The sequence below is a fragment of the Enterococcus sp. DIV1059_2 genome (assembly GCF_051713685.1).
GTDB classification, from domain to species: Bacteria; Bacillota; Bacilli; order Lactobacillales; family Enterococcaceae; genus Enterococcus_D; species Enterococcus_D casseliflavus.
In genome coordinates this window covers 1,329,386-1,387,056 of sequence record NZ_JBIOQK010000001.1, presented here as the reverse complement: position 1 = coordinate 1,387,056, position 57,671 = coordinate 1,329,386, and the positions used below count along the sequence as shown (strand labels likewise).

Genomic DNA, 57,671 nt, shown 5'->3' with positions numbered 1-57,671 from the left:
GACATCGCCTGCTTCATTCAAAATTTCAATCGCTGCATTGGCAGTCGCTGTTCCCGTTACTGGATACCCATCTGTGCTATTTCCAGTGATCGTAGCTGTTGGCGCCGCCACGGTTAAACCGTTTACACTCGCGGTGATTGGGGCACTCGGATCTTTGCCTTCAGACTCAGCTACGACCGTCACGGAATCGCCTTCTGACAATTCAGGAACCGTTGCTTCCCAGTTGCCTTCATCATCGGCTTCAGCCGTGATTGGGTCGCCTTCAGGAAGCGTGATCGTTACCGTTGCCCCCGGTTCGGCTGTCCCACTAACGGTCGTATCTCCAGCACTGACTGGATCGATCGTTGGTGTTTCCGTCTGCAGGATATCTGCAGGCACCACAACAGGTGTCGGGTTGCTTCGATAGGTTTCGCCGCCAGCGGTCACAACTGCCGTTACATTCAAGGTTTCTTCCGCGGCAACATCTGCTGGATCTAACGTCACCGTATAAACGCCATTCTCATTGGCAGTACCTGTTCCGACAATTTCGCCATCCGTATTGGTGATCTCAATGGCCGCATTTGGTGCAGCTGTTCCAGTCACTGGATAGCCCTCTTGACTATTTCCTGTGATCGAAGCTGTTGGGGCATTGACCGTCAAGGCGGACACGGTGGTACTTGCTGGCTGACTTGGTGTTTGTCCTTCTAGTTCGGCGACAGCTGAAACCGTATCGCCCTCTGACACTTCGTCCACATCAACACGCCAATTGCCCTCTTCATCGGCTTCCGTCACGATCGGATCTGCACCGTTGACGGTCACAGTAATCGAGGCGCCAGGCTCAGCCGTTCCGCTGACGTTTGTATCCCCAGCAGTCACTGGTTGGATCGTTGGTGTTCCCGTTTGTTGCTCGGCATCGTCTGCTGGAACGACGATTGGCGTATTGCCACTGCGGTACGTTTGACCGCCAGCAGTAACGATTGCAGCAACATTCAAGTTTTCATTTTCTGCTACATCTGCTGGGTTCAAGGTGATACTGTAGTTGCCGTTCTCATTTGCCGTCCCAGTGCCAACGACTTCACCCTCGCCATTGGTGATTTCAATGGCTGCATTTGCTGCGGCTGTCCCCGTCACAGGATACCCATCGGTGCTGTTTCCTGTAATCGAAGCCGTTGGGGCATTGACCACTGGTGCTGCTACCGTTGCCGACGCAGGTTCACTCGCTGATTCCCCGTCCGCTTCCGCTACTGCTGTGACTGTATCACCTTCTACCAATTCAGGGACATCGGTCGTCCAATTGCCGTCACCATCTGCGGTTGTGGTAATAGGTGCACCGCCGTTGATCGCCAATGTGATGGCTGCGCCTGGCTCAGCTGTTCCGCTGATCGTCGTTTCCCCTGCTGTCAATGGATTGATCGTTGGTGTATCGGTTTGATCTTCTGGTGTGTCTGGTGCAAACCAAATCGAGTTATTGCCGTCAGCATCCGTAAATAAATCAATGGTGATGAGGTCAAGCTGAGACATCGTTGCTTCGAAGCGAGCTTCGTAAGGAGTGGAAGGATTCGCCACACCATTTTCAACCAATTGCGCATAGGTCGGACTGGTAACATTCGTTGGAATCACCACGTTGGTTTGACCTAAAACAGAAGCAGAAGCGACCTGATCTGCTAGATCGGTCGTAGCATTCAAGACATTTTGAGCAGTTTCAACCGTGCCATTTAAAGTCGCTTTGGCGGTATTGACCGTCGTTTGTACCAGTGTATTGATCCCGCTGATCAAGGTACCAATTCCTGGGATGCCGCTGGCACCATCTAGAATACTGACTTGGATCTGTGCCGCTTGTAAATTATCAAGAATTTGATTGATGCGCTGATTGACAACGATAAATAAACCATCATCCACATTGGCAATCAGGGCACGTTCGTTTTCGGTTAATCCAGCTGGAACTTCAAAATTCGCTTGGCCAAATTGTCCAAGTTGATTTAATAAGTCTAACTGGGTCGTAATTTCATCTAAGTTGACGGAGATCACTTCGCTGACATCCACGATTGAAGCCGCCGTATACAACGGATTCGGCAAGCCACCAATGACTGTTGGCGGAATATCCAATGCGTCAGCTAAATTTTGATTGACGATTCCATCAACCGTGCTGATCAAGGTATTGACTGCTGGTGTGACTGTCCCGATCAATGTTTGCAAGGCTGGGAAATTCCCCAGTTGGAGTATCACATTGGTGGAAATCGATGCATTTCCTGCCGGTTGAACCAAACCAGTAAGCCCTTGAGGAACCCCAACAACTGCGACTTTATCCCCATTCAAGACATCAACCGTTACTGCATTTGATCCAGAAATCGAGAAATTGACTTGGTTCGTTGCACCAGGAGTTGCATAAGGTGCAGACGCACTCGTGCCTGAGTTATTAGACGCTGTGATATCTGAGAAAAGTTCAGCTGAAACCAAAGCAGCTTCAACCGTCGTTGGTGCCCATAATAAACTTGCTGGCACGACCACCGTACTCGTCAACAACATCCCACTGACAGTTAAATTCGCAATAATGTTTTTCTTTGTTCGAACGCGTGTATTTTTCTTTGAATCCATGAGCTTTTTGTAATTAATGCCTTTCATTCATTCTCCTCCTGTTCGAAAAAATTTAACCGACAAAAGATAAAACTGATGATCTCTGGAATGATTCCTGCCCCCTTTTAAACCAGATGAAAATCTATTTCAACCCAACACCCAAAGGCATAGAGAGAAAACAAAAGTTACCGATCGCAAAGCGAAGATTTTTTCGCATGCTTTCTGAAAAACCCAGTGATTTTTGTTCAAATCGTTTCACAGCACATTAGAATGCGCTTGTGAAAACCGAGAGATAAAATAACTAATCGAACACACTGTGTAACAAAATTCTAGCAAATTTATTTCTTTCCAACAAATTATAAACACGATAAATAATTAAAAAAACACTGAAATTAACGTTACAAAACATAAAACATTTATTTTATAAACAAGCACAGATTATTTATATTTATCTTATAAACAGGTGCATAACGATAAAAAGTTATCATTTTTTATCAAGAAAAGCACCTTACTATTCATAATTAATCAACATAATGAATGCGATTACATTTGTTTCTTTATACTCAAGAAGAGAGAAAAACGATGATGTTGTTTTTTCTTGTCTTCAACCCCGTTTTTTACCTACGAAAATAAAAAAACAAAAATAATTCAGGCGTTTTTCACGATATTGTCTAAAATAACTCTTACCGACGAAAAAAATGGGCTCGAAAAGCTCCCAGAACGTTCTGTGAAAAAAGGAATGAAAATCTCCTATTAAAATCGAGCGTGAGCAATCATGAAATGAAATTTCTTCAATCGCCATTTACTTTTTTCTTTCAGGGAAATTCTTCAGTAGCTATTTGGTCTTATATTTTGGACGTAAGCGTTCACTCGCTTCTTTTTGTTTATACTTGCAGGTAAGAAGGAAACGCTGCTGCCCAATCGTCTTCTTCTAATACCACATAAGGAGCATGAGAAGATGGATTGGTTAGTAATGATTCTTGTATTGATATGTCTTAGTTTTGTCTGAGAAAAAAGCGTGAGAACGAATCGTTCTCACGCTTTCTTATTATTTCACGCCCTCTCTGGGTGCAAATTACCGCGAAACATCCTTCCATCAAATCAGAAGCGGTCTGAAATATAAGACCTTTTTAATTCCTACACTGGACTTGTTTTACTATAATGGGGATACATGATTTCATTAATTCAATGAGAGCGGAGGCTTTCTTATGTATGGCGAAACGATCAGACAAATCCGATTGAAAAAAGGCTTCACCCAAAAAGAAGTCTATGGCACGATTATTTCAAAATCCTATGCCATCGAATTTGAAAAAGGCAAGCACCAGATTGCTGCCAACCTGCTGTTGCAAATCTTAGAAAATCTATCAATGGATATCGATGAATTTCTCTATATCGCGAATGGCTATCGGCTAGATGAGCAAAACAGCTACAACCATCGGTACACGCAATACTCAAACAAGCACGATATCAACCAGTTACAAATTCTATTACAGGAGCTGCAGCAAACCTCTAGCCGACTGAACAAGGTCCGCATTGCAGAGGTTCGCTCACGGATTCGCATGCTGCAATGCTTGGCAGAGCATGGCGTCTATCGGAAACGTGCGGTTTTGGAATGTGATCGTCAAACGATTATCTCCTATCTCGTTGATGTTGAGAGCTGGACGTTACAAGAAATCCAACTCTTTGGCAACACCATCGATCTTTTGGACAACGACCATAATTTCCTCTTCTTCAAAAAAGTATCCAAGATGCTCGAATACTACATCGATATGGAAAAAGGTCGGGAAATCTATTGCGCACTACTGATCAATTTGATCGAATATACGCTAAAACACCAGCAATACGATGCGACGGAAGTTCTCGTCGTCCAATTAAAACTTTTGGCGACAGACTACAAAGAATTTTTCCACCAAGCCGTCTGCAAGTTTTTCCAAGGCGTGTTGCTCTTAAGAACCGGTGACAAAAAAGCAGGCAAAAGGATTACCACAAAGATGCTAGCTATCATGCGAGAATTGGATCAAGGTGCCCTTGCCGATGATTTTGCTTTACTGCTGGATGATGACTACCTCCGAGCATTTGCCTCCTCCGAGTGATAAAGCGGCAACTGCAGCGTTCGTTTAATAAAAAAAGGAAGCGATGATTGCCATCACTTCCTTTTTCAGCTATTAGCTAACACTGCGTTCATCTGTTGCACCAAAGTATTGATACATTGGTTTTTGGCTACCATTGAGCAATTGATCGACCGTCACAAATTCATAGCCTTGCGCTTTGAGTGCTTTGATAATGCCCGGCACGGCTTGAACAGATTTCGGATGAATATCATGAAGCAAAATAATCGATCCATCGTAAACATTGTTTTGGACGACCTTCAAAATCTTGTTTGGATCTTTTAGCTTCCAATCCTCGGTATCAACACTCCATTGAATGATTGATTTTCCTGCCGCTTGGGCGCTTTGTTGATCGATCGCTCCATATGGCGGGCGCAAATTCTTAGGCAAGACCCCTGTCGCCTGATAGATGGCTTTGTCCGTTTTGGTTATTTCCGCTTTGACCTCCTCTGGCGACAACGTATTTAATTGGGGATGAGAATAGGAGTGACTGGCAATTTCATGTCCTTCCTCATGGACTTTTTTCGCGACTTCAGGATATCGATCCACCATCTGACCCAATTCAAAGAACGTTGCCTTCACATCATTGTCTTTCAAGATTTTTAAGAGATCCAATGTCGAAGTATCATTTGGTCCATCATCAAAAGTCAACGCAACATATTTTTTGTTTTCGTCTAACATCGCTTGTTGCTCTTTCAATTGATCCGCATTGACCAGCTCTGGATCAATAAACGGTGCAATCTCTTTGTAAGCCAAAGTGATCTCGGATACACCTGTTTGATTTTGCGGCAACTGGAGCGTTATTTTTTCAGGATCATAAGTAAATTTTGAATCATAGGTGATTCGGTCCATCCCCAAGACCGCATCAATGATTTTAGTCGGTTCTTTGGCTTGATCCAAAAGCTTTTGTTGAATCACTTGCTGGATTCCTAGCAAGCTGCCTTCATCTGGAACCAAGTCTTTCAAGGATAATTCATTGCCGGTTTTCTCGGAAATAAAAATTGGATCGGCAACCACGCTATCCGCATCTTCAAACCGCCCAGTCTCCCGATTCCAAACATAGCTGTCCGCTTTTAAGGAATAGGTTGACACTTTTGATGCAACTGCTTGTGCTTGAATCCGAGCGATCGTAACGGTCTCTTTGTCGGCGTGCTTTTTGCATAGCTTGTTCGCCATGGTCGATAATTTCTTACTTGCATCCTTTACCGGGATGGCACTTTCTTCTTTTGGTCGGAAAATCAATTCTTTTTTGTCCCCATCAGACAATGTTTCAAGTTTTGCGGGAATTCCCTCTTTGGCCTGCTCTTCTTGGATCGATGCTAATAGCTTTTGCGCGGCAGCTTCATATTTTTCGCGTGCCAATGCTTCTTGCTGCTTCAAAGTAAATGCGATATAGCCCCCAGTGGCGATAATGACGATTGTCAGCAGCGTCATCAATGAAAAGAGATATTTGCGATGGGTTGGCTTCTTTTTTGAAACTTGACGATTGGCGGTTGGCGTGCGTCTTGTCGTTCCCGTTGTTTGCTTTTGATGTGATTCGACCCTTGAAGTAGGTGCTTGTTTTTCAGAAGTCGCTTCTCTATGTTGTGAATTATTTGAATCATTGCTTGATTTCTTCATAAACATTCTCCCTCAAACATAATAACGTAAACAAAATGTAACATAAGCGTAATAATATTTCAACAGTGTTACAGAGATTCTTATAAACTTCTCTTTTTGTTCACAAATTTTGAGAATTGTTCTTAGAAATCCTTTATTCTGCTTTTAAGAAAACCACTTCTGCCAAGTATGATATCGTGTTCACTGCTTTTTCTTTTTGTTTAAAAATAATGAGAGATATCTTTTTGTACTTTGATGTTTTTTCTGTTTATAATTCAGCATGTGCCAATTATTATGAAGGATGTGTTCAAAATGAAACACAAATCAGCAGTTTATTTATTCGCTCTTACCTTACTCATTGGGTTAACCTATCAATTACTTCCTTATACCCCACTAAACGATTCCGTGTTATCGATCGTCGGTACCATCTGGAATCTGGTCTTCGCATTTAGTGCAGGGTATTTTCTCTTACGAGCAACCTTTTTGGAGCAGTTCATACATTTTCGGTTTACCGTTTTATTGTGGGGTGTCCCTTTCGTCATTTTGACTGGCGTGTTCTTTTCCTTTATTTATGCCGCTATTTTTGGACAACCAACAACCAACTCGATCAGCGAAACCATCACTGTCCAAATGGTCTTTTTGCAAGTCCCCTTTATGCTGATGGGAGAAGAATTGCTTAGCACCAACCTCTTGTTGGCGTTGCAGAAAAGAGGCCTTTCATTTGCCTGGTCATCCATCATTTGCAGTGTGCTATTCGCTTTATGGCACATCCCAGCGTACGGCTTTCATCCAGCCCAATTATTGATCACCTTGATGCCTGCCAGATTGGCACTCAACTACGTTTGGAAAAAATCCAATAGCGTATGGGTCAGCTGGATCTGCCATTTTCTTTATGATTCCCTGGGATTCATTTCATTTTTAGGTAAATAAGCAACAAAAAGGACAGCTGAAGCCTAGCTGTCCTTTTTGATAGTTAGTAACGCCTTTCCCCAATGGCTTACTTAATCACTATTTACGCTTTTTGAAATAAAGCCAGCTTGCCGTGGCGATAAAGAACAAACCAACTACAAACGGGAACAACGTCCCCTGCTCATCGGTCTGCGGCAATCTTTGTGCAGAAGCACTTTTTTTCGAAACAACAGTCGCCGTTGGTTCTTTTTTATTAGAAATAATGGCGGTTGCTACGTTTTCTTTTGTATAAACATACGTCACAGTTGCCTCTTCCTTACCAAATGTGCCTTTGGCATTTTGCGGCAGCCGACTTTCGTCTACTATGTAGCCGTCGATTGTTAGTTGATATTTTTTTGTGCTGGCATCGTAAGACTCGCCCACGTTTCCACTGATCGTTTGAGAAGCGTGTATTTCGTTACCTTCTGTATCTACGTACTCGACCGTGACATCCGCTGCTGGTATCGGATTTTTTGTGTAGATATAGGTGACGGTTTGTGCTGTTTCGCTAAATACGCCTTTACTATTTTCTGGTAATTGGCTTTTATCTATGGTGTAACCGTCGATTTTTAGTTGGTATTGTTCTGTGCTAGCATCGTAAGATTCGCCTACATTCCCGCTAATCGTTTGAGAAGCGTGAATTTCGTTACCTTCTGTATCTACGTACTCCACTGTGACATCCGCTGCTGGTATCGGATTTTTCGTGTAGATGTAGGTGACTGTTTGTGCTGTTTCGCTAAATACACCTTTACTATTTTCTGGTAATTGGCTTTTATCTATGGTGTAACCGTCGATTTTTAGTTGGTATTGTTCTGTGCTAGCATCGTAAGATTCGCCTACTTTTCCACTGATCGTTTGAGAGGAGTGTATTTCTTTGCCTTCTGTATCCACGTATTTTACTGTTATATCAGCTACTGGTACAGGATTTTTTGTGTAGATATAGGTGACGGTTTGTGCCGTTTCGCTAAATACGCCTTTACTATTTTCTGGTAATTGGCTTTCGTCTAAAGTGTAGCCTTCGATTGTTAGTTGGTATTTTTCTGTACTAGCATCGTAAGAGTCGCCTACGTTTCCACTAATTGTTTGTGAAGCGTGAATTTCGTTGCCTTCTGTATCCACGTATTTGACCGTTACATCCGCTGCTGGTATCGGATTTTTTGTGTAGATATAGGTGACGGTTTGTGCTGATTCGCTAAATACGCCTTTACTATTTTCTGGTAATTGGCTTTCGTCTAGTGTATAGCCATGGATTTTTAGTTGGTATTGATCTGTGCTTGCATCGAAAGAGTCGCCTACATTCCCGCTAATCGTTTGACTAGCGTGGATTTCGTTGCCTCCTAAATCTACATACTCAATCGTGACATCCGCTGCTGGTATCGGATTCTTTGTATACACATAGGTGACTGTTTGTGCTGTTTCACTAAAGACACCTTTAAGATTTTCTGGCAATGGGCTTTCGTCTAAGGTGTAGCCATCGATTGTTAGTTGATATTTTTCTGTGCTAGCATCATAAGACTCGCCTACGTTTCCACTGATCGTTTGTGAAGCGTGAATTTCGTTGCCTTCTGTGTCCACATACTCGACCGTTACATCCGCTGCTGGTATCGGATTCTTTGTATACACATAGGTGACTGTTTGTGCTGTTTCACTAAAGACACCTTTAAGATTTTCTGGCAATGGGCTTTCGTCTAAGGTGTAGCCATCGATTGTTAGTTGATATTTTTCTGTGCTAGCATCATAAGACTCGCCCACATTTCCACTGATAACTTGAGAAGGATGAACTTCTTTGCCTTCTGTATCCACATACTCCACTGTTACATCCGCTGCTGGTATCGGATTCTTTGTATACACATAGGTGACTGTTTGCGTTGTTTCGCTAAACACACCTTTAAGATTTTCTGGTAATTGGCTTTCGTCTAAGGTGTAGCCATCGATTGTTAGTTGATATTTTTCTGTGCTAGCATCATAAGACTCGCCCACATTTCCACTGATAACTTGAGAAGGATGAACTTCTTTGCCTTCTGTATCCACATACTCCACTGTTACATCCGCTGCTGGTATCGGATTCTTTGTATACACATAGGTGACTGTTTGCGTTGTTTCGCTAAACACACCTTTAAGATTTTCTGGTAATTGGCTTTCGTCTAAGGTGTAGCCTTCAATCACTAATTGATAGTTCTTCGTGCTGGCATCGTAAGACTCACCTACGTTTCCACTGATCGTTTGTGAAGGGTGAATTTCATTGCCTTCTGTATCTACGTACTCGACCGTGACATCCGCTGCTGGTATCGGATTTTTTGTGTAGATATAGGTGACGGTTTGTGCTGTTTCGCTAAATACGCCTTTACTATTTTCTGGTAATTGGCTTTCGTCCAATGTGTAGTCTTCGATTGCTAGTTGATATTTTTCTGTACTAGCATCGTAAGAGTCGCCTACGTTTCCACTGATCGTTTGAGGAGAATGAATTTCTTCGCCTTCTGTATCAACGTATTTTACTGTTATATCAGCTGCGGGTATCGGATTTTTTGTGTAGATGTAGGTGACGGTTTGCGCTTTTTCGTTAAATGTGCCTTTACTATTTTCTGGTAATTGGCTTTTATCTAAAGTGTAGCCATCGATCGATAGTTTATATTGATCTGCGCTTGCATCGAAAGAGTCACCCACATTCCCGCTAATCGTTTGGCTAGCGTGGATTTCGTTGCCTTCTGTATCCACGTACTCGACCGTGACGTCAGCTGCTGGTACGGGATTTTTTGTGTAGATGTAGGTGATGGTTTGCGCGATTTCACTAAACATACCTTTACTATTTTCTGGTAATTGGCTTTGATCTAAGGTGTAGCCTTCGATTTTTAGTTGATATTTTTCTGTACTGGCATCGTAAGAGTCGCCTACATTCCCGCTAATCGTTTGACTAGCGTGGATTTCGTTGCCTTCTAAATCTACATACTCAATCGTGACATCCGCTGCTGGGACAGGATTTTTTGTGTAAATGTAGGTGATGGTTTGTGCTGTTTCACTAAATACGCCTTTACTGTTTTCTGGTAATTGGCTTTCGTCTAGGGTGTAACCGTCAATTGATAGCTTATACTCATCCGTACTAGCATCATATGAAGCGCCAATGGTACCAGATAAAGTCTTCGTTTCATGGATTTCTTGCCCTTGAGTATCAAGATATCTGACAGTTACCTCTCCCACCTGCTCCGGGTCAACAATGACATTGACTACATGGGTTGTATATAGACTATATGAGGCTTGTCTAGCCATAAAAATTGCTACGTAAGTCCCCGGTTTGCTCGGATCAACATTTGTGTAGTACGGAAAGATCTGTGAGTCAGAAATACTTTTTTCTATGTTGCCGCTAAAATTTAACTTAAACGCCTCGATCCCTAATGCCTGTGTTGAGAAATCGAAGTTACTGTTTACAGGAATATGAATCGTATCGGGGCTATCTCCAAAAGCATACTCGCCTACAATTTGACGCTCATAAAGTGCCAATGTTTTGGTTTCTCCTGCTTGCAAATTGATAGAATTTCCAATCGATGTAAATGCGTAGTTCAATCTTTGATTCGTTGTACCCACTTGCTTAATAAAGTAGCCCCCTGAAGGAACCTGAATCGTTACCTTTCCTGAACTGTCCGTGACTAACAACGTCACTTCACCAGATGTCGAGGAGGTCAATGTGAAATAAGCGCCTTGGATTGGCTGGTTTGAATTACTATCTAAAACTTGAACCGTCAGTTGTGCATTGGCAGCTCTTGCAGAAGACGGATCAACAGAAGAAGGGACATTATTTACAGGGCTTGCAGCAGGTTCTTCTTTATTTTCTGATCCGCTGATGGCTTCTTTACTGTCACTACTTGCTTGTGTTTGTTCGTTCTCAGCATCCACGCGCGCTGAGGTCGTTGATGTCAGCGTAGCATTTTCTACTTGAGAGGTAGCTTGTCTAGCATCCACAGAAGCATTCGTATCATCAGATTGCACAGTATTCACTTCTTCCTGATCCACCTGCGGAGATTCTGAAAACACTTGGCTTTCCGCCATTACCTGAAATGCTGGCGTTACCACCACAGCACTTAATAAGATTACTAAAGATAGAGTAGATTTAAACTTCTTTTTCACAAACTTTCACCTTAACCTTCTTTTTCAAAATTAAAACCTTTTTATCCAACCTATTTTTACGCCAGAAAATCATTATAATTTATTGATTTTTAATTTACAAACATTTTTTTATTTTAGCGTATCATCCACTCCTCTCAAAAATTTTTAAGCGGACACATGAAATACCATCGAGCGTATGTATACTTAATTCACTTGTCATCGCATTGCATCACCTCTTCAGAATTTTATAATTCAAGCACCCTTGCCTTCAAGCAAATCCAGTGCAAATCAGCGCAAAGCTTCTTTGCATCCTTGTTTTATCAATGATTTCATTTTCAAAAAAGGAAACTATTTTTTACTTGATCGTGGCTTTCTTTTTTTGAATGATTCGAGCAAGTCTATCTTCTACTCTCAATATGTGCTATCTTTGAACATTTATCACTTCATATATGACAATTGTTACTTATTACAGATGAAGGATTCACTGAAAAAAATCGAGCACTTTCAGGAAATTTTTTAGGAACATCTGACATAAGCTCATTTAAATTTAATCTTATGTAAACAAAGAAAAGAACTTGTGCATTTTTTCGTTAAATCGAGCTTTACAATTGTTTCTTTGAACCGCTTTATGATAGGATAGGTCAGAAGGAGCATTGAAATGACTATAGCTGAAAAAATAAAAGAGAGTCGCTTGAAATTAGGACTCACCCAACAAGAAGTTTCCGAAAAATTATTTGTTACTAGACAAACGATCTCAAATTGGGAAAACAATCGAAGTACCCCAGACATCGACACATTGATCAAATTAAGTGATCTCTATCAAATCGATTTAGAGTCACTGCTAAAACCAGAACAATTAGCAGAAGAACCAGAAATAAAGAGTGACGAAAAGAAACCAACCTTTCGCCTTCCTCTATACTTGCTCAATTTAACTGCAGTCGTCGCTTGCGTTTTCACCGACTTCTTCACACCTACAGGAACAATGACCCTATGGACAGCTGCTGCACATTTTTTGTTACTAGTTAACTTTGTCCTTTTATTCGGCTTTTTCCTCACAAAAAAAAGACCCCTCCCTGCAAAAACAATTGTCTTTGCATTAGGAAAAGGTCTGATGATCTTAGCCATTATATTAGGTTTTACTCTTTGGTCGAATAAAGGAGCTTCCGCTGATGCGTTACATCTGATTGGCCATAATTATGGTCATTTTATCTATTTGACGTTTAAAGCAATTGGGGTGATTTATTTATTTGATTGGCGGAAGTTTGAGATGTAAGAATTAATTGAGACTCTACCAATTATTGGATTGATGATTCAGATTTGTTCCTTCAATCCTATATTACCATACCATTCTTCATTCCCTATGAAGGGAAGTCATTTTTCAATTAGATTCTTTCCGCCAACTCTTTGATATAACTCCGAAGTTCATCTTTGATTTCAGGATGTTTTAATCCGTATTCAATGTTTGCTTCAACCATTCCTAGCTTGTCACCAACATCATAGCGTTTGCCTTTAAATTCATGAGCAAATACCCGTTGGATCTTGTTTAGTGAATCGATCGCATCAGTAAGTTGAATTTCATTTCCTGCTCCTGGTTCTTGATCTTCTAGTATTCCAAAGATTTCTGGCCGCAAAAGGTAGCGACCAATAATTGCTAAATCACTCGGAGCATCTGCAGGTGATGGTTTTTCGATAAATTCGCTCACGCTATATAAATCTTTTGCGGCTTCTTCACTGGGATTAATGATGCCATATTTTGACGTGTCTTCATGAGGAACTTTCATGACCGCAAGAGTAGATGCGTTTGTTTTCTCATAATTGTTGATCAGCTGCTTTGTTAATGGAACATCATCTTCCATAATATCATCTCCCAGCATGACGATAAATGGCTCATCGCCTACAAAAGCTTTTGCTTGAAGAACGGCATGACCTAAACCTAAAGGACGTTTTTGACGAATAAAATGCAAGTTGATTCCTGTCGTCTCTTCAACAAGTGCCAAAAGCTCTTTTTTCCCTTTTGATGATAGGTTTGATTCCAATTCAAAGTTTGAATCGAAATGATCTTCAATTGGACGTTTCGCTTTTCCTGTCACAACTAAAATATCTTCAATTCCTGAAGCAATTGCTTCTTCAACAATGAATTGAATCGTTGGTTTATCAACGATTGGTAACATTTCTTTTGCGATTGCTTTTGTTGCTGGTAAAAATCTGGTCCCTAACCCTGCTGCAGGAATAACAGCTTTACGAACTTTTTTCATTTTTTCATCCTCCGAAACTCAATACATTAATTATCGTTAAAAATATCCCTAGTGTACACTTTTTCTTCTACATCTTTTAAAATATCTTCAAAACGATTGCTGACGATCACATCTGACATCTCTTTAAACTCGTCAAAGTCTTTGATTACTTTAGAGTTGTAAAAATCATCTGCTTCTAAAGTTGGTTCATAAACTACAACTTCAATTCCTTTGGCTTTTATACGCTTCATGATCCCTTGGATCGAAGAATACCTAAAGTTATCAGAATTTGCTTTCATTGTAAGTCGGTAAATGCCAACAATATTAGGTTTTTTGGCTAATATTTGCTCAGCAATGAAATCTTTCCGAGTTGTATTAGCATCGACGATTGCGCCAATAATATTGCTTGGTACTTCCTCATAGTTGGCTCTTAGCTGCTTAGTATCTTTAGGCAAACAGTAGCCACCATAACCGAATGATGGATTATTATAATGAGAACCTATACGAGGATCTAAGCCAACACCTTCTATGATTTGGCGACTATTTAGTCCACGTGACTCAGCATACGTATCTAGCTCGTTAAAGTAAGCGACACGTAACGCTAGATACGTATTAGAAAATAATTTAATTGCTTCTGCTTCGGTAGAATGGGTCAATAACACTGTTACATCTTCATCTACGGCATTTTCCTTGAACATATTGGCAATTTCTTGTCCACGGTCTGATACTTCTCCAACAACAATTCTTGAAGGATGTAAGTTATCATAAAGTGCTTTGCCTTCACGCAGAAATTCTGGAGAAAAGATAATATTTTCTGTATCAAATTTCGCTTTTACGTTTAATGTATATCCAACTGGAACTGTTGATTTGATGATGAATGTTGCATCTGGTCGGATTTCTAAAGCTTTTTCAATTACGTCTTCAACTGTTGACGTATTAAAATAATTCTTTTTTTCATCATAGTCTGTTGGGGTGGCGATTATTAAGTAATCACCGAAATTAACTGCTTGTTCAAAATTAGAAGTAAATTTAAGATTCAAATCATCGCGATTCATAAATTCATGAATCTCTTTATCTTCTAATGGTGATTTTTTATTTTTTAACATATCTATTTTTGAATCAACGATATCATATGCAATAACTTCTTCTTCTTGTGATAATAATAATGCGTTTGCTAGGCCAACATAGCCTAATCCGAATACAGATACTTTCATGATTTGCCTCCAATATATCAATGTTCTATCATACTAAATTATGACAGTAAGAATAACTTAATTCAACATTTGTTGTAATGCTTCCTGCCATGTCGGAATCTCAAAGCCGGTTTCTTGGGCTTTTGACAGATCCATCACCGAATACTGCGGACGGGTCGCCTTTTGTGGAAATTCTTCTGAAGTTACCGGTTTCACGGTCACATCCGTATCTTTCAAAATCTCTTTTGCAAATTCGTACCATGAACAGCTATTGTCATTTGACAGATGATAGATTCCTTTAGGTACATTCTGATTGATGGCATAGGTCATAAACTCCGCCAAGGTGCGGGTCCAAGTAGGACGGCCGAACTGATCATTGACCACGGTCAATGTATCGTGTTCTTTGGCTAAACGCTGCATGGTAAAGACGAAATTGTGTCCGTATTGACCAAAGACCCATGAGGTACGGATAATATAGTACTTGCTCATGATCGATTGCACGGCTTTCTCACCTAGTAATTTGGTCCGGCCATATTCATTTTGCGGATTGACTTGGTCGTCCGTCGCATATTCCCCGTCTTTTTTGGTACCATCAAAGACATAGTCGGTACTGATATAAATCAAGGTTGCCCCGACTGCTTCGGCTGCCAATGCAACGTTTTTGGTGCCATCGACGTTGATTTTTTCGTCTAATTCCTTGCCTTCATCTTCGGCTTTATCCACCGCAGTATAGGCGGCACAATGAAAGATCACCGTTGGTTGTATTGCTTTGATTTTATTCATTGTAGCTTGTGCATCTGTGATATCCATCTCAGCGGCATCTGTCGATAGATAAGCAGCACCTTGTTCATCCAATAGATGACGTAATTCTGTGCCTAATTGGCCGTTTCCTCCTGTAATTAAATACATGTATCTCTTCCTTTCGAAAAAAGCAGGAATTCTCGCTTCCTGCTTTTTTGTTGAATTATTGACCTTGCTTGGCGTAACTTGCTTCAACGCGGGCTTTTTCTGCCTGCCACCATTCGGGATTATTGCGGTACCATTCGATGGTATCCGCCAACCCATCTTTAAAGTTGGTGAATTGCGGTCTCCAGCCCAGCTCTTCTTTTAGTTTTGTTGCATCGATGGCATAGCGCAAGTCATGGCCTGGTCGATCATTGACATGATCATAGGCATCTTTGGATTGTCCCATCAATGTTAAGATCAACTCGATCACTGCTTTGTTATCTTCCTCGCCATCGGCACCGATCAGATACGTTTCTCCGATGCGTCCTTTGGTCAAGATGGCCCAGACAGCAGAAGAATGATCATTGGTATGGATCCAGTCCCGAACGTTTTTGCCTTCGCCATATAATTTAGGTCGAATGCCGCTTAATACATTCGTGATTTGACGAGGGATGAATTTCTCGATGTGTTGATACGGTCCATAATTGTTGGAACAATTAGAGAGCGTTGCCTGTAATCCAAAAGAACGTACCCAAGCTTTGACCAAGAGATCGGAGCCTGCTTTGGTGGATGAATATGGACTTGATGGATTGTATGGTGTTTGATCGGTAAACTTCTCCCCCGGTCCCTCACCATGGCCTGGCAGGTCTTCTCTCAGGGGCAGATCCCCATAGACTTCATCTGTCGATACATGATGATAGCGGACTTGATGCTTGCGACAAGCTTCAATCAATGTATATGTGCCGATCAGGTTGGTTTGCACAAAAGGAAATGGATCTTTCAATGAATTATCATTATGGGATTCTGCCGCATAATGGACGACCGCATCTGTTTGTTGGACCAGTTCATCAACTAATGCTGCATCGGCGATATCCCCCACCACTAATGAAACACGGTCTTCTGGCAAGCCAGCTAAATTGGCCTTATTCCCTGCATACGTTAATTTGTCCAAAACCGTGATGTGGACATCTGGATGATGCGCCACGACGTAATGAACAAAGTTGGAGCCGATAAATCCAGCACCACCGGTTACAATGATTCGTTTCATAATTAAATACGCTCCTTATATTTCTCCGTAGACGAAGGTATTTTCTGCCTCAAAGGCTTTCAAGGTCGGATGATGCTGATCTTTTTCTGACAGGATTGCTTGTTCTTTGGCGATTGGCCAATCAATTGCCAAATCTGGATCGTCAAAGGCAATACCGGCATCTGCTTGTGCATTGTAATAATTATCACATTTGTACAAGAAATTGACATTAGGCGTCAAGGTTACAAAACCATGGGCAAAACCTTTTGGCACCAACAATTGTCGGTGATTACTTTCGGATAAAATGTAGCCTTCCCATTGTCCATAGGAAGGAGATCCTTTACGAATGTCTACGATCACATCCAACACCGCACCGCTTACCACCCGAATCAATTTGGTTTGGGCCGCTTCGCCTTTTTGAAAATGCAGTCCCCGCAAAACACCAGCTTCTGCTGATAAAGAATGATTGTCTTGGACAAAGTCATGGCCAATGCCCGCTTCTTTGAAATCAGCTTGCGAATAGCTTTCGGTAAAGAAACCACGATGATCACCAAAGACAGCCGGTTCAATGATCAAGACATCTGCTAATTTTGTTCTTGTTACTTTTAATTTTCCCATCGTTATGCCTCTTTTGCTAGGTTCAATAAATATTGACCATATTGATTTTTCTTCAGTGGTTGTGCCAAATCGATCAATGCTTCACGATTGATATACCCCATGCGATAAGCAATTTCTTCCAAGCAAGCCACTTTTAAATTTTGTCGTTTTTCAATTGTTTCAATAAACGTTGACGCCTCTAATAATGACTCATGAGTTCCAGTATCTAACCAAGCATACCCGCGTCCCATGACTTCAACGGATAGTTGCCCTAATTCTAGATATTTTTGATTGATATCCGTGATCTCAAGCTCTCCGCGTTCTGAGGGTTTGATTTGTTTCGCGATTTCTACGACTTGTTTATCGTAAAAATACAGCCCAGTAACAGCATAATTTGATTTTGGAGTATCGGGTTTTTCTTCGATCGATACAGCTTGCATCTCATCGTCAAATTCCACGACCCCAAAACGTTCAGGATCAGTGACATGGTAGCCGAACACGGTGGCACCTTGTTCTTTTTGCGCTGCTCGCTGCAACATATTTGACAAACCGCCTCCATAATAAATATTGTCACCAAGAATCAAACAAACACTATCATCACCAATGAATTCTTCGCCGATGATGAAGGCTTGCGCTAACCCATCTGGACTTGGTTGAACGGCATACTCGATGTGGATGCCTAATTCATGACCATCTCCAAATAATTCTTCAAAACGCGGGGTGTCTTGCGGGGTGGAAATGATCAAAATCTCCGTAATTCCCGCCAACATCAACGTCGACATAGGATAATAGATCATCGGTTTGTCATAGATCGGCATTAATTGTTTGGATGTTGCTTTGGTTAAGGGATACAGGCGTGTGCCTGATCCACCTGCTAGAATGATACCTTTCATATCAACACTCCATCTCTGTAACTTTATTTTGTAATCTGTTTTATTAAGGAAGTCAAAGGATTTATTTTTAAAATGAGAGTGCAGCCCAAATATATTAATCCACCTAAAACTATTTGAATTAAATTAGTAAGTAAACTTGAACTTAAATCTTTAGTAATAAATCTCGTAAGCATTAACATTATAAAACCACTCAAAATATACAATATGATGTTCCTTAGATTGAAGCAAAAATCAGTATCTTTAATCAATCTATACACTCTTATTGAAGTAACAAACAATTCAGAAACTATCGTTGCAACAATTGCACCCCAAATTCCTATAACAGGAATTAGTGAGAAATTTAATAAAACTCCTATAATTGCTCCTGTAACCACCGATATGTTAAAGTCTTTGATCTGATTTTTAGGGATTAGAAATTGTCTGACAATAGATGTACCTAAAGGGATTATAATTATAAGTATAGATAGGATCGGAATAGTTTTATTTAAATAAAGAAATTTCTCACCGAAGAACCAAGGAACAAGCTTATCATATACGGTTAATATACCGAAAAAAGCACCTATTGAGAAAAAGAATTGAAGATTAAGAGTCTTCTTCATAACATTAACTATTTGATTTTCTTTGTTATCAGATATTAACCCTGTCATATGAGGTAACAAGACCGTATCAAGAGTTGCTATCAACGTTACTATTATTGAATTTAACTGCATTGAATTTGCATAGATTCCCACTAGTGCTGTTGTAGACATAATTCCTAATAACGTTTTATTTAAGGTTGTATATAAAGTTATAGCCATTTTCCCAAATAAATACCCTAATGCTGGATAAAAATGTGAAATTATAGATTTTAAGTCAACCTTAACAAAGCTAATTTTTCCTATAAGAAAAACCCAGAGTAATATATTAGTCATAAGAATATTTCCTATCTGAATACAAAAATACATAAATAAATCATCATAGGTATTAACAAATATCAGAATAAGAAAAAAAGAGCTTAACTTAATTATTAAATTTCCCAATGTTATTGCTTTAAAATTCTCTATGCCAGCAAAAAACCAAGAAATATCAAATAATGTAGCCACAATTATTAAACCAGATACAAGATAATATACTCTATCATTCACAAAATTTAAGAAAATAAAATAAGTAACCAATATTATACTTACTATAATAATATTAAACAGTTCAAGTTCCCAGAATTTTCGTGATAAGCTTTCTTTATTATTCCTTACTAAAGCTATCTCTCTTATTCCATAATTTGCAAGTCCCAACCCAGCAAATAGCACAAAATAAGAAACTATTGAGTAAACATAATTATAAAATCCAATACCTTCCGGACCTAACGCTTTTGATACTACCGGTATAGTAATTATTGGAAGAATAAGTAGCATCATTTGGTAGAAAGACTGATATAAAAGATTATGAAATAGTTTTTTCATCATCTTTTACCCGGCAGCTTTAAAAATTTCCCTAAATCTTTTTGCATTTTAGGTGTAAGTACTTGATAACCACTACCTGGTGTAAAGGTCAATTCCCCTAAATAAAGTTTATTATTACTATGAAAATAGTCAATTCTAACTAAAGGGAAGTCTTTAGAGAGTGTATTGCCATTTTCAATCATTTTTTCAAAATCTGCTGGTAATTCTATACTCATTCCTGATTTATAAGGAACATTCACTGCCTCTTTATCCGCCAATACCTCTAAAATCTTTCCTTTTGTATCAGTCCATACTCTAATTCTACGTTTATGCCCTATAATTTTTTCATTACTAGGTTCAATCCATTTATCAATCTGTACAAACTTGGGCTCTCCTGAAAAATAAAAGATACGCCAATCTTCCGAGATACCAGAAAGAAACTCCTCTATAATAATTCTACTTTTCATCTTTCTATAATGTGGTTCGATCATATTTTGCCCAAAATCAATTTTCATCCAAATTCTCATCTGTTTATAAATTTCATTTCTATTTACTTTTGATTTGTCTTTAACTGTAAACATTTGCCCAGATGCATTACTTTTCTTCATGACAAAACTATTAGGAAGGCTCTCCCAGTCAATCTGCTTTAAACTGTCAAAAGTACCTACTATAGGTACTAGAAGATGATCTAATCCACATGAGCTAACATATTCTCGCATTCCGACTTTATCCCCTGCTAGAATAACAGTGTTGTTTTTAGCATAATCAAATTTCAACACTTGTAATTTTTCTGAGTACATCTTTGGATTTATCAAATCTGGAAATTGACCAAATGAATTTTTATAGTACTTCTTAATATAAAGCTTCGGAAAAAGTAATTTAGGAAAATTTTTTATTTTGAAATAATAAGGATATATTAATGAATCTTGACGTTTATAAAATTTAATCATTTTCTTACACCTCTATATATTTTGCTCGAAAATTGCTTTAATGTTATTAAAAGTTTTCTCTATTGTAAACTGCTTTGAAAATGTATGAGCTTTTTTGGATATTTTAGAATATAATAATGGATCAGATATCAAGTCTTCTATTCTCTTTTCCAATTCAAAGTAATTATCCTCGTTAAAAATAAGGCCATTCTCATTATCTTCAATTAGTTCTCCTATTGCCCCTTTACTAGTTCCTATAGTCGGTAACCCTATAAGCATAGCCTCCAATAGCACTCTCCCAAAAGCTTCTCTCCTAGAACATACTACTTCAATATCCATTTTCTTTCTAAAATTAGTAACATTATTGATATATCCCATAATTTTTAACCAGGGAAACTGTTCAAAACCTTCACAATACTTTTTCAAATATGTATAATCTACATCTCCTATTAAAAATAAATTTATATGATACCCTTTACTGATTAATCTACTTACAGCATAAATCAAAAGGTGCTGGCCCTTAGCAATACTGACTTGACCACAAATACATATATTAACATTTCTATTTATATCAATCGAATGATCTTGTTTAGTAAAATTTGTTATTTCAAAACCATTATAGACCACATCTATTTCTTTATTCGGAAAAATTTTTTCAAATTTCTTTTTTAAAGCATTTGATATACAAATAAGTCTCGAATACTCAAAAGCTTTTTCTCTATATTTCCTAGTTACCAAATAAGTGAAATTAAAGTCTTCCTTTCCAAATTCCCTAATATGCCAAAAGTGAGGAATATGCATTTTTTTTGCCACATATACTCCTAAGTCAATTGTGCTGGTATTTGTATACACTAAATCAAAATTTTCGCCAATGATATCTTCTAATATTTTATTATATTTCATTCTAAAAAAGTAATATTTAGAGATTGAATGAATGAATTGATAAATTTTTTTCATTTTATTAGTTCTGTCTTGAGATACCCACCAAGAATAATTATAAAACAAAACTCTTATGCCTATTTTATTCAATCTTGATACTAATTCACCTTTTTCAGAATTAACTATAACTGTTATATCATATCCTATTTTATTAAATAACAGTATTAAAGAATAAAGAGACTTATTAGCACCACTAAATTTTGTTGAGTGTGTTACTATGAGTATTTTCATTTTGTACCTCGTTTTCTTTTATACATTACAAAAAACACATACAGAAAAGTCATAGCATAAAATACGTTTGCAAATTGAAGACGTACAAAAGTATAAAACAGACCTAAATAAATTATAGAATAAATTGAAAGTGATTTTAGATTTTTAGTGTACTTTGCCGTCGAAAAAGATACAGCCGTTAAAATACCATAAATAAACATTCCAAAATAGACACCTAACTCACGTCCATCGAGATAAAAAACCCAAAATGCAGAAACAAAAGAGTTAGCTGATGTTCCTTGGGCCGTAATCGTTTGCCAATCAGTTCCTGTTCCTTCAATTAAATTATAAATGCTTCTCCAAAATTCTGGATATGGAATACCAAAAAAATTACTCATGATATAGTGGAACGCAAAAGAGAAGCCATTTGTTGCAGCAATACCATAACCATAGATATTTTGTAAATCTACTATATTAGCCCATTTTTCGAACATTATAGGTTGCATACTAAAATAATAATAGGCAAAAGTTACAATATTATCACCTGATCTTGAAGCTGTAACTAAATAAATAAAGTACATTATTATGACAATCAAAAAAGAAAAGATTATATATTGTTTTTTCTTACTAATTTTTAAGCTATTAGTCAATAAGTTTTCTCTTTTTTTATTTGCAAAGAAAAAGGAAATTATTAGACAAATAGCAAAGTAGATTACGTAAGTTCTACTTCCATCAGTTATAACTCTTAAACTTAAGATGATAACATTTAAAAAAAATAAAATTTTATTCCTTTTACCATTAAAGAAATCAGTAGCTACAACAGGTTGCAATGCTCCTGTTAAAGGAGTAACTATTAAAATTTTTAATGCATTTTCTAAACCAGATTTATTTGCATGAATTGTAGAAGTGCTATCTTGGGCCATCGCCCTAATGTATGCTAAAGAATTTCCACTTAAAAGATATTGTAAAACAACTGACAATTCTTTTAAATGATATAGAATAGTAATCGTACATAAAAGATACACAAGTCTATACCTTATTTCATACTTATCAGACAACTGGTCTTTACTATTCGAATCAATCTGTTTTCTTTTTCTCCAAGTACTCGTAAATGCTCTGATAATTATATAGCCTACCCCGAAGGAAACCAATCCTAGTACTATCATTCTATAAATTTTATCAGAAACATGGAACAACCCAAATAATTCAAGACTTGCTAAATAAAGTATTAGAGCCCATAAAATATAAAGCATTGAAATTGGGTTAATAATTGAGTTTTCAAGTTTAATCATACCAAGTGCAATGATTAATAACATTATTATACTAAAAAAAAGCATTAAATTCCCTCTCTTTACCTTATTCGAATTAATTTTGCAGGTGTTCCAACTACTACTGAGTTATCAGGGAAACTTTTTGTAATAACACTATTAGCACCAATAACACATCCGGATCCGATATTCACTCCGTCCAAGAAAACAGTTCCAGCTCCTATCCAACAATTATTCCCTATGACTATACCTTTAGCGTTAATTCCTTGCTCATTTATATTAATTTTTCTATCATCAAAATTATGGTTTGATGAATGAAATCTAACATTTTGACCACAAATAACATTACTACCAATGGAAACTCCACCTGTAGCTCCTACAAAACAATTATCAGCCAGTGATGAATTTTCGCCTAAAATAAATCCTTTTCCTATTTCCTTTAAATTACCCGAACACCTTATTATAGAGCTACTTCCAATGCTAGAATTTGCGCCTAATTTAAGTCCGTTGATTGATAAAGCATCTAATATTGTGTTATCTCCTATAGTTACACCTTTTCCAATTTCAATTCTAGATAAACAATACATTTTAACTTTTTTTCCTATAAAAAAGATACGAGGCTTTTTCCCCTTTTTTATGCTAATATAAACGCCTCTAAGTACCATAATAGACCTTCTAATAAAGAAACTTAGAAAATAACTAAGCGGGATTCTTCTATCTAATTTAAATTCCTTATGTTTTAATTTGCATACAATTTTCTCTATAAAACCATATACTTTATCCTTTAAGACAAATAAAAATTTCATGTTCCTATAAACTTTCGCTGATTTAATCAGAAAACTTGTCTTATTGATATATTTTTGTCTATCCGAAGCTTTAATTGCATCTGTAGCTGAATCTTCCTTGTGTAAAACTTCAAGATCACTCGTATACATCATTAATTCATTATTACTAATCGCTCTTAATTTGAGCAAATCTTCTTCCATATATAGAAAAGTTCCCTCAACAAAACCATCATACTTGTCCAAAAATTTTTTTGAAAAAATTAAACACGAACCATGCAAGCCAACTTCAAATTTATCACCTTTTAAACTTGCAGATAAATAGTCATGATGTGTATTTTTAAGCAGAGACTTTAAAAAAACTTCCGCATGTAATTTTAGCAAAAGCAATTTTATAATTTGTTTGCATCTAAATAAAGAAATTTCCATTACCGACCATTCGGATTTTTGTAAAGGATTTTGATGTTTATCATTTAGTGTAACTATATCAGGTCCCAATACGTAATAACCATTCATTTCATACTTGTCTACTAAAACTTGATTAAAATCAAGACTTTTTAATACAACATCGTTATTTAAACAAACAACAAAGTCAGCTCGCAAATGCTGTTTTGCAAACTTTATACCTTCATTATTTCCTCCAGCAAATCCTAAATTTTCATCTAATCTTAATAAAGAAATCTTTTTATTATTTTTAGATAGTTTGAAATTTGAAGGACTACCATTATCTACAACGACTATTTCGTAATCTATATTATCATATTGATTGAGTAATGTAATAGAATCAATACATTCTAATGTATCTAAATCTGTTATGTAATGTAAAATAACATAAACAATTTTCATTTTTATACTCTCTCCAAAATTTTTTCTATATTATTTATCATAGTGGATATCGAAAACCGAGAAATTTTAGTCAGATATCCATTTTCTCCAATTTCTTCTCTAAGCTCTTTATTATCAATTAATTCCGAACATATATCCACGAATCTTTGTATATCATCCGGGTTCACCAAAAAACCATCTACTGAATTAGTTATTATTTCTCTTGGACCACCATGGTTTGTTGCTATTACAGGAATTTTTGCATCCATAGCTTCAATTGCTACCAATCCAAAAGGTTCAGGCTGAATCGAAGGTAAAATAAATATATCAATTTCAGAATAAAACTTATCCATATCATTAACCTGTCCAATCAATTGAACTCGGTCTTGCAATTTTAAATCAGAAATATATTTTTTTAAATCATCTTCTAAGAATTTTTCACCTTCGTAAGCCGACCCAGCTATTTTAAATTCCACGTTTGGATGTGTCTGACTGACTTTAGCTGCTATATCAACAAATAACTTTTGGCCTTTCCATCTATTGATTCTACCTGCCATACCTAGTACAACATTTTTATTTGATTTATCTTTAATTCTTTCCAGAGAATTTTGCTCAACAGCATTGTATACAATGTTGTAGTTTTTATATTTTAAATTCAAAGAATCACCAGTTGAAATACTATTTACAACAATTTCATCTGAGAAATGATCTATTATCCAAGAAATTACGAAATTTTCAGTATTATTGGGGACTATTTCTCGTACATGCCAAATAATTTTTTTATGTAGTATTTTACCCGCTAATGCTGGCGGAAATACAACCGATGTATTGATATAGACAACATCAACTTTATTATCCTTGATAAATTTCATAAAGAAAAATAGTGATTTTATAAAAGAAAATGCATAATGTACCATACCTATAAATGACAAATTTTTTCTTCTAAGGATAGCAAAATCAAAAAATATAACATTAATATTTAATTTTTTTAGTTCGTCAAGTAATGGTCCATTACATGGAAGTATTATAGAAACTTCAAATTTATCACGGTTTATATTACTAACAATATTTAATAAAGATCTATCTGACCCATACAACTCAGCACTAGAGTGAACAAATAATATATGTTTTTTCATTTTCAAATAAATAGCTCCTCATATGAATTAACTATGAATTCCCAATTGTAATAAACTTTCACCACTTCGAATGGATCATCTTTAGGCAATTTCTCAAAATCAGCCTCTATATAGTTGATAAGCAAATTTAAATCCTCTTTTTTCCAGTAAAAAGCTGCTTTTCTTCCCACTTCTCTATTAAATGAAACATCTAAAAGTAAATTTCTTTTGGTAGATGATAAGGCTTCTAGAAGAGAGGGATTTGTCCCTCCCACTTCATGACCATGAATATAAGCAAACGCATTTTCTCTGATATACTTCAATAGATCTTGATCATATACTGTACCAACAAATTTTATGCGCTTATCTTTTTCAAAATTTGTTTTCTTTCTTAGATGTTCAAAAAATTTATTTTTTTCGACATTAGTAATTATCACAAAATCTTTATTTGAATTGGACTTCATGAATTCACTTATCATTGCCGCATAATTATTTTCAGGAACAAATCTTCCAACAACTAAATAATATTCATTCTCCTTGAGAGCAAATTTTTTATACCATTCTCGTACATCATAATCACTGCTTTTTAAATTACTTAATCCTCTATCGGTACCGTATGCAATATACGTTGTTTCTGGTTGATATTCTTTATAATCTTCCCTAATATATTTCTCAATATTTTGACTATCACAAATCAATAAATCGGCATGCTTTACCATTAGTTTTTCTGAAAATTTCCAATATCTTCTAATTGGATAACTCCACTTTGCTCTCTTCCATTCATGCCCATCGGGGTTTACAAAAAGTTTACCGTTCATACTTGTTATTATTTTTTTAAAATATGATATAAAAGGACCAATACGACAAGCTAAAACATAAAAAATTGGATCCTGATCATGATTTTTTTTTGAAATCTCAATTGATTTCTTTAAAGCTAAAATATCATAAAGTACAGCCCTCGCTGGACCAACATTAGGCACTTTTATATTGAAACAAATAGCCTCGTTATAAGTAAACTGTTCACCTTCAATTCCTGACTTTAATGAATTTTCTTCCATGCACGCAACATAGTATTGAATATATTCACTCTTTTTATTCTCAGTTAGTTTCTCAACAAAAGTTTCAAATCCACCATATTTAGCTGGGATTCCTTTTGAACCTATTATATAAACGCTTCTACTCATTATTGTACTCCTTAATACTAGCTGATTTTCAATATGCACCATTGGGGCGCAAAATCACTAAGATTGTCTTGAAGATAACTTTTAAATCAAATAACATACTTTGTGACTCGATGTATTTCAAATCTAATTCAACCATTTTATCAAATCCAACATTATTTCTCCCGCTTACTTGCCACAAACCGGTACAACCAGGCTTAACATATAAGCGCTGCTTATCATATTCCGTATACTCATGGACTTCTCGTACTAAAGGCGGTCTAGGACCAACAAGACTCATTTCACCTTTAAAAACATTCCACAGTTGAGGTAATTCATCAATACTTGTTTTTCTTATAAATTTACCAATTCTAGTTACCCGCGGATCATCCTTTATTTTGAACATCGCTCCATCAACTTCATTTTTATCAAGCAATAATGCCAGTTTATCTTCTGCATCGACACACATAGATCTAAACTTATACATTTTGAATAATTTTCCATTTTTACCAACTCTGTCTTGAGAGAAAAAAATTGGACCAGCGTTGTCTTCACGCTTTATCTTATATCCAACAACTAAAAATAATGGTGAGAAAATCAACAAACCAAAAAAACTTCCCAATATATCTATAACTCTTTTTATAAAGTGATATACAACCTTGGAATCAACTTCTTGTTTATTTATATAAATTTCCTCATGTTTACTAACCAAATTAGATGCATCCACTTCATCCACCTTATTTCCCCTCCTAGAATAACCCAAACTTTTTCTTCTTCACTTCTAGATAACTTGGATATTCAATTGAATCCCCGTTCAAAAGATCTTTCGCAACTTGTTGCATTTTTAACACTTTATCTACATTAAAATCTTTAGCGATCTGCGCGTAGGCTTCTTTCAAATAAAAAGTACGTTTTTTCACTCCGTGTGCATCAGAAGCGACCATTTGAACTAGATTATGTGCCACCATTTGTTTTGCAGTACGTTGGATGTCTTTACCAAATATTCCGACATAACTGGGTGCAGTCAGCTGCGCCAAACATCCCATGTCAAGAAACGGAATCAAGTGATTTGGATCTTTACGAAAATGAGTATTACGCTCTGGATGGACGATAACTGGTATTTTACCCATTTGCAATAGTTCAAAAAATAGACGTTCAGTATACGTTGGTACTTCCATGGTAGGAAATTCTATCAAGATATACGTATCATCAAGGTCTGTAAACAAGACATTGTCTTGTTGTATATCCTCAATCAAATCCCCTGTGATGCGGACTTCCTGTCCCTCTAGAACTGTCAGCGGCAACTGACGTTTTTCTAATTCGGACTGCAAAGATGAAACAAGAGAAATGACATTTGATTTTGGATTGCGGTATTTTCCATTGTTATGATGTGGGGTACAAAGGATATGTGTGATTCCTTGGCTAATCGCTTTTTCGGCCATAGCAATGCTCGCATTAATGTCTTCTGCACCATCATCAATTCCTGGTAAAATGTGGCAATGTAAATCAATCATTTCTCTCGTCTCCTTCAAACTAATTAATTTCCATAATAATAGTAGTAACCTGAATCTTTTGAATGCTCGGCACCGTTATAGACCACACCAATGATTCTTGCTTGAACCATATTCAAAAGATCTCTTGCTTTTGTTAAGGATTCTTTACGTGCAACATTTTCTCGAACCACTAATATCGTTCCGTCCGCTTTAGATGCCATGATTTGTGCATCGGTCACTGCTACAACTGGTGGCATATCAAAGATAACCACGTCATAAAGATTTTTCGCTTCTTCCATCACTTGATTCATTCGTGCTGACCCAAGTAGCTCAGATGGATTTGGTGGTTTTGGCCCACTTGTTAAGACAGACAGATTATCAATCACCGATTTTTGAGCTGCTTCAAGAACGCTCGTTGAGGTACTCAATACGGTACTTAATCCACTTGCATTGTTTAAGTTAAATGTTTTATAAACCGTAGGCTTACGCATATCGGCATCAACTAACAACACCCGCTGACCAGATTTTGCAAAGACGACTGCTAAATTCGCAGAAGTCGTAGACTTTCCTTCTCCTGGACCAGAAGATGTAATTACTAATGTTTTGATCTGTTGATCAGCTGAAGATGCAAATTGAATATTCGTCCGTATTGTTCTGTATTGCTCTGAAATAGGTGACGATGGATCAACCAATGTAATTAAGCTAACCGCATGTGTTTGTGTCCCTTTATGCTCTTTTATCTTCGCCATTCATCTTCCCCCCTTAAACTCTTGTACGGCTACGGCGCGATTCAGCTGCCTTGTCACCAGTATTTTTTTTGATCATTTGTATCGATGGTTTCTTTTGGATCGTGGCATTTACTTCTTTGGCAGACATTTGTGGAACTGTTCCAAGAATCGTAAAGCCTAATGTTTCTGTAACATACTTATTATCTTTGACCGTTCGATCCAACAATTCCAGTAAGAAAGCAATACCAACACCGACTATGACTCCCAAGACTAAACCAATTGCTAAATTAAGTTTATTGTTTGGGGATACCGGGGAAGAACTTGCTTCTGCATTGGAGATGATTGAGATTTTGTCCACGCTCAATACATCTTTTGCGTTTTCTTGGAAGACTAATGCTGTTGTATTTGCAATGTTTGCAGCATAAACAGAACTAGTATCTGTAGCTCTAATAGAAAACATCAATGAATTTTGTGATTGTGTCACTTCAACAGAATCTTTCAATTCTTGTACGCTTTTATCAATGCCATATTCTGATTCTATTCGGTCTTTGACCTGGTTGATAACCAAATCTCCTGTAACTAGTTCTTTATATGTGTTGATCATTTGTAGATTCATATTTACATCATTTGCATTTGTTGTTTCGGTTTGTGGCAGAGTAACGATCAATTGCGCTTGAGAACGATACTGGGGTGTAAGAACAAAAAAGGTAACGATCGCTGCTAACGCCAAGCCAACAAACATCGAGATTAAAATTGATGTCAGGTGTTTCCGTAATATATCAAATATTTCTTTTAAACTAATAGTCTCTTCCATATTTCTCCACTTTCTTCTAGTTATTGATGTCTAACTGGTCTTTAAGGATAGTTTGTACACGATTTAACTCTTCATCACTTACACGCTGATACGAGATGCCATCTTGCATGAATCCTTCACCTTGAAGCTGGTCTTGTTTGATTGTTTGAAACGCACTGCGATAATTCATTGCCAATGTCCGCATATCATCAAAACTCATATCAGTTTTCATATTGTTCTCAACTGCATTTAAGATTGACTGATATTGACTAACACCGTCTAGACTGAGAACTTTCTTTACGATCGCTTCCACCATCTTACGTTGTCGGTCTTGTCGGCCGTAGTCTCCATTGGGATCATCATATCTCATTCTTGAATAAGCGAGTGCTTGCTCTCCGTTTAATTTTGTACGACCGATTGTAAAATCAAAGCCATCCTTTGAAAAAGTCAAATCATTATCAACTTCAATACCGCCGACTGCATCAACTAACTCTTTCAAGCCTTCCATATTAAGAGATACATAATGATCGATGGGGATATCTAAAAACTTCTCAACCGTGTTCATAGACATGGCTGCCCCTCCAAAGGCATAGGCATGATTGATTTTATCTGTTGTTCCATGTCCAACGATATCAACATAGGTATCGCGAGCAATACTCACCACTGTCGTCTGATTGTCTTGTGGGCTGATGGTCGCCACCATCATGGTATCAGAACGGCCTTGTTCGACTCTGCCTAAATCACCGGTATCGATCCCCATCAGTAAAACCGAGAAGGACTCTTGTTGGGATAGATCGACATCATTTTCACGTAGGCGATCTTCTCGATCACGCTCAACTGATTGATAAGTTTCGTTAATTGAGTTTGACACATCAAAATATAGTTTAGCAGCAACACCGATCAATCCGATGACTAACACTGCAACGATTGAAAAAATAATTAGAAAGATTTTTTTTCCTTTTGACATTTGCTTTCCTCCAGTTATCTCTTTTTTCTTTGATACATGATTCCATTAGTAGACAACGTCTGAACTTTGATCTGTCCAGGTGCCGTCTCCTGCGGATGTATCCTCTGAATAACTTTCCGTTGAAGCGGGGGGTGTATACGTGCTGTATCCTGTGTACCCCATTTGGGTAGCGACTTTGTCTGCTAATTCGGTGTATTTCTCTTTCAATTCTTCATTGCGAACTTTGCTGATACTGTCGACTGCACTCAGGTATTTTTCTAAGGTGACTTCACTGGTCACCTCATCCCCATCAAGCATTTCATCAAAAGTTTCTTGTAATTTTGCAATGCGGTCCAACTGGGTATCCGCATACTCTAAATAGGAAACAACTAACTCTTTCCATTTACTATCTTCAAAAAAGCTCAGATTTTCACGGACATTCCCAACATCCGTTTCTTTTAGATCGGCTCTAATGATGACATCATTCTCAGCACTTTGCCAATTTGAAACGCCTTCAGTAAATAAGGCTTCCGTATCCGCTTGTACTTTTAATTTTGCCTCGATGTCTTTTAGTTGATCATCAAGGGCGGCTTTTTCTTGTTGGATCTCGACTGACTCACTTGGTAATGCATCATCATCGATCCCATAATCGTCTGCAGATACTTTCACTGCAGAAAGTTTTGCGACTGTTTTAAGAACGTCTTCCTCTTTAAGATCTTTTCTTAAAAATGTTTGATCCTCGTTGCTGTATAATTCAGCAATTTCATTAGACAACTCATTGATGCGATCTTTTTCGCTGGCAATCGCTGTCTGTGCGTATTCGACTCGCTGCTGATATTGCCTTTGGTTATTTTGTCGGTAACCAATGAAACATATTGCAACTGCGCCAATACCCACGGCTAAAACAGTCAAAGTCTTTACTAACGGCTTTCCCATGAACACACTCCCTACTTCAATTGTGCTTGTTTAAGCATGCTGCCTTCGTCTGACATAATAAAGGCAATTCTAGTTTATTATAAGAGAAATGTATCATTAAATAAAGGAAATTCCTGTTTTTTCTTTTTAAAGATATATTTTTCATCAATAAAAGGCTTATATAATCGAAACGTCAGTTATTTTAAATATACATAAATAACGTGTAGCATACTTGACAGTTTTTTTAAACCCTCATTTTAAATAATAAATAATTCAGTGATAATCGTTGTTCTCATCGTCTTCGAGAGTTGTCACATCATAGAAAAATAACCTCGAGTGATTATATTCATTCATTTTCTCAACATCTTTTCATTATAAATAGAAAACATAAGAATTTCAGAAAGAAAAGTTAAATACTTTTGTTGTTATTATAAATCAGTTGAATAAAACGGAATATTTTTCTTGGGGCACTTAGGGTTTCCTTCGCGGTTACTATTTATTTACACCAATCATTCCTGTTAAAATTATAAGTTATCTTACCCAAAGTGACTTTCCCCCTCAATTTCACCTCACCAACTTCTATCGGTTTATTTTAAATATAGTTAATCATTCATTTTTTATTTTATCGTAATAAAATTACCCCCCCTCTCTTACTATTCAATGCCAGTCAATTTCCTTCTTTGCACTGAAAAAACGTGTTTCTACCTATATATATGCCGATCATCAGTTGATTTATAGAAAATGCAAAAAATCTTGCACAGGCTCAGGTATAGATTTCACCAACCGATGAAATACGTGATTTGTTTTTTCTTCCCTATCTTCTTTAAGATGAATAAGTAAGATTTGCGATTTTATTCATGAAAGGAGCCACGTCTTGAGAAATTTTCAAATTAATTTTATTACCAACACAGCAACGATTCGATGGCTGAAAATTTTGATGGCATTCGAGAAAAACTATCAATGTTCGACTCAAGGTTTGGCAAAGATTTCAGGAAGTACCACGCGAACGATCGTAACGGACGTGACGGATCTAAAAGAATATTTTGGCGACTGTTTATCGATCGACTCTTCTCATAAGGGGTATATTTTTTCAATCAAGCAGTCCGCTGTGTATTTAACGAAAAAACGTGCGCTGATTGCCGATGAGATTTTGTTCCATATCATCGAAAGTATTTTCCACAATGATCTTTATAGCTCATCGGAATGGGCAGAGAAATACCATATATCAGAAAGCACCGTTCTTCGCTATTTGCGGAAGGTGCAACCTATTTTTTCTTTCTATCGTTTGGAGATCCAAACAAATCCCATTTGCTTTATTGGTGAAGAGATCAATATTCGCAAATTTTTCCATGATTTCTATTATGAATCGGAAATTACTGCCCATACGATCTTTCCACCCATCGCCATCCAAAATATCACGGCTAGTGCTTTTTCAAGATGTTATCAACTCGACCAACATGCTTGTTCATTTGGTGAATTCAATTATTACTTATATATCACCTTTGAGCGCCATTTTGCAGGTCAACGTATCGAGTTGCCTAAGCAAATAAAAAAACTATTTGAACAGTATAATGATTTTCGGCTATTTTCTGAAATCAATGAGGCTGTAAGTGAGCAATATCAAAAAGAACTTCCCCACGAGGAAGTCCTTTATTTGTTCTTATTGGTAAAAGCCCGTCGCTCGATCAGCAACTTAGCAATCGAGCAAACCTTTTGTAGAGAGTATAATCATTGGCCTGAAATCAAGCAGCTTGCGGCAGCCTTTGTCAAGGATTGCTTGCCAGATACACAAGATAGCGCTCGCGATCGACTCTTAGTGGAGTCCTTTTTTACGGTAGCAAAAATCAAGCAATTATTATCCCCCTTATTAAATCATATGATTTCTGATACCGTTCAATTTGTCGAAGAGGCGTATACGGACGATTACCATCTATTTAAAAACTATCTGTTGACGCAACCATTAGCTAGAGAAATTTGGGACAGTAACACACTGGAGCACTTAGGAACGAGTCTTACGATGTACGTTACTTCTATTAAATCGTTGTACTGGCAAGCCAAGAAGAATATCGCTTTTTTGTTCGAAGGCCCCTTTTATTTATGCCAATTATTAAAATGCAAATCTGTTCGTTATTTGCGCAGTTCTCGGACCTTTTATTTTCCGGACTCCAATGAATTGTCGGCAGGCTATTTGGAAAAAAATCAGATTGATTTGATCGTTACCAACTACACGGAATACATTACCGAATATGCCCAAGACATTGATTATTTGCTATTCAAAACCTTCCCCGATGAGCACGACTGGGAAGCTTTAGAGGAAACGCTAAACGCTAATTTCAATCCTTGATCAGCGAACACCCGCCGTTCCCCTTGATCTGACCAAGCTATTCAAAAAATGCTCCTGAGAATGAGTGTAAGAGCTTGTGAGCAGTTTAACAATAAATCCAGAGCCTATCGCTTATGTCGTCACTGACGCAGCGATAGGCTCTCTTCTTATGCCTTCCTACATTAAAAGCAAAAAAAGAAGCAGCCACTTCATTCAGTGAGCTGCTTCTTGCTAGTTGATTGATTAATCAAGGATCGTTACTTTTACTTGACGACGGCCCCATTGGATACATTGTGCGACATTATCAAAGTGAACATCAATGATGTTTCCTTTGATCGCGCCACCAGTATCAAGCGCTAGTGCTACGCCATAGCCTTCAACATTGACTAAGGTGCCTAGCGGAATCACGTTTGGATCAACGGCAACTGCCATTGGATTTTTACGTAAGTCTGTCCCACTTGCTGTAAAGAAACTAGAGCCAGCTTCTTTATACGAGTAAGCAGTTGATTCCATCATCAATGTTCGACCACTACTAGTATTGCTGTTGTTGCTATTGTTATTACTGTTGTTACTTGTATTGCTTGAGCTGTTAGTTGAGCTATTGTTACTGCTTGAAGAGCTGCTCGATGATGAGCTGCTGCTTTCAGTCGTATTGCTGCTCGATGAAGCAGACGCTTGGGATTCAGAAGCGCTTGAACGTTCCGCAGCTTGGGCTGCTTCTTTTTCAGCTTTTTCTTTCGCTGCTTGTTCCGCCGCTTCTTTTGCTGCTCGTTCTTCTGCTGCTTTTTCAGCAGCTAAGCGAGCTGTTTCAGCTTCTTTGCTGGAAGCGATTTGTGCCAAGGTTGCTTCGTTTTCTTTCAATTGGGCTTGTAGATTCGCAATTTTTGAATCCAGTGTTTTGGCTTCAGATTCTAATGCGGTTTGATTTTCTTTCAATGATTGCTGTGTTGACTGTGCTTTTTCTTCTAAAGCTTCCAGCTTTTCTTTTTCTGCTGTCAACGAATCGATCTTTTCTTTTTCCAAGTTTTGTAACATCGTCATCGCATAGGCACGATTGATAAAATCTTGGATGTTGGATGATTCTAATAGTACCGTCCAGTCTCTGGTAGCCCCGCCATTGACTTGGATGTCTTTCATACGTTCCGCAACGACAGCTTCACGCTTTTCAATTGTTTCTTGTGCAGTTTTGATTTCTGCTTTGGTTGTTGCTAATGATTCTTCATTTTCAGCGATTTGAGCTTTTAGCTCTTCTACCTCACTGTATTTCGCATTCACATCAGTCAATGCAATCTGCACTTCCGTACTGATTTCCTGACTTTGCTGCATGACGGCACTTTCTTGCTCTTGCAATGATTCAAGTGACTCAGCCTGCGCAAAGATTGGAGAAACGATTCCTGCCGCAAAGACAGCGACAACGATTGTTCGTAGTTTCTTTGCCTTCAAAAAATTCCCTCACTTCTCACTATGGTTTCCAACATATCCTATTATACAAATTCTTAAGAAGAATTTTATTGCAGGACCTTTACAATTTGTTACAAATTATCGTAAAAGTGGGTGTTTTCATCGTCTTTTTCGACTGAATTTAGTCAGAAGTGGGAAGAATCAGCATTGATAAGGGTTTATTTTTTGTAATCTAACCGTAACAAACCTATTTTTTCTTACGAATGGCTTCAATAAATCGAGACAATTCCTGACTGCTTTTTATCTGATTGATTTCTAACTTTTGAAAGTTTTTTAAGAGTCTTCTTTGATGAAAATTCAATCTCGGTAGATTTTGTTTTAAAACGCGCCATTCTTCTGGAAACGCTGCGAAGCGCCCTTGCCAATCGTTTTTATATTGCTCAATATTTTCAGCCAATTCTTTTTTGTGCTGTTCGAAGGCTTGATTGACTTGTTGCACCGCTTTCTGAAAGGCAACCAAGTTAGCAAGGGTATAGCCCATATCAAAAGAAAGAACCATTAATAAGAAAACGGGCAATAAGAATCCGACCCGAGCACTCAATGTTTGCACGATCTCCAGCATTTGCGGATGAACAAATCGAACAATCAGCACACAACACACGCCCCAAAAAAGAGAAATCGGCAATGCCACCCGTCCATTGATATTCAGTGGTACTTCTTTGTAATCCCACCATGAGGCATGAAAAAACCGCTCAAGTAAATAGCTTGTCACATATTCAAGCACGGTGACCAACAACGCTGCCGCAAAGAACAGTGGAATCACTTGCTCATGCAATGGCCGTAACAAATAGACAACGCCAAGAATTCCAAAGCCGTAGATGGGTGTGATTGGACCAATAAGGAACCCCCGATACACAAAGTGCTTGGCTTTTAGTGAGCAATAAATGGTTTCCCAAAGCCATCCGATAAATGAGTACAAGAAAAACAATAAAATGATCCGTTCAAATTGAACCATACCTCTCCGCTCCTTTTCAAACTATTGCAATGATCTGTGCAATCGTACTTGTCATCACAATCATACCACAAATCAATCGGTCTTATTTTGAATCAGTGCAGTAGCTTAATACTCGTTTGAACGGTCTTTTTTGTTGCTTATTGATCACCAAAAATAATTGATGGGTGCACCTGTTCTTTCAAACTATAGCCACACAGTTCTTTGTTAAAGGTAAAATGATCTTGTTCCACATTGGCAATGATCTCATCTTCGGAAAATCCGTGAAAATCGTAGTCATTGATGTAACTGCGAAGTAATACTAATTTTGCATCGATCAAGAGAACTCGCTGGATGTCCATCCAAAAAGCCATGTCTTTGTTTTTCAATATTTTTTTCAATTCTGCTTCCTGTGCTAACCAGTACGCATAGACTGATGGCATTTCACCTTTAATGGTTTCAGCAGATAATCCTTCTCTCATTTTTACTAGATACTCATTCACTGATTGATAAAACAATTTCCTTCCCCCTAGTTCCATTATTTTTAAACGTAGATCCTATGTTCCTTCTATTTCCTCGCCGCTTTGAGCTATCTTCCTCTATCCGACTGTCGCTGATGTCGCCTACTTTTTGTATCGAAAGAAGCCATAGTATTTCGCAACAAAATTCTGACAATTATTCAAAACAAATAGATAAATAAAAAGCACACTATTATTTTATAGATATAACCGACACAATTTTTAACTTCACTATTCTTTTAATGCTTCCTTTCTTTTCTAAAGCATAGCAAAAGTCGCCCCGTATTTATAATCAACTTTTGCATCAATCTAAGAAAAAAGTGAAAATAAGCGGTAACAGTCCGTTATTTCCGCTTCATTTTTTTACATTTACTATTTAACAATCCTTTATTTTTTTCGATTCATGCAATAACTGAGAATATTTTATTGCGTTATTTCCTTTCCTATTATACGATTAACTAAATAATGTTGGTTATTTGAAAATAAAAAACAAAGGGGAACGTGAGAATAATGAGAAAAAGTGTTGTTTTTAGTTTATTGGGGTTCACACTTCTTTTTGCTGGCTGCACGCCAAAAGAGGAGAAACCAGCTTCAGAAAGTACGGAAAATGCAAGCGCTACAAGCTTATCTATGACATCATCATCCGAAGTCGCCCAAGAATCGACGGTCTCTTCCAGTGAAGCGGCTTTACCTAGTTCAGAACAAACCATCACAGGCGTTAGCGGAACAAACTATACCATCGATTTACCTAGTAATTGGCAAGAGGTACCTGATTTCACTTCATTGAATCCTGACAATGATTTCATGTTGTCCGATGCGTTAGAAACGAAATATTTAGCTGCAGTCGTTGAATCGAAACAGGATTTTGCCGATTTAGAAACTTATCTCGGATTGGTTCAAGAAAATTTGGCAACGAGCTTCGATACGACTGCCACCTTTTTACCAATTCCTGACACAAAGGCCTATTTCGTGGATTTTCCTGCGACAGTTGAAGGGCTAAATATCCACTATATTTATTATGTACTTGAAACCGAAAATAATTACGTTCAGTTGTATGGCTGGACGTTAGAAAGCTTATACGACTCTTCAAAAGAGGAACTAACAGCAATCATGAACAGCTTCAAAGAAGAATAAACAAAATATCTGTACCCATTTTGGCAAATAGCCAGAAAAATGGGTACAGATATTTTTTCTTTTTATCTACGGACTACAAGACGTTGCCCTATCAGAATCAATGAGCCAGAAAGGTTATTCCATTGCATCAACTGATTCACAGTCACACCGTAGCGTCGCGAAATCCCCCATAGAGTGTCTCCCGAACGTACAGTATAGGTGGTGCTGTTTGATGAGGAAGCGTTCGTTTCTTGAACGTACGCTGCACTTACCCAGCCACGCCCTTCAATTCGATACCAGACATTGTTGCCATTGACACTGGTTCCGGTCTTTTGCGCAACTGCACGAAAAGAGGAGTTGTTTAACAAAGATCCAACAATTCTGGCACTGGTAGACGCATCAGAGCGAATATTCAATGTTGCGGTAGTGCGAAACTCTTTGTTGATGCTTTGTTCAGAGCTATTACTTCCAGCGTTGACTTCTGTCACGTACGCAGCGCTCACCCAGCCGCGTCCTTGGATTCGATACCACACATTGTTGCCGTTGACACTCGTTCCCGTCTTTTGAGCGACTGCTCGAAATGTTGCATTGCTTGCCAAGGAGCCGACAACAGAAGCGCTAGTCGATGCGTCTGAACGGATATTCAAAGCAGCGGTGGTGCGAAACTCTTTATTGATGCTTTGTTCGGCACTGTTGTTACTGTTATTATTATCGTTGTTATTACCATTATTATTGTTGTTATCATTCCCACCCGTATTCGATGAGATCTCCGTCACGTGAGCGGCACTTACCCAGCCACGTCCTTGAATTCGGTACCACGTCGTATTGCCGTTCACACTGGTGCCGCTTTTTTGCGCTACTGCTTCAAATGTTGCATTGGCAGCCAATGAACCCACGATCGAGGCGCTGGTGGAAGCATCCGAACGGATATTGAGTGCTGCATTTGTTCTGAATTGCTTATTGATCGCCTGTTCAGAATTGTTATTGTTGTTATTGTTATTATCATTTGAACCACCAGCACTTGATGTATCGTACTGGGTCAAATTGTACGTTTCAATCAAGTTGTTTAGCTTACTTGCATAAGCCGTGTCGGTGGCATAGCGTCCTTGCAGCCATTGTGTCGCGTCACGATAAGAATTCGTATTAGACTTCCATGCCCCATGGTAGAAGAAAACACCCGGCGAAAATGAGGTGGTTCTCAAAACGTGCGCATTGTCTTGAAAAGATTCTTTTAATGAAGGGTATTTACGAAACTTCGCAATAATCGGATAGAGATTGCCATTCCCGTCATCTTCCAAGGTTTGCATCTCTACAAATTGTCCATTGTAAGATCCCTTGATACCAAACATATTATTGGCAAGAGTAGTCAGCGTGGATTGCCCCCAACCTGATTCTAAGATCGCTTGCGCAATCATGACTGAAGCGTAGAGGTCATTTGCCCCCGCCACTTCTTGTGCCATTGGTCCTACTTGCTGAATAAATGCTTGCTGATTATTAGAACGTGCCATTGGATTGTTGTAGTTGGGCATGACCTTCGTTTCAATGGCGATCCGCTCTTCTTCTGACAGAACAGGAATGTCACGATCGATTTCTGCTTCATTCTGTTCAGAAGCATCATCTGCTGGTTCATTTTCGGGTACGTCTTGAATTTCTACTACATCCGAACTTTCAGCTTCTGATGGTTCGGTACTATCTTGCGTTGCTGGTGATCCCTCGTTCACTTCTTGATCTTCTACAATGCTCACGGAATCTTGCGTCGATGTGTCTTGGGTTGACTCTGCTGTTTCAACTACTTGAACACCATTTTGGGTTTCTGCTGACTCAAGTGTATCTGCTAAGACATTCATCGGCAAAATATTCACCGTACTAACAAGTGCAGCGGTTGCCGCCGCACTTTTACGGTAAAGAAGCCCTCTTTTTTGTTTCTTCGCACGATAACGAAGCTGTTTTCTTTCTTCCATTTGTCTCTCCTTAAAACTACAGCTAGCTACTTCTTACATTCTTACTGCAAAGCTAGGTGTAAAATGAGCGGTACTGCCAACAGAAACATTTTGTCCTGGGCGTGGTGCATGAATGTATTGTCCGCCACCTAAAGCAATGGCTACATGATAGGTGCTGCCTGATGAACCCCAGAATAATAGATCTCCTGGTTGTGCTTGGCTAACGGAAATCACTGTACCTGCTGTTTCTTGTGGTACCGTCCATCCACCTATATCTCTCCCTGTTACTTGTAAAAAGACATAGCGAGTAAACCCAGAACAGTCAAAGCTGTCCGGTCCTTTGGCACCCCAAACATAGGGTTTTCCGATATGCTTATAAGCTTCTGCCACGATTGCAGCCCCATTTGTTGATGCTGGTGCAGAAGGTGCTGGCGGCGTCACGATCGGTGCTGGTGACGGAGCAGGCGTTGGCGCTGGTGTTGGTGTAACGGGCGTCGGTGCTGGCGTTGGTGCAGGAACCGCAGGTGCACTGTCCGCTGGCGTCTCTGGTGCTGCAGGTGTCACTGGTGTTTCTGGCTCTTGAATTTCAGGTGTATCTACTGGTGCTTCTTCTGGAGCCTCTGGTGTTTCAACTGGTTCAGATTCTTGCGTTTCCTCTGGCTGCGTTTCTGCTGGTGCTGCTGGCTCTTCCACTGGCGCTTGGCTCTCTGTTTCTGCGTCAGATTCGGTGCCCTCTGCTTGAACAGCCGCTTCATTCAAGGCTGCTGCTTCCGCTGCTGCTTGTTCTGCTTGGGCTTGTAAAGCCGCAACACGGGCAGCTTCTTCACGAATTCTTGCTTGCTCCGCTTCATAGGCTTCTTTTTCCGCACGCAGCTGCTCTTTTTCTTCTTCTTTCGTTGCTTCTTCGTAGGCTAACTGACTAACCAAGACATTTAATTCTGCTTGGCTTGCTTCCAAGACACCTTTTTGTGCTTCCAGATGGCTCTGTGCTGCTTGCAATTCTGCCACTTTTTCTTGTGATTCCGCACGCTTTTGTTCAACTGCTTGTTGGTCGGCTTTTTGCTGTTCGATCACTTCATTATTCGCTCGAATGATCGTCGTCATGGCATGGACCCGACCCACTAGATCACTGACAGAATCAGCTTCTAGTACGGCTGTTAGAAAATTGTCGCCTTTTCCATTGACTTGTGTTTCTCTGGCTTGCTTTTCGATGTTTTCTGAGCGTTTGGCAATCCGCTCTTCTAACTGACTGATTTCCTGATCCAATCCTTCGATCGCTTGCAACAAATCACTTTGCTGCGCTAAAATGATTGCTGCTTCTTGATTTAATGAATCAATTTCTGCAGACAATCCATTAATTTCCCCTTGTACGCTTTGACGTTGCTGTCTCAACTGATCAATCTCGTTATTTTTTTGTTCGATCAATTGATCGTGATTCGTAGCAAAAACGGTCACAGGTCCGCCGAATGATGACAATACAATGCCACACATACACACTGTTGCAAAGATTTTCTTCTTCATCTGATCCTCCAAATTCAATTTTAAAACTTTTTTTTCATTTATTTGACCATTTTCATTTTACCATAGTTCAGCAGCAAACCCAATCCGTAAGCGATTTACATTTTAGTTACACAAATAAACTCTGTTTTTTTATTGCATGTTCCCCACTCCTCTGCGATCGACACGCCACGCGAATGCCTATATATCACCTATTCAAGAAAACTTCATAGAAAAAGTCCTTTTTCTTAAGAAAAAATAAATAATGTTGTAGATTTCACTTTGATTACATTAATTTTCTGCAAAATATGCTTGATTCACAAAAATTTTACAGGCAAAAAAAGCTCCTTCCTAGTGTTTACTAGAAAAGAGCGAGTTTTTTTGTCTTAGTTATTCGCGATAAGGGAGTAGTTGTCTCATTACAGCAATTTGATCATCAATGGTCTGTTCTGTGATGTGACCGGTCAGAGCCAAAATCCCCAATCCTTCAATCACGAACATATAGTTTTCTGCAATCACTGCCAAGTTTTCATCTTTTAACACACCTTGCTGAACGCCGACTTGAAAGATCTCATGGATCGTCCGTTTCGTCTCAGAAAGTTGTGCTTGCTGCAGGGAACTGGAGGCTTCGGTTTTATGCGTATAGTAATACTCGTAGACGGCTCGCAGCATGCCGTCAGAAATGCTGTGGAGTAGACGCTTGCGATGGTCGGAAAAATATTTGTTTAAAATCGTTTCAAAGGGCACTTGCTCCATGATCATCTCTCGTACATCATCAAATTTTCGTTTGGAGCGCTGCTCTAACACTGCCAAAAAAATCTCATCCACCGAACGAAAATATAAATAAATGCCACCACGACTAATGCCGCACTCTTCGATAATGTCCTTCATTGTCGCATCGATCAAGCCTTTCTTACTAAAGACGACTTTGGCACTTTCAAGAATCAAATCACGCTTTTGTTGTTTTTTCTTTTCCGCTGTAGTCAATTCGCTCTGTTGCTTCTTTGCCATTTTTTTGGCTCCTTTCATCACATTATTAATGACACTCGTGTCATTTTGTTGTATAATCAACCTAACTTAAAAATGACACGAGTGTCATTATAAAAAAGGAGTTTTTACAATGAATACAAAAAGCAAAACCTATCGCCTTGTCATTCGTGCCATTTTGACTGCTATTATTATTTTACAAACGATGGTACCTTTCCTTGGATTTATTCCGATCGGTATCACTAGTTTAACGATCATCCATATCACGGTGATCGTCGCTGCCATCGTTTTAGGGACAAAAGACGGGATGTTCATCGGCTTAGTCTGGGGGATTTTTACCATGATCCGTGCGTTTACCTCTCCGACAACGCCCTTAGACATTGCTGTTTTCACCAACCCAATCATCTCGGTGGTTCCCCGTGTGTTGGTTGGCTTAGTGGCTGGTCTCTTGTTTACGATCATTTACAAAAAGACCAAAAAAGTCGTCGCTGCTTCGATTGTTGCCGCAATCTTTGGGACCATCACCAATACAGTTTTGGTCTTAACGTTAATGGGAACCTTATATACTGGCTTAGTTGCCACTACCTATGGTGTCGATGCTTCGGCTTTATTCGTGACCCTCGGTGGAATCGCTGTAACGAATGGAATATCTGAGGTGATCACAGCTGCGATCTTAACACCCATTCTAGTAAAAGCCTTATTTGCAGCAACCAGCTTACGTCCCGAAAATCGTTAATCCCTTCTCTTATCCTATCATTTTTTTCACGTTCTGAGTACTCTTTGCCCAAACATTAAAAGCCCCCGAGCGAAGAAAGCTTCTATTGTATAGAAAAGCTTTCTTCGCTCGGGGGACTTCTTCTTTTATTGGTTAAAAAAAGGTGGATAGCAAGGCAAGGATCGCTAGACCGCCTTGGGTCAAAATAATTTTCTTGTTGCTAGTCACACTGCCATATGCAGCTACTAAGATAATGTAGATCAACAGCAAGCGACTGATTTCCAATGGCGCTGAAGCAAAGGTAATACTATACAGTAACCCCAAACCGATCAGCCCATTGTAAACCCCTTGGTTTTTGAACAAGGTCACGACGATCGGTCGTTCAAGTTCTGCTTTCGTCACGTTGAAGATCCGCGCTGTTGCTTTGGACGTAGTGGCAAATGTTTCTAAATAGAGAATATAGAAAAATTCTAAGGCAACCAGTACAATCAAAATCGTCGATAAAATCGTCATCTTTATTCTCCTTGATGAGCGACAACGATCTCGCTCGGTTTGGCTGCAAAGTCAGGCATTTGTTGGAATAATTGTTGCAGCAGCGGGTTTTGATTGTGAGCGGTGATCGCTTCTTGATTCGCCCATTTTTCGACCATGACAAACCGATTGTTCTCTTCCAATGATTCATAGAGATGATAGCCGTGGCAGCCTTCCTCAGCTCTCGCCGATGCTAATAATGGCGTAACAGCGGCTAAAAAATCTGCCCGCTTTTCTTCTTTGATGTAAAACGTTGCATTAATGATTTCCATCGTTTTCCCTCCTCTTATAGAAATGTCGTAATTTGTTCTGCGTCTAACCGAACGGATTCATAGCCTAATTCTTTGGCTTTTCCGACTGAAAGGATCATGACAGGAACATAACGTTCTTTGTCTAAGCCAAAAGCTTCGGCTAATTGATCTGCTTCAAAGCCGCCGATTGGGTTGGTTTCATAGCCATGCGCCCGCGCAACTAACATAAATTGCATGGCAGCTAAACTAGCGTCGATCTTCACCACATCATTCATTTGTTCTTTTGTAAGATTTTCGTAATGAGGAATGATCGCTGCTAATTGTTGGTCACGTACTTCTGCTGGCATTTTGCCTTCTGCTACTGCTTTGTTATAGATTTCTTCTCCTAGTTCATGACAAAGCATATCACCAAAAATCAAGACCATTGCAGAAGAGGTATCATTTTGACGGACGTTGAAACGAATCAACGGTTTCAATTTTGCTTTTTGCTCATCGCTTTCCACAACGACAAAGCGCCAAGGCTGCATATTGACTGAGGAAGGTGCTGTCGTTGACTCTTGGATCATGGTCAACATTTCTTCATGGGGGATTTTGTAGGTTTCATCATAGACACGAACCGATTTTCGGCCAAAGGTGATCTCTGAAAAATTGTTATTGCTATATTCTGTCATGGGTTTGCCTTCTTTCATGGAACTAATTTCATAAGTAATGTTAGAAGCTGTGCTTCTTCTTTTTCGGTCAAATTGATGCCTAACGACTCCTCAGAGCTGGCATGCTTTGAAGCACAACTAGCCAAATCGGCTTGTGCTTTCGGTGTCAAAGAAACAAAAATCTCGCGGTTATTGTCTTTGTTTCGTTCCCGTGTCACAAATTGTTTTTCTTCGAGAATCTTCAAATGCCGCGTGACCGCTGCACTATCGATCTTCAATTCATTCTGTACTTGATTTTGGGTACAGCGTCCTTGCTCATTCAAAAACTGCAGCAACTGATAACGGGTCAGACTAAAGCCAGTCTCTTTTTCAAAGATCGCCGTTAATTCTTGATTCACGATTTTCATCCGATACAGCAATCCGCTTAGCTCACGTAAATTCATTGCATAAACCGCTCCTTTCATCGTTGACTTATCAACTGTTGACTAGTCAAGTATAAATCATTTTCTTTTGCTTGTAAAGAGTAAGCAAAAAAGACCCGCAGCTAGGCGAACTTCATCAAGAATCGAATCAGAAATTCTTTGATGAAGGTACACCAGCAGGCTGCGGATCTTCGTTACTCCAGTATTGAGAAAATACGGTAGAATTTATTTTATTTTAATTGGAAGAGTTTCTTCAAGCCCATCACGATCAGTGTAGAGATCGCTGCAGCAGCGAAGATAATGCCCCACGTGCCAGCTTGAATCGGCATCGTATCCAATAGCTCATTCATAAACGGTACATAGACCGCTGAAAGCTGTAAGCCGACGGAAAGGAGCAATGCCCCCATCAATGGTTTGTTTTTCAAGAGGGTTTTGTCTAAACCAAAGCCGCTGCTCTTACGAACGTTGAAAATATGCATTAATTGCGCCACTGCCATAAAGGTAAAGGTTGCTGTTTGTGCATAAAGCAACTCGTGATCCGTCAGCATCAGGAAGTTGAAGAAGCCAAACGCCACCAAACCAATCACGACCCCACTTAAAATGATGCGTCCTAAGAAACGCTTGTTAACGAGGCCATCCGCTTTTGTGCGGGGCTGGCGCTTCATAATGTCGTCTTCAGCTGGTTCAAAGGCTAATGCCATGGCTGGAGCAATATCGATGACTAGATTCAAGAAAAGGATATGCAGCGGTTGGATCGGCATAGGCATCAAGAAAATGACACTTAGAAAGATTGTCACGATCTCAACCATATTACAAGAGAACAGGAAGGAAACATATTTTTTGATGTTGTCAAAAATGATGCGTCCTTCTTTGATAGCATCGACGATCGTTCCAAAACGGTCATCCGTCAAAATCATATCGGAAGATTCTTTGGCTACTTCTGTCCCACGAATCCCCATGGCGATCCCGATATCGGCGCCGTTGAGTGCTGGCGCATCGTTGACCCCATCGCCAGTCATTGAAACGATATCGCCTTCTTCGCGCAACGCTTCCACAAGCTGTAATTTATTTTTTGGTGAAACTCGAGCAAAGACAGCGACTTCTTCGATTTTTTCGTTAAAGCCTTCTTGCCCTGCCAATTCATCGATCTCACGACCCGTCATGGTTTTTTCATGGTCTTTTAAGCCAATTTCTTTGGCGATCATGGATGCCGTCTTCGGATGGTCCCCCGTGATCATTTTCACTCGGATCCCCGCTTCTTGTGCGACCTTCACTGCTTCTTTGACATCTGTTCGCGGTGGGTCGACGATGCCCGCAAAGCCTTGGATCTTGATTTCCTGTAGTGCTGCTTTCAGCTCTGCTTCGTCCGTTCCACCTCGATAATCCTTGATGCAACCGACAGCGATCACCCGCTGCCCATGACTGGCTAACGTGTCATTGTATTCATGAAGCTGTTCTTTTTCTTTGGCATCAGCATCGGCTAAATCAATCAAGACATCTGGTGCCCCTTTGATGATCAATGTCCGTTGCTTTCCTTCATACACGGTCACCATGTATTTGTTGTCGGAATCAAAGGGCATTTCTGCGATTTTCTTCAGCCCGCTGTCCTGCTCTTTTTGGCGATCGATGCCGATTTTTTGACCTAAAACGACGAACGCCCCATCTGTTGGATCACCGAGGATCTCGTATTGCCCTTCGTTTTCACGTAAAGTGGCGGTGGTACATAAAGCACCGTTTTCGATCATCCCTTGCAGCGCATCATGATTGGCTGCATCGATCTCGGTGTCATCCTCCGAGTCTGCCTTGTAAAATTTTCCGTTGGGTTCATACCCATTTCCTGTCACTTTGAACATTTCTCCTGAACCTAAAATGATCTCAGCAACCGTCATTTGGTTTTCTGTCAGCGTCCCCGTTTTGTCACTGGCAATGATACTGGTGGCGCCCAAGGTCTCAACAGCTGATAACGATTTGACCAGTGCTTTGTGCTCGGCCATCGTCCGCATGCCTCGGGACAATGTGATGGTCGAAACGGCTGGCATTGCCTCAGGTATCGCTGCGACCGCCAAAATAATCGAGATATGGATCATTTCGACAAATGGTTGATTCGTCAAGACCCCAGCGATCAAAACTGCCACCGCAGCAAAAAGCGCGGCAATAATGATTGCTTTTCCTAGCTTGTCCAATTCGATATCTAACGGCGTTTGACGCTTTTTGTCACCCGTCAGCATGTCACTGATTTTTCCGACCTCAGTCTTCATACCGGTTTCTGTCACTACAGCATAGGCATTTCCCCGAGTTGCCGCAGTTCCTGCGAAAACGACATTGCGGCGATCGCCTAGTGGAACATCTTCTTCATAGGTTTCTCGTGCATCTTTTTCCACAGCTTCTGACTCACCGGTCAGCGCTGATTCGATGCAGGCAAAGTTGCTCGTTTCAAGTAAGCGGGCATCAGCCGCAATGGCATCCCCTTCTTCCAGAACGAGAATATCGCCTGGAACGATTTTTGCCGACTCGATCTCCATTACTTCTCCATCACGAATCACTTTTGCGGTAGTGTAAATCATGCTTTGAAGAGAATCAATTGATTTTTGTGCTCGTAATTCTGTGATAAAACCTGTCATTACAGCAATCACCACGGCAATCAATACTGCAATTCCTTCAATCGTTTCCCCCATCGCAAAAGAGAGTAACGCAGCTGCTAGCAATAAATAAACAATCAAGTTGTTCAAGTTATGCCACAGCAATTCCCATACAGAAAGGGATTCTTGTTGCTGGATCGTGTTTTCTCCGTATTTTTCTAAGCGTTTGTCGGCTTCTTTCCCGCTTAGGCCTTGCTTGCGGTCACTTTCAAAATGTTTCAAGGTCTCTTCAGTCTTTTGCTGGTAAAATTTTTCCATCAAATTCCTCCTTTAAATTATAAACTTCTTGCCGAGGGTTTCCACGTTTCTGAAGGGATAAATCGGTACAGATACCTTGCACAGTCATTTTTTGATTTGAATCGGTTCAGGCAATTGCTGAGTGAAGGGAATATAACCAATAAGAAAAGCAAGCGCAGGTTGACTGGCTGAGGGAATAGGTATGTGTGTTGAGCATCGATCATTTTGCGAGCAATGAAGCAGCTGCTTTTAATCGTCGCAAGTGATCTTTCTATGTACGTACTTTGTGAAAAAACCATCCGGCCTACTTCTAACCTATCATGGATGAAGATGTTCGCAAAGGATTTTGCTTCACAAGTGGTGTAAAAAAACAGTCGTAACAAAATTAGCACCACCGCTTTTGGTGACGATTGGGCAGCATGTCAGTAATGCCAAACAGGTACTCGTTTCGGTGTTTTCTTAATAATCTAAGCTTTTGCTATGTTGTGATTTACAATGTTACAACTCTAGCAAAAAAATAACTTTAAAAAGAGAACGCTTGCTGTCTTTACTTTATTTTAACAAAAAACAACAAACTTTTGAACAAAAAAATTGTTTATTGCTAAAAAAACAATTGAATTGCGACCTCTCGCTGACATTCTCCTTCCTGATCGCCAGAAAAGATTGAAGCAAAACAAGCCATTGATCCATTGTGTTCATATAAAACAAGCACGCCAATACCCCAAAAAAGCATTCCTCGTTTGAATGATAAATCACCAACCGAGGAATACTTCGTATCTATTCTAATTTAAGAGGGAACTTCCTCACTCTCGATGTAGCAATAGACTCGCAGATCAGGCAAAGCCTGTTTGATCCGCTGTTCGATGGTATCGATAAATACGCTTGGTTCTTCGGGTCCTAACTTCAAGGTAAGGTCGGCGACGATCAAAAGTTCTTCTGGGCTTAGATGGAGGGTTCGCAAATCTTTGATTTGGATGATGGCAGGGTCGGCTAAAATTCGTTTGATCGCCATTAAATCAGAAGCAGAAGCGCCTTCTCCAATCAAGAGGCTATAAAATTCTTTGGCTAAAAAGACAGCAGCAACAATCAGCAACAATCCACCCAAAATGCCGCCGAGGGAATCAAATATCGGATTATCCGTCAATGCGGTCAATAAGATTCCTGCGATGGCGATCGTCACACTACCTAAGGCAAACAAATTTTCCGTGAAGCCTAAAAGCAGATCGGAATCGCGGCTTTCTTTTAAGAAACGGACGAGGGGCTGTTTTTGCTTGTTTTGTTCTTTGACTTCTTGCCACCCCTCTTGAACAGCTGTCACTTCAATGAACAAACTGACAAATAAGATCGCTGCCACCAGCTGGAGCTGTTCCACTTCGTGGGTGGGGTCTAGTAGATCACGGCTGGCTTCAACCACCGCTAAAATCCCACCACCTAAAAAAACTGTCATGGCAACTACAGTACTAAAAAAATAGGTCGCTCGTCCTTCACCAAATTGATGCAGTTCGCTGCGTCCTCGCTGTGCTCGGTTTTCACCGATGGCTAGAAGTCCTTGATTGATGCAATCGATCAGACTATGGATACTTTCGTTCATCAAGACAGCACTGCCGCTAAAGAAGTAGCCGATGGCTTTCATGATCAACCCTAAGACATGGGTCAGCAAAACGATTCTACGGGCTTTTTGCTCTTGCTGTTTTTCCATCATACTTCCTCCTTCGGTGTCGGACTCGCTGTAACAAGCTGTCTCTTTTCTTAAGCATAGCACTGCACTTCCTAGATGAAAACGAAAGTGGCTTGCGGGTCTGACCTTGTCTTCACTGGGGTTTAAAAAGGACTGAGGGCACAAAAAAAGTCAGGATCGCTCCTGACTTTTTTCTCTTGATTAGTAGCCGGTTCCGTCATCAACGACTTCCGAGCCGTATCCGTCGCCAGTTCCTGCACCGGTTTCGGTTCCTGTATCGGTACCTACGCCGGTTTGGGCTTCTGTATTCGCATCTGCTTGTGTATCTGCTGGTGCTTGACCTAATGCTTTCAACATATCGTTACGAATTTCATTGTAAGAATAGTCTTGAATATATACGATCGATTGTCCATCATAAGATTCCCCATCGTACCATTCAAAGGTATGTTTTTGAATATCGAATCCAGACAACATATTGCCTGCTAAAGATACTAAGTCTTCAAACTTGAAGTTTGTATTCACGTCTTCGCTGACTGAGTCTAAGATTTCTTGGTACTTGGTGACATTATTGATTTTCAAAGCTTGGTGGATCGCTGCTTCAATAACTTCTTGCTGACGATTTCCTCGATCCACATCGGTATCCATTTTACGGATGCGGGCAAAAATCAAGGCTTGTTCACCGTTCAACAATTGACGACCTTCTGGAATCAATGTTTCTCCCGTGTTGTCTGAAGTATATTTCTTGTTGATGTCGTAAGGCACATCAACAGTGATCCCTCCGATGGCATCGATGATTTTCTCAAAACTGGTAAAATTGATGTTTACGTAATAGTCAATTGGCAATTGCAGGTAGTTTTGGACTGTTTCAATCGTTGCGTCTTCCTCACCAATCGTGAATGCACTATTGATCTTGGCGGTAGCAGCAATCGTCCCGGTTCCTGTTCCATCATAAATGTTGGTCCAAATGTCTCGAGGGAGACTGACCATATCGATTTTCTTGTTTTCGCCATCGTACACCATGTAAATCAAACTGTCGGTACGGGCACTGTCCAAATGTTCTGTCTTTTCACGTTCCGCATCATTATCAACACCCATTAACAAGATCCCAAACTTTGAATTCACGTCTGAAGCTTTTAATGAGTTGTCCTGTTTACTTTTATTAGAGCTGATCACAGCGGATTCTTTAAACATTTTATCCACTGAATTTTTTGCTGCATAATACGTATAGCCGGCAAATAAAACGATGCCTGCAATGGCGAAAAGAAAGATTCCTCCAATAATCACGCGTTTGTTGCGCGCTTTGTGGGCTCTTTGCTGTTTATATCTCGTCTTTCTATCCATAGTGCCTCCTTCATTTCTCCTGAATTGCTCTCCCCGATTGTACCAGAATTTTTACGATCCGCCTATTTTTTTAAGAAGTTTTATTCTTTTTCTGTGAAGTCCTTTAAACATTCCTTAAAAATAATTCTGGGATTGAAAGAAACTTGGATAATTAGTCAACTTCTATGGATATTTTATTAAAAAACGAGTTTTTTCATTCACCCTTTTTGGAGGGATCAACTTCTTTTTCGACAGTCAGCTGAATAATTACACCAAAGGGATCGCGAACACTTGCATAAAAAAACGCAAAAGCATTCTCACTTGGTGCTTGGATCGTCTGACTGCCTTTTTGCCTCAATCGTTGATAAAGCTTCTGAGCTATTTGGCTCTCCGCTAGCGTCAAACTCAGTGACAAGTGATTGCCTCGCTGAATCGTCTCTCCTTCAACTAATGGATTGTCTGCCAGCTGTAACTGAAAATCTCCGATCTGTAGGATGGAGTGAGAAAGATACTGTTCTTGTCCCGCAAGAATCTCCAGCGTTGGATCAAGTCTCTCACGATACTCCTGGTTGGTGATGGCAAATAAGAGGGTTGCGTCTAGTGTTTCTTGATAAAATTGAATGGCTTCTTGGGCTTTGCCGTCTAAGGTTAAAAACAAAGCGATTTTTGGTTCGATCATTTGTTGGTTCCTCCTTTTCTTGTTACCATAAGTGTAACTGTGAATATTGCCAAAACTTGGCACCATTGGAGAAAGAAATGAAAAAATCAGAACGCTTAACACAGGAACTATTGTATTTACAAGGAAAAACCACTTTTCATCTAGCCGATTTGATGGAAACCTTCGCAATCTCAAAACGTACAGCCGTCCGTGATGTCCAATCATTGGAAGAGCTGGGCTTGCCTCTCGTGGTAGAAACCGGTCGTTATGGCGGCTATCAGATTTTGAAAAATCAACTGACCCCCTTGTACTTTGACAAAAATGAACGGTATACCCTTTTCTTTGCTTTGCAGCTCTTACAAAAATTAACCGATTCTCCTTTTGATCGGAGCTACCAAGGGCTACGGCGAAAACTGTTGCAGTCTTTTTATCAAGGAGACACCGAGTGGTTAGAAAAAATGGAGACGGCGGTTTCGTTTCAAGGGGTTCCTCAATTGACGAGTGCGCCGATCCTTTCAGCACTTTTTTCAGCGATCGTACAAGAACAGGTCATCCAATTTACCTATCAGCGTTATCAAAAAACGAACAAGACCGTACAACCCTATCAGCTGGATTTTCGTGCTGGCTACTGGTACTGTTTGGCCTATGACTGTCAAAAGCAGGCTTTTCGCCGCTATCGCTGTGATGCAATGCAGGGACTTGCTCCGACTGAAAAAACAGGCTATACCTTGCAGCAGTTAGCTGAAAAACAGCTGCAGCAACAAGTGTTGACACAAACACTGGGCTATCACATCCGCTTTGATCTATCGGCAAAGGAACGCTTGTGGCAAGAAAAATATCCTGACATGGCAGTGGTGGAACGTCCTAGCGAGCTTTGCTTAGAGGGGCACATTGCCGACAATGAGCTGGGTTTTCTGGCTGATTTTCTCTTACAATTTGGTCCAACTATTAAAGAAATCCACCCGTTAGTCCTCAAACAAGCGTATACTGAAAAAGTTCGGCAAATGCTGCAGCCATTTGCAACGGACTGACCGCTTTCCTGCATTGATTACTGATTGCTTGCTTGCGCCGAAACTGATTCTAATTGATAAGGAGTTTTCTACCCATGTTTCTTTTAAATAAAAAAACCTTCCAAGCGTTGGCTGCCCCCTATAGGACAGAAGGGGCTGCCATCGGCTATGCAAAATGGCAGTCCTTCAACGCCATCACCAGCCGTAGCCTGCTCGTCTTGGATAATCAGCAATTGACGATTTTGGCGTTGAATCTTTTCTCGACAAAAGTCGTGCAGCACAAAAGCATACCGCTTGCTGAGCTGAAAAAACAGCACAAAGATCCTGTTGTAGGGATGCTCGTCCCGATTCGCTTTACTTATAAAGGGGAAACCTACCGTTTTCAAATGCAGCGAGTGATCTTGCCCTTGGGAGATTGGCAAAAGACCTTTCTTGCCCGCTGGCAGTCGTGGTAAATGAGCAGCAACTGGCAAGGTTCGTTTTCCTAGAAAAAGACTTTTCCAGGGATTTACATTTTTTTTGCAAGAAAATGAATAGATTTTTCAGGGGATGTTTTCGGCTATTTCGTTCTATGGTAAGATGTCCCTAAAGAATTGGAGGCTGTTATGGGTTTTATTGCAAGTGAACGTTTACTGCTTCGTCCGTTTCAAGAAAGTGATTTTGCCGATACCTTTGCTATTTATCGGCAAGCGGAAGTCTGCCGTTTCTTACTTCATGAGCCTTGGCAGACAGAAACGGCACCTGCGGCTTTTGCCAAAAAATGCCAACAGCACGCCTTGACGGACCAAGCAGGTCTTTCTTTGGCAGTACTACACGATCAAACGGTCATCGGCGATTTGTCGGTGTGGTCTACTGGTCAGCCGTCTTCCGTTGAAATCGGCTATGCCTTCCATCCGTCATTTGGCGGACAAGGGTTTGCTCAAGAAGCATTGAAAGAATTGTTGGGCTGGTTGTTTGCCAGTCAGAAGATCCATCGGGTCCAAGCGACGCTAGACGCCCGCAATCAGGCCTCAGCCAAGCTTTGCCAACGCATTGGATTACGCCAAGAAGCACATTTTATCCAAGACTGGTGGAACAAGGGGGAATGGACCGATAGTTTGGTTTTTGCCTGTTTGGCCAGTGAACATCCTGCTCATCCGAAATAATTTAGGAGGTTTTTTATGATTAGCTTGTTACGCTATGCCAAGGATTATCGCAAACAGATTATTCTTGGTCCGTTTTTCAAATTTTTAGAAGCGGTGTTTGAATTGGTCCTGCCTTTGCAGATGGCCGCTTTAGTCGATGAGGGGCTACGGCAAAACAATTGGTCGAAAGTCGTTGAAATGACGATCTGGATGATCGTGATGTCTGTGGTAGGCATGATCTGTGCCGTCATCTGTCAGTATTATGCTTCCATCGCTTCTCAAGGCTTCGGGACGGAACTACGCAATCGCTTGATGAAAAAAATCAACACCCTTTCCCATAGCGAACTAAACTTATTCGGGACGGATACCTTGATCACCCGAATGACCAACGACATCAATCAGATGCAGATTGCTTTGGCGATGCTGATTCGGCTGGTGGTCCGTGCGCCCTTTTTAAGTATCGGTTCGGTGATTATGGCCTTTGTCATTGATTGGCAAGCTGGCTTGATTTTCCTACTCGTCTTACCGCTCTTTTGTATCGTCTTATTCTGGATCATCGCCAAAACCGTGCCATTATATAAGAAAGTTCAAATTCATCTCGACGAATTGAACGAACTAGTGAGTCAAAATTTAAGCGGGATTCGGGTGATTCGTGCTTTTGCCCGCACAAAAACGGAAACAAAACGCTTTGATAAAGCAACTGATGATTTAAGTGATGTCTATTTACGGGTCACAAATCTCTCTGCTTTATTGACGCCTGCCACCACCTTGATCATGAATGTCGGCATTATCGCGTTGTTTTATATCGGTGGATTCAAAGTCAATATTGGCAATTTGCAGCAAGGACAAGTGTTGGCACTGGTCAATTACATGAATCAAATGCTCTTAGCGTTGATCGTGGTTTCCAACTTAGTGATCATCTTTACCCGTGCCGCAGCATCTGGTTCACGGATCAACGAAGTGTTAGCCACTGAGCCGTCGATCGGTGATGAGCTTTCAGAAGTCTTTATGGATCAGCCGAAAAACAACGTCGGAGCGATTCGCTTTGAGCACGTTGATTTCCGCTTTTCAAAAGAATACGGATTAGCCTTGAAAAACATTGATTTCCAAGTCGCACCGGGGTCTATTTTAGGTATCACTGGACCAACCGGGAGTGGGAAATCTGCCTTGACCCAATTGATCCCCCGATTCTACGATGTGGCTGATGGCAAAGTGATCGTTGACGGGCACGATGTGCGGAAATGGCCTTTACAGCAATTACGCCAAAAAATCGCCATGGTGCCTCAAACCGCTGTGCTGTTTACGGGAACGATTCGAGAAAACTTGCAATGGGGCAAAAAAGATGCCACCGATGAAGAGTGTTGGCGAGCACTCGAAATCGCTCAAAGCCGCGACTTCGTTGAAGCCTTGCCGCAGCAATTGGATACCCCGATTTTTGAAGGGGGCAAGAACTTTTCTGGAGGACAAAAACAACGGTTAACGATTGCCAGAGCATTGATCGCTAAACCAGATATCTTGATTTTGGATGATTCTTTAAGTGCCCTTGACTATCAAACCGATCTTGATTTGCGGATGGCTTTAAAAGAAAGCATTCGTGGTACGGTCATCATCATCTCCCAACGGGTTCGCTCCATCCAAGATGCGCAGCAGATCTTAGTCTTAGACCAAGGGAATTTGGTAGGCAAAGGGACCCATGAAGAGCTACTGGCAACGTCAAAAGAATACCAAGAAATCGTGGCATCACAGGCAGAGGAGGAAGAAGCATGAAAAAGAAATCATTCGATTGGTCGGCCTTTCGTCGCTACCTCCCTTATTTGACTGCCTACGCGAAGGAAACTTGGGCAGCAGTTGTCCTCGGGATCGCAGCTGGTGTTTCCTCGGTTTATATGACGTATCAGATCGGTCAAGCCGTCGATCAGCTGATAGGTGCCGATCAAGTGCAGTTCAGCGCCCTCTATCGCATTTTGCTTTTGTTTGCCGGAGTGGTTTTAGTGACTGTGGTCAGTCAATGGTTGATCCAGCGACTAGGCAACCGCGTGGCGTATTTATCCGTCGCCGACTTACGTAAAAAAGGCTTTGCCCATCTCAATACATTGCCGTTGCGCTATTATGACCAAAACTCCCACGGCAACATCGTCAGTCGCTTTACCAACGACATGGACAATATTTCCATTGCCGTCGCTGCAGTCTTTAACCAGTTGTTCTCTGGTATTTCGGTCGTCTTGATCGCCTTAGTCGTCATGCTGCAAATGAGTGTGCCCTTAACGTTGGTCGTATTGGTTTCGACCCCGATCATCTTTTTGGTCAACTGGATCGTGGCACGAACGTCTCAATCGCATTTTGCTCGCCAACAAGAAATCGTCGGCGAAATTTCTGGCTTTGTTACGGAAATGATCGGCAATCAAAAAATCGTCAAAGCCTTTGATCGAGAAACCATCAACCAAAACCGTTTTGAAACGATCAACCAAGAATTGAATGTTCGGGGGCAAAAAGCACAGTTTTCTTCTTCTTTGACCAACCCCCTTTCACGATTCGTCGATCACTTAGCGTATCTGTCAGTCGGCTTTGTCGGCGGTCTGCTTTACTTTTCTGGTTCAGGTGCCGTCACGGTTGGGGTGATCTCCAGCTTTACAATCTACTCCAGTCAGTTTTCGAAACCATTCATTGAATTGTCGGGAATTACCACCCAGATCCAAACGGCATTAGCTGGACTTTCAAGAACCTTTGAGCTATTGGATCAAGAGCCCGAAACAGCCGATGACCAAGAATCTCAATCACTGGGTGAGATCAAAGGCGAGATTGCCTTTGAGGAGGTTTCTTTTGCTTATGATCCTGGTCAAAAATTGATTGAAGATTTCACTTTTACCGCAAAACCTGGAGAAACCGTCGCGATCGTCGGAAAAACTGGTGCTGGTAAATCGACGTTGGTCAATTTATTGATGCGTTTCTATGATGTCGATAAAGGGGCAATCAAGATCGATGGCACCGATATTCGTCAGTTGAAACGAGAAGAATTACGGCAAAGCTTCGGAATGGTTTTGCAGGATACGTGGCTCTTTGATGCCTCTTTACGAGAAAACCTGCAATACGGCAATGACACTGCCACAGATGAAGAAATCTACGAGGCCTTAAAGCATGCCTATATGTATGAGTATGTGATGCGCCTACCAGAAACACTAGATACACCGATCGGTCATCAAGGGATCAAGATCTCTGACGGGCAACGGCAGCTCTTGACGATCGCCCGCACGATGATCAGCAACCCACCCATGCTGATTTTGGATGAAGCAACCAGTTCGGTTGATACTCTGACTGAGAAAAAAATCCAAGATGCTTTCTTGAAAATGATGGAAGGCAAAACCAGCTTTGTGATCGCCCATCGCTTATCAACGATTCGAGCAGCAGACAAGATCCTCGTGATGGATGCCGGTCAAATCGTGGAGCAAGGCACCCATGAAGAATTACTGGCAGAACAAGGCTATTACTATCGCCTGTACCATGCTCAATTCCAACATTGATCAGCCATACCACAAACCCCCATCAGCTCAACGGTACCTGCTTGAGCTGACGGGGGTCTTTTTTTATTTATTGGTTCCAAACATCGGCATATTCTGGTTTGCGTTCAAATTCTTTTTTGGCAAAGGGACACAAAGGAATGATTTTCTTTTGTTCTTTGCGGGCTTTTTCCACCCCTTTTGCCACTAGTTTTTCGGCCAGACCTTGGCCCCGATATGCGGGATCGACAAAGGTATGGTCAATGATCAAGCGCGTTTCGCCCGCTTCCGACCACGTCATTTCACCGATTTCTTTGTCGCCGTCTTTTAACACAAATCGAGTGTTTTCTTCTAAGATTTCCATGGTTCTTCCTCCTTTAATATGTACTTTAATGCACCGCTTGGGCAAGTATGGATCACTTGTGCCGCTTGCGCTGCTTCCCCGTTATCAGGAAT

Annotated in this window: 49 protein-coding genes (2 of these 49 running past the window's edge); 11 read left to right on the top strand and 38 right to left on the bottom strand. The window is 39.8% G+C overall.

Features of this window, described 5'->3' with window-relative positions:
- A protein-coding gene (locus tag IGI72_RS06455) for an Ig-like domain-containing protein (RefSeq protein ID WP_438753514.1) crosses the window boundary here: on the bottom strand, window positions 1-2,601 show its 5' end (the start). It extends 6,810 nt beyond the left edge of the window; the window shows 2,601 of its 9,411 coding nt (coding positions 1-2,601); its start codon is at window positions 2,599-2,601; its stop codon lies beyond the left edge, outside the window.
- A gap of 1,160 nt (window positions 2,602-3,761) precedes the next feature.
- Here IGI72_RS06455 and IGI72_RS06450 point away from each other — a divergent pair.
- Window positions 3,762-4,646: a helix-turn-helix domain-containing protein gene (locus tag IGI72_RS06450; RefSeq protein WP_015509406.1), complete on the top strand. Its 885-nt coding sequence runs from the start codon at window positions 3,762-3,764 to the stop codon at window positions 4,644-4,646.
- A 72-nt stretch (window positions 4,647-4,718) separates the two neighbouring features.
- Here the strand turns inward: IGI72_RS06450 and IGI72_RS06445 are convergent, their stop codons facing one another.
- Complete coding sequence (locus tag IGI72_RS06445; RefSeq protein ID WP_438753512.1) at window positions 4,719-6,281, bottom strand: polysaccharide deacetylase family protein; 1,563 nt, start codon at window positions 6,279-6,281, stop codon at window positions 4,719-4,721.
- A gap of 234 nt (window positions 6,282-6,515) precedes the next feature.
- Between IGI72_RS06445 and IGI72_RS06440 the strand changes: the two genes are divergently transcribed.
- Window positions 6,516-7,190 (top strand): CPBP family intramembrane glutamic endopeptidase, encoded by a 675-nt coding sequence (locus tag IGI72_RS06440; RefSeq protein WP_438753509.1) that lies wholly within the window; start codon window positions 6,516-6,518, stop codon window positions 7,188-7,190.
- Between the two features lie 78 nt (window positions 7,191-7,268).
- Here IGI72_RS06440 and IGI72_RS06435 read toward each other — a convergent pair whose 3' ends face one another.
- Window positions 7,269-11,327: a MucBP domain-containing protein gene (locus IGI72_RS06435; RefSeq protein ID WP_438753506.1), complete on the bottom strand. Its 4,059-nt coding sequence runs from the start codon at window positions 11,325-11,327 to the stop codon at window positions 7,269-7,271.
- Window positions 11,328-11,964: 637 nt separating this feature from the next.
- Between IGI72_RS06435 and IGI72_RS06430 the strand changes: the two genes are divergently transcribed.
- Window positions 11,965-12,579, top strand: a complete 615-nt coding sequence (locus IGI72_RS06430; RefSeq protein WP_438753504.1) for a helix-turn-helix domain-containing protein — start codon at window positions 11,965-11,967, stop codon at window positions 12,577-12,579.
- 109 nt (window positions 12,580-12,688) lie between these two features.
- On the opposite strand, the gene galU is transcribed toward IGI72_RS06430, so the two are convergent.
- Genes galU through IGI72_RS06335 form a run of 19 tightly spaced genes read right to left on the bottom strand, consistent with a single transcriptional unit; the run spans window position 12,689 to window position 31,737 of the window.
- Window positions 12,689-13,561: a UTP--glucose-1-phosphate uridylyltransferase GalU gene (gene galU, locus IGI72_RS06425; protein ID WP_086338432.1), complete on the bottom strand. Its 873-nt coding sequence runs from the start codon at window positions 13,559-13,561 to the stop codon at window positions 12,689-12,691.
- A gap of 26 nt (window positions 13,562-13,587) precedes the next feature.
- Window positions 13,588-14,754, bottom strand: coding sequence for a nucleotide sugar dehydrogenase (locus IGI72_RS06420; RefSeq protein ID WP_412045753.1), 1,167 nt, complete (start codon window positions 14,752-14,754; stop codon window positions 13,588-13,590).
- Between the two features lie 57 nt (window positions 14,755-14,811).
- Window positions 14,812-15,642 carry a dTDP-4-dehydrorhamnose reductase gene (rfbD, locus tag IGI72_RS06415; RefSeq protein WP_438753501.1) on the bottom strand — a complete coding sequence of 277 codons (831 nt, stop codon included), beginning with the start codon at window positions 15,640-15,642 and terminating at the stop codon, window positions 14,812-14,814.
- A 55-nt stretch (window positions 15,643-15,697) separates the two neighbouring features.
- Window positions 15,698-16,726 (bottom strand): dTDP-glucose 4,6-dehydratase, encoded by a 1,029-nt coding sequence (gene rfbB, locus IGI72_RS06410; protein WP_087627726.1) that lies wholly within the window; start codon window positions 16,724-16,726, stop codon window positions 15,698-15,700.
- A 15-nt stretch (window positions 16,727-16,741) separates the two neighbouring features.
- On the bottom strand, window positions 16,742-17,323 hold the full coding sequence (gene rfbC, locus IGI72_RS06405; protein WP_087627727.1) for a dTDP-4-dehydrorhamnose 3,5-epimerase: 582 nt from the start codon (window positions 17,321-17,323) through the stop codon (window positions 16,742-16,744).
- A gap of 2 nt (window positions 17,324-17,325) precedes the next feature.
- A complete protein-coding gene (gene rfbA / locus IGI72_RS06400; RefSeq protein WP_087627728.1) occupies window positions 17,326-18,195 on the bottom strand; it encodes a glucose-1-phosphate thymidylyltransferase RfbA in 870 nt (289 codons plus the stop codon).
- A gap of 23 nt (window positions 18,196-18,218) precedes the next feature.
- Entirely contained in the window at window positions 18,219-19,634 is a 1,416-nt protein-coding gene (locus IGI72_RS06395) for an oligosaccharide flippase family protein (protein WP_194943310.1), read from the bottom strand.
- Window positions 19,634-20,563, bottom strand: a complete 930-nt coding sequence (locus tag IGI72_RS06390) for an ATP-grasp fold amidoligase family protein (protein WP_438753496.1) — start codon at window positions 20,561-20,563, stop codon at window positions 19,634-19,636. Before IGI72_RS06390 ends, IGI72_RS06395 begins: the two co-directional genes overlap by 1 nt.
- Window positions 20,564-20,575: 12 nt before the next feature.
- Window positions 20,576-21,712, bottom strand: a complete 1,137-nt coding sequence (locus IGI72_RS06385) for a glycosyltransferase family 4 protein (RefSeq protein ID WP_438753493.1) — start codon at window positions 21,710-21,712, stop codon at window positions 20,576-20,578.
- Window positions 21,709-23,028, bottom strand: a complete 1,320-nt coding sequence (locus IGI72_RS06380; protein WP_438753490.1) for an O-antigen polymerase — start codon at window positions 23,026-23,028, stop codon at window positions 21,709-21,711. The genes IGI72_RS06385 and IGI72_RS06380 overlap by 4 nt, the downstream gene beginning before the upstream one ends.
- Before the next feature lie 14 nt (window positions 23,029-23,042).
- Window positions 23,043-24,587 (bottom strand): glycosyltransferase, encoded by a 1,545-nt coding sequence (locus IGI72_RS06375; RefSeq protein WP_438753488.1) that lies wholly within the window; start codon window positions 24,585-24,587, stop codon window positions 23,043-23,045.
- 2 nt (window positions 24,588-24,589) lie between these two features.
- Window positions 24,590-25,702, bottom strand: coding sequence for a glycosyltransferase family 4 protein (locus IGI72_RS06370; protein ID WP_438755065.1), 1,113 nt, complete (start codon window positions 25,700-25,702; stop codon window positions 24,590-24,592).
- Between the two features lie 2 nt (window positions 25,703-25,704).
- Window positions 25,705-26,865 (bottom strand): beta 1-4 rhamnosyltransferase Cps2T, encoded by a 1,161-nt coding sequence (gene cps2T, locus IGI72_RS06365; RefSeq protein WP_438753486.1) that lies wholly within the window; start codon window positions 26,863-26,865, stop codon window positions 25,705-25,707.
- Between the two features lie 28 nt (window positions 26,866-26,893).
- On the bottom strand, window positions 26,894-27,568 hold the full coding sequence (locus IGI72_RS06360; protein WP_428217412.1) for a sugar transferase: 675 nt from the start codon (window positions 27,566-27,568) through the stop codon (window positions 26,894-26,896).
- 22 nt (window positions 27,569-27,590) lie between these two features.
- Entirely contained in the window at window positions 27,591-28,355 is a 765-nt protein-coding gene (locus IGI72_RS06355) for a tyrosine-protein phosphatase (protein WP_428217384.1), read from the bottom strand.
- A gap of 23 nt (window positions 28,356-28,378) precedes the next feature.
- A complete protein-coding gene (locus IGI72_RS06350) occupies window positions 28,379-29,083 on the bottom strand; it encodes a CpsD/CapB family tyrosine-protein kinase (protein WP_153883261.1) in 705 nt (234 codons plus the stop codon).
- 13 nt (window positions 29,084-29,096) lie between these two features.
- Window positions 29,097-29,876, bottom strand: coding sequence for a YveK family protein (locus IGI72_RS06345; protein WP_270276001.1), 780 nt, complete (start codon window positions 29,874-29,876; stop codon window positions 29,097-29,099).
- 16 nt (window positions 29,877-29,892) lie between these two features.
- Window positions 29,893-30,822: an LCP family glycopolymer transferase gene (locus IGI72_RS06340; RefSeq protein WP_153883263.1), complete on the bottom strand. Its 930-nt coding sequence runs from the start codon at window positions 30,820-30,822 to the stop codon at window positions 29,893-29,895.
- Between the two features lie 45 nt (window positions 30,823-30,867).
- Window positions 30,868-31,737 (bottom strand): hypothetical protein, encoded by an 870-nt coding sequence (locus IGI72_RS06335; protein ID WP_074931993.1) that lies wholly within the window; start codon window positions 31,735-31,737, stop codon window positions 30,868-30,870.
- 853 nt (window positions 31,738-32,590) lie between these two features.
- On the opposite strand from IGI72_RS06335, the gene IGI72_RS06330 reads away from it, so the two are divergent.
- Complete coding sequence (locus tag IGI72_RS06330; RefSeq protein WP_422700448.1) at window positions 32,591-34,060, top strand: helix-turn-helix domain-containing protein; 1,470 nt, start codon at window positions 32,591-32,593, stop codon at window positions 34,058-34,060.
- A 222-nt stretch (window positions 34,061-34,282) separates the two neighbouring features.
- Here IGI72_RS06330 and IGI72_RS06325 read toward each other — a convergent pair whose 3' ends face one another.
- The 3 genes from IGI72_RS06325 to IGI72_RS06315 all read right to left on the bottom strand — a co-directional run bounded on the left by IGI72_RS06325 (window position 34,283) and on the right by IGI72_RS06315 (window position 36,970).
- Window positions 34,283-35,482 (bottom strand): 3D domain-containing protein, encoded by a 1,200-nt coding sequence (locus IGI72_RS06325; RefSeq protein ID WP_438753482.1) that lies wholly within the window; start codon window positions 35,480-35,482, stop codon window positions 34,283-34,285.
- A 205-nt stretch (window positions 35,483-35,687) separates the two neighbouring features.
- Window positions 35,688-36,455, bottom strand: a complete 768-nt coding sequence (locus IGI72_RS06320; protein ID WP_016608128.1) for a putative ABC transporter permease — start codon at window positions 36,453-36,455, stop codon at window positions 35,688-35,690.
- A gap of 137 nt (window positions 36,456-36,592) precedes the next feature.
- Window positions 36,593-36,970: a DUF7006 family protein gene (locus IGI72_RS06315; protein ID WP_005234961.1), complete on the bottom strand. Its 378-nt coding sequence runs from the start codon at window positions 36,968-36,970 to the stop codon at window positions 36,593-36,595.
- Window positions 36,971-37,459: 489 nt separating this feature from the next.
- Here IGI72_RS06315 and IGI72_RS06310 point away from each other — a divergent pair, with 489 nt between their 5' ends.
- Window positions 37,460-38,083, top strand: a complete 624-nt coding sequence (locus tag IGI72_RS06310; protein WP_128431873.1) for a hypothetical protein — start codon at window positions 37,460-37,462, stop codon at window positions 38,081-38,083.
- Between the two features lie 62 nt (window positions 38,084-38,145).
- Here IGI72_RS06310 and IGI72_RS06305 read toward each other — a convergent pair whose 3' ends face one another.
- The 3 genes from IGI72_RS06305 to IGI72_RS06295 all read right to left on the bottom strand — a co-directional run bounded on the left by IGI72_RS06305 (window position 38,146) and on the right by IGI72_RS06295 (window position 42,510).
- The gene (locus tag IGI72_RS06305) at window positions 38,146-40,023 is read right to left on the bottom strand and encodes a glucosaminidase domain-containing protein (RefSeq protein WP_438753479.1); all 1,878 of its coding nucleotides are present in this window, start codon (window positions 40,021-40,023) and stop codon (window positions 38,146-38,148) included.
- Window positions 40,024-40,056: 33 nt separating this feature from the next.
- Window positions 40,057-41,523, bottom strand: coding sequence for a PcsB-like coiled-coil domain-containing protein (locus IGI72_RS06300; protein WP_438753476.1), 1,467 nt, complete (start codon window positions 41,521-41,523; stop codon window positions 40,057-40,059).
- Window positions 41,524-41,889: 366 nt separating this feature from the next.
- Window positions 41,890-42,510: a TetR/AcrR family transcriptional regulator gene (locus tag IGI72_RS06295; RefSeq protein ID WP_015509375.1), complete on the bottom strand. Its 621-nt coding sequence runs from the start codon at window positions 42,508-42,510 to the stop codon at window positions 41,890-41,892.
- A 109-nt stretch (window positions 42,511-42,619) separates the two neighbouring features.
- On the opposite strand from IGI72_RS06295, the gene IGI72_RS06290 reads away from it, so the two are divergent.
- On the top strand, window positions 42,620-43,222 hold the full coding sequence (locus IGI72_RS06290) for an ECF transporter S component (protein ID WP_005225613.1): 603 nt from the start codon (window positions 42,620-42,622) through the stop codon (window positions 43,220-43,222).
- 132 nt (window positions 43,223-43,354) lie between these two features.
- Here IGI72_RS06290 and IGI72_RS06285 read toward each other — a convergent pair whose 3' ends face one another.
- The 8 genes from IGI72_RS06285 to IGI72_RS06250 all read right to left on the bottom strand — a co-directional run bounded on the left by IGI72_RS06285 (window position 43,355) and on the right by IGI72_RS06250 (window position 51,608).
- Entirely contained in the window at window positions 43,355-43,714 is a 360-nt protein-coding gene (locus IGI72_RS06285) for a DUF1304 domain-containing protein (RefSeq protein ID WP_332282764.1), read from the bottom strand.
- Between the two features lie 2 nt (window positions 43,715-43,716).
- Entirely contained in the window at window positions 43,717-44,004 is a 288-nt protein-coding gene (locus IGI72_RS06280) for a putative quinol monooxygenase (RefSeq protein ID WP_016608137.1), read from the bottom strand.
- A 14-nt stretch (window positions 44,005-44,018) separates the two neighbouring features.
- A complete protein-coding gene (locus IGI72_RS06275) occupies window positions 44,019-44,654 on the bottom strand; it encodes a nitroreductase family protein (protein WP_008378805.1) in 636 nt (211 codons plus the stop codon).
- A 14-nt stretch (window positions 44,655-44,668) separates the two neighbouring features.
- Window positions 44,669-45,076: a MarR family winged helix-turn-helix transcriptional regulator gene (locus IGI72_RS06270; RefSeq protein ID WP_034857624.1), complete on the bottom strand. Its 408-nt coding sequence runs from the start codon at window positions 45,074-45,076 to the stop codon at window positions 44,669-44,671.
- 209 nt (window positions 45,077-45,285) lie between these two features.
- Complete coding sequence (locus IGI72_RS06265) at window positions 45,286-47,952, bottom strand: cation-translocating P-type ATPase (RefSeq protein ID WP_438753472.1); 2,667 nt, start codon at window positions 47,950-47,952, stop codon at window positions 45,286-45,288.
- A gap of 766 nt (window positions 47,953-48,718) precedes the next feature.
- Window positions 48,719-49,633 (bottom strand): cation diffusion facilitator family transporter, encoded by a 915-nt coding sequence (locus tag IGI72_RS06260; RefSeq protein WP_375806277.1) that lies wholly within the window; start codon window positions 49,631-49,633, stop codon window positions 48,719-48,721.
- 177 nt (window positions 49,634-49,810) lie between these two features.
- The gene (locus IGI72_RS06255) at window positions 49,811-50,950 is read right to left on the bottom strand and encodes an LCP family protein (protein WP_086292080.1); all 1,140 of its coding nucleotides are present in this window, start codon (window positions 50,948-50,950) and stop codon (window positions 49,811-49,813) included.
- Window positions 50,951-51,143: 193 nt separating this feature from the next.
- On the bottom strand, window positions 51,144-51,608 hold the full coding sequence (locus IGI72_RS06250) for a VOC family protein (protein ID WP_086338456.1): 465 nt from the start codon (window positions 51,606-51,608) through the stop codon (window positions 51,144-51,146).
- Between the two features lie 77 nt (window positions 51,609-51,685).
- On the opposite strand from IGI72_RS06250, the gene IGI72_RS06245 reads away from it, so the two are divergent.
- The 5 genes from IGI72_RS06245 to IGI72_RS06225 all read left to right on the top strand — a co-directional run bounded on the left by IGI72_RS06245 (window position 51,686) and on the right by IGI72_RS06225 (window position 57,239).
- The gene (locus IGI72_RS06245) at window positions 51,686-52,618 is read left to right on the top strand and encodes a helix-turn-helix transcriptional regulator (protein WP_271813741.1); all 933 of its coding nucleotides are present in this window, start codon (window positions 51,686-51,688) and stop codon (window positions 52,616-52,618) included.
- Window positions 52,619-52,692: 74 nt separating this feature from the next.
- Window positions 52,693-53,052 (top strand): hypothetical protein, encoded by a 360-nt coding sequence (locus IGI72_RS06240; protein WP_225000933.1) that lies wholly within the window; start codon window positions 52,693-52,695, stop codon window positions 53,050-53,052.
- Between the two features lie 150 nt (window positions 53,053-53,202).
- Window positions 53,203-53,742, top strand: a complete 540-nt coding sequence (locus IGI72_RS06235) for a GNAT family N-acetyltransferase (protein WP_438753467.1) — start codon at window positions 53,203-53,205, stop codon at window positions 53,740-53,742.
- Window positions 53,743-53,757: 15 nt separating this feature from the next.
- A complete protein-coding gene (locus tag IGI72_RS06230) occupies window positions 53,758-55,488 on the top strand; it encodes an ABC transporter ATP-binding protein (protein ID WP_438753465.1) in 1,731 nt (576 codons plus the stop codon).
- Complete coding sequence (locus IGI72_RS06225; RefSeq protein ID WP_115232141.1) at window positions 55,485-57,239, top strand: ABC transporter ATP-binding protein; 1,755 nt, start codon at window positions 55,485-55,487, stop codon at window positions 57,237-57,239. Before IGI72_RS06230 ends, IGI72_RS06225 begins: the two co-directional genes overlap by 4 nt.
- Before the next feature lie 67 nt (window positions 57,240-57,306).
- Here the strand turns inward: IGI72_RS06225 and IGI72_RS06220 are convergent, their stop codons facing one another.
- Together IGI72_RS06220 and IGI72_RS06215 are read right to left on the bottom strand one after the other, a co-directional pair.
- Window positions 57,307-57,579 (bottom strand): GNAT family N-acetyltransferase, encoded by a 273-nt coding sequence (locus IGI72_RS06220; RefSeq protein ID WP_010747845.1) that lies wholly within the window; start codon window positions 57,577-57,579, stop codon window positions 57,307-57,309.
- Window positions 57,567-57,671: the final stretch of a (4Fe-4S)-binding protein gene (locus IGI72_RS06215; protein ID WP_015509363.1), read on the bottom strand. Its footprint extends 174 nt past the window's final position; only the last 105 of its 279 coding nucleotides appear in the window; the start codon falls outside the window, past its right edge; its stop codon occupies window positions 57,567-57,569. Before IGI72_RS06215 ends, IGI72_RS06220 begins: the two co-directional genes overlap by 13 nt.

Bases quoted from the DNA above. Each gene is read 5' to 3' on its own strand.
- IGI72_RS06350 (WP_153883261.1), bottom strand. From the start codon at position 29,083: ATGGCGAAGATAAAAGAGCATAAAGGGACACAAACACATGCGGTTAGC.
- IGI72_RS06250 (WP_086338456.1), bottom strand. From the start codon at position 51,608: ATGATCGAACCAAAAATCGCTTTGTTTTTAACCTTAGACGGCAAAGCC.
- IGI72_RS06315 (WP_005234961.1), bottom strand. From the start codon at position 36,970: ATGGAACTAGGGGGAAGGAAATTGTTTTATCAATCAGTGAATGAGTAT.
- IGI72_RS06445 (WP_438753512.1), bottom strand. From the start codon at position 6,281: ATGAAGAAATCAAGCAATGATTCAAATAATTCACAACATAGAGAAGCG.
- IGI72_RS06230 (WP_438753465.1), top strand. From the start codon at position 53,758: ATGATTAGCTTGTTACGCTATGCCAAGGATTATCGCAAACAGATTATT.
- rfbB (WP_087627726.1), bottom strand. From the start codon at position 16,726: ATGAAACGAATCATTGTAACCGGTGGTGCTGGATTTATCGGCTCCAAC.
- IGI72_RS06395 (WP_194943310.1), bottom strand. From the start codon at position 19,634: ATGAAAAAACTATTTCATAATCTTTTATATCAGTCTTTCTACCAAATG.
- IGI72_RS06335 (WP_074931993.1), bottom strand. From the start codon at position 31,737: ATGGGAAAGCCGTTAGTAAAGACTTTGACTGTTTTAGCCGTGGGTATT.
- IGI72_RS06355 (WP_428217384.1), bottom strand. From the start codon at position 28,355: ATGATTGATTTACATTGCCACATTTTACCAGGAATTGATGATGGTGCA.
- rfbD (WP_438753501.1), bottom strand. From the start codon at position 15,642: ATGTATTTAATTACAGGAGGAAACGGCCAATTAGGCACAGAATTACGT.
- IGI72_RS06225 (WP_115232141.1), top strand. From the start codon at position 55,485: ATGAAAAAGAAATCATTCGATTGGTCGGCCTTTCGTCGCTACCTCCCT.
- IGI72_RS06385 (WP_438753493.1), bottom strand. From the start codon at position 21,712: ATGAAAATACTCATAGTAACACACTCAACAAAATTTAGTGGTGCTAAT.
- IGI72_RS06265 (WP_438753472.1), bottom strand. From the start codon at position 47,952: ATGGAAAAATTTTACCAGCAAAAGACTGAAGAGACCTTGAAACATTTT.
- cps2T (WP_438753486.1), bottom strand. From the start codon at position 26,865: ATGAGTAGAAGCGTTTATATAATAGGTTCAAAAGGAATCCCAGCTAAA.
- IGI72_RS06345 (WP_270276001.1), bottom strand. From the start codon at position 29,876: ATGGAAGAGACTATTAGTTTAAAAGAAATATTTGATATATTACGGAAA.
- IGI72_RS06270 (WP_034857624.1), bottom strand. From the start codon at position 45,076: ATGAATTTACGTGAGCTAAGCGGATTGCTGTATCGGATGAAAATCGTG.
- galU (WP_086338432.1), bottom strand. From the start codon at position 13,561: ATGAAAAAAGTTCGTAAAGCTGTTATTCCTGCAGCAGGGTTAGGGACC.
- IGI72_RS06290 (WP_005225613.1), top strand. From the start codon at position 42,620: ATGAATACAAAAAGCAAAACCTATCGCCTTGTCATTCGTGCCATTTTG.
- IGI72_RS06430 (WP_438753504.1), top strand. From the start codon at position 11,965: ATGACTATAGCTGAAAAAATAAAAGAGAGTCGCTTGAAATTAGGACTC.
- IGI72_RS06305 (WP_438753479.1), bottom strand. From the start codon at position 40,023: ATGGAAGAAAGAAAACAGCTTCGTTATCGTGCGAAGAAACAAAAAAGA.
- IGI72_RS06240 (WP_225000933.1), top strand. From the start codon at position 52,693: ATGTTTCTTTTAAATAAAAAAACCTTCCAAGCGTTGGCTGCCCCCTAT.
- IGI72_RS06220 (WP_010747845.1), bottom strand. From the start codon at position 57,579: ATGGAAATCTTAGAAGAAAACACTCGATTTGTGTTAAAAGACGGCGAC.
- IGI72_RS06245 (WP_271813741.1), top strand. From the start codon at position 51,686: ATGAAAAAATCAGAACGCTTAACACAGGAACTATTGTATTTACAAGGA.
- IGI72_RS06440 (WP_438753509.1), top strand. From the start codon at position 6,516: ATGTTTTTTCTGTTTATAATTCAGCATGTGCCAATTATTATGAAGGAT.
- IGI72_RS06320 (WP_016608128.1), bottom strand. From the start codon at position 36,455: ATGGTTCAATTTGAACGGATCATTTTATTGTTTTTCTTGTACTCATTT.
- IGI72_RS06380 (WP_438753490.1), bottom strand. From the start codon at position 23,028: ATGCTTTTTTTTAGTATAATAATGTTATTAATCATTGCACTTGGTATG.
- IGI72_RS06340 (WP_153883263.1), bottom strand. From the start codon at position 30,822: ATGTCAAAAGGAAAAAAAATCTTTCTAATTATTTTTTCAATCGTTGCA.
- IGI72_RS06420 (WP_412045753.1), bottom strand. From the start codon at position 14,754: ATGAAAGTATCTGTATTCGGATTAGGCTATGTTGGCCTAGCAAACGCA.
- IGI72_RS06255 (WP_086292080.1), bottom strand. From the start codon at position 50,950: ATGGATAGAAAGACGAGATATAAACAGCAAAGAGCCCACAAAGCGCGC.
- IGI72_RS06280 (WP_016608137.1), bottom strand. From the start codon at position 44,004: ATGGAAATCATTAATGCAACGTTTTACATCAAAGAAGAAAAGCGGGCA.
- rfbC (WP_087627727.1), bottom strand. From the start codon at position 17,323: ATGGGAAAATTAAAAGTAACAAGAACAAAATTAGCAGATGTCTTGATC.
- IGI72_RS06370 (WP_438755065.1), bottom strand. From the start codon at position 25,702: ATGAAAAAACATATATTATTTGTTCACTCTAGTGCTGAGTTGTATGGG.
- IGI72_RS06235 (WP_438753467.1), top strand. From the start codon at position 53,203: ATGGGTTTTATTGCAAGTGAACGTTTACTGCTTCGTCCGTTTCAAGAA.
- IGI72_RS06300 (WP_438753476.1), bottom strand. From the start codon at position 41,523: ATGAAGAAGAAAATCTTTGCAACAGTGTGTATGTGTGGCATTGTATTG.
- IGI72_RS06310 (WP_128431873.1), top strand. From the start codon at position 37,460: ATGAGAAAAAGTGTTGTTTTTAGTTTATTGGGGTTCACACTTCTTTTT.
- IGI72_RS06285 (WP_332282764.1), bottom strand. From the start codon at position 43,714: ATGACGATTTTATCGACGATTTTGATTGTACTGGTTGCCTTAGAATTT.
- IGI72_RS06260 (WP_375806277.1), bottom strand. From the start codon at position 49,633: ATGATGGAAAAACAGCAAGAGCAAAAAGCCCGTAGAATCGTTTTGCTG.
- rfbA (WP_087627728.1), bottom strand. From the start codon at position 18,195: ATGAAAGGTATCATTCTAGCAGGTGGATCAGGCACACGCCTGTATCCC.
- IGI72_RS06295 (WP_015509375.1), bottom strand. From the start codon at position 42,510: ATGGCAAAGAAGCAACAGAGCGAATTGACTACAGCGGAAAAGAAAAAA.
- IGI72_RS06390 (WP_438753496.1), bottom strand. From the start codon at position 20,563: ATGATTAAATTTTATAAACGTCAAGATTCATTAATATATCCTTATTAT.
- IGI72_RS06450 (WP_015509406.1), top strand. From the start codon at position 3,762: ATGTATGGCGAAACGATCAGACAAATCCGATTGAAAAAAGGCTTCACC.
- IGI72_RS06275 (WP_008378805.1), bottom strand. From the start codon at position 44,654: ATGACAGAATATAGCAATAACAATTTTTCAGAGATCACCTTTGGCCGA.
- IGI72_RS06375 (WP_438753488.1), bottom strand. From the start codon at position 24,587: ATGAAAATTGTTTATGTTATTTTACATTACATAACAGATTTAGATACA.